Origin of the sequence: Prevotella sp. kh1p2 (assembly GCF_900111525.1) — a bacterium.
GTDB lineage: Bacteria > Bacteroidota > Bacteroidia > Bacteroidales > Bacteroidaceae > Prevotella.
This window is the reverse complement of the sequence record NZ_FOHY01000003.1, coordinates 57,228-114,898: the sequence shown is the minus strand read 5'-3', so window position 1 is coordinate 114,898 and position 57,671 is coordinate 57,228. Positions and strand designations below refer to the sequence as shown.

Sequence of the window (57,671 nt, the reverse complement as noted above, 5' to 3'; positions counted from 1 at the left end):
TGCCCTCGTAGCTCGTTCTCCTTATTATAAAGCAACGGCCAATGACGTAGACTGGCTGATGAAGGTCAAGATGCAGGGTGCTATCCAGAAGTGGGTTGACCATTCCATATCAGTTACCGTGAACCTGCCCAACAACGTCGATGAAGCATTGGTTAACAAGCTCTATGTGGAAGCTTGGCGCAGCGGATGCAAGGGCTGCACCATCTATCGAGACGGCAGTCGGTCGGGCGTAATGATTTCTGTATCAAAGGAAGACAAGAAGAAGGCCGAGCACAAAGAAGCTCCCGAGCCGCTCACCACACCTACTCCGGAGCACCTGCATGCCGAGGTCACCGAGGTAAGACCAAAGGAGCTGGAGTGCGACGTGGTACGTTTTCAGAACAATAAGGAGAAGTGGGTGGCCTTTGTAGGCCTGCTCGACAACTATCCCTACGAGATTTTTACCGGCTTGCAGGACGACGACGAGGGTATCATGATACCCAAGAGCGTGACCAAGGGCAAGATAATCAAGCAGACATGTGACGACGGCAGCCACCGTTATGACTTCCAGTTCGTGAACAAACGCGGCTACAAGACGACCGTTGAAGGACTGAGCGAGAAGTTCAATCCCGAGTATTGGAACTACGCCAAGCTCATCTCCGGCGTGCTGCGATACCGCATGCCGATTGACCATGTCATCAAGTTGGTCAGCTCGCTGCAGCTCAAGGACGAGAGCATCAACACCTGGAAGAACGGCGTGGAGCGTGCCCTGAAGAAGTACATCGTAGACGGCACTACCGCCAAAGGCCAGAAGTGCCCCGTCTGCGGGCATGAAACTCTGGTCTACCAGGAGGGCTGTCTGATTTGTACTAACTGCGGAGCAAGCCGCTGCGGATGATGAACATACAATCAAGCTATATATTTTTGCGTAACCTGCGGTTTCATGCCAGCCACGGCGTGTTGCCGCAGGAACGCGTTACAGGCAACGACTACGAAGTCAGCCTGCGCATAGGCTACGACCTGGGCCGTGCCATGCGCACCGACGATGTTGCCGATACGCTCAACTATGCGGATGTTTACCGGCTGGTGGAGCAGGAGATGAGCGTGCCCGCCAACCTGCTGGAGCGGGTTGCCTGCCGCATGGCAGAGCGCCTCTTCCGCACCTATCCCGCAGTTACCTCGCTCGACCTTTGGCTCACAAAGCTCAATCCACCGATGGGAGCCGATGCCGACGGAGCGGGCGTTGAACTTCACTTAATAAATGATAAAACTGATTAGAAGATACCGGTTTTAGTAAAATAATCGTTATTTTTGCAGATACTTTCATGTCGGTATGAGTAAGAAGATACTGTTCTCCATCCTGTCTTTGATGTTGTTTGCCGCCGTTAACATGGCAGCAGCCAAGCGTTTTACGCTCGTGATAGATGCCGGACACGGCGGTCACGATACCGGCGCCATGGGCACTATATCCAAGGAGAAGGACCTCACGCTAAGATATGCCCTGGCCTTCGGCCGTATCATCGAGAAGAAATGCCCCGACGTAAAAGTCATCTACACCCGTAAGCGCGACACGTTCATCAAGTTGCACGAACGTGCCGAGATTGCCAACCGCAACAAAGCCGACCTTTTTGTATCCGTTCACATCAACGCCGTGAGCGGAAGCCGCAGCGTGCGCGGATACCAGACGTGGACGCTGGGCAACGGACAGCGCACCGGCAACAAGGGCATCAAGGAGAACCTGGAAGTTGCCAAGCGTGAGAACTCCGTCATCTATCTCGAAAAAGACTACCGCACTACCTACAAGGGCTTCGACCCCAACTCTGCAGAGAGCGACATCATGTTCGAGTTCATAGCCGACAAGTACCGCGAGCAGAGCGTGGAGTTTGCCAAGTATCTGCAGCTCGAAATAGTGAACGCCACCGGCCGACAGAACGGCGGAGCCCACCAGAACAACCTGGCAGTGCTCCGGCTCACCTCTATGCCGAGTTGCCTCATGGAGCTTGGGTTCATCTCAACGCCCGATGAGGAAGTCTTCATGAACTCCGACAGGGCCGTAGACCTTTATGCCCGCGGCTTCTACAACGCCTTTGTAACCTACAAGAACCGCCACGACACCAGCCAAACCATACCCTACAAGATAGAGGAGGTGAAGCATAACGAGCTGCCGCAGATAGTTCCCGACGTTTACAAGGAGAAGCCCGAACCGCAGCCACAGCCTGCCCCGGCCCGTACGGAGGGCGCAGAGAGCAGCGCTCCCTCACCCGCACAGGCCGCTCCGGAGATAGATGCCAGCCGCCCGGTGTTCAAGGTTCAGCTCTTTGCCAGCACCCGGAGGTTCAGTCCGGAGGATAAAATCTTCCGCGGACTCACGGGCTGCGAATACTACACCGACGGCCGTCTGCTCAAGTACACCTACGGAGCCAGCAACAACTACGACGAGGTGGTGCGCCTAAGGAAGAACATCAGCACGCTCTTCCCCGACGCTTTCGTCATCGCCTTCAGGCAAGGCGTAAGGATGGATGTGAACGAAGCCATACGCGAATACAAGAATCAGAGAAAGTAAGACAAGCGAAACAGCAATATGAAATTTTTCACTAAAGAGGTAAAGATTGCCCTGGTAGCCATTGCAGGCATAGTTATCGTGTACTTCGGCATGAACTTCCTGAAGGGCATGACGCTCTTTTCCGACAACAATACCTATTATATAAAATTCAAGGACGTGAGCGGCCTCACTGCCTCCAATCCCATCTTTGCCGACGGCTATCAGGTTGGCATCGTGAAAAACATAGACTACGACTTCCGGGGAAAGCGCGACATAGTGGTTGAGTTCGAAGTAGACAACAGCCTCCGGATACCCAGGGGCAGCTCTGCAGAGATAGAGAGCGACTTCATGGGGAACGTGAAGATGAACCTGCTGCTGGCCAACAACCCGCGCGAACGCGTGGAACCGGGCGACACCATCGTAGGAGAACTGAGCACCGGACTCATGGGCGGGGTGCAGAAACTGCTGCCCAGCCTGGACAAAGTGCTCCTAAAACTCGACTCCATCCTAACCAGCGTGAACGGTCTGATGGCCGATCCGGCGCTTCAGCAGTCGCTGCACAACATCCGGACCGCTACCAACAACCTCACCGCTTCTACCAACCAGCTCAATACTCTTATGGGCGACCTGAACCGCAACGTGCCCGGCATGCTCACTAAGGCCAACGGCGTGCTCGACAACACCAACAAGCTGACCGGCAACCTGGCAGCAGTAGACGTGGCAGGAACCATGCAACAGGTGGACGAAACCATCGCCGGGCTCAAGAACTTCAGCAACCAGCTGAACAGCCGCGAAGGTTCGCTCGGGTTGCTGATGAACGACGCCTCGCTCTACAACAACCTCAATGCCACCATGAAGAGTGCCGACTCCCTCTTGGTTAACGTGCGCCAGCACCCCAAGCGCTACGTCCACTTCTCTCTCTTCGGCAAGAAAGACAAGTAATCCCGGCTTTTTCTTTTCCCCGCCGGCTGTCTCCGGCCCGGGCGGCGGCCGCCCTTGGCTTCCTTGCCGGGGCAGGGGAGAGGGGCCGATGGTGTGTTTCGGCAGCTTTCGGAACCTCTCTGGCAATGGTGCGGTAGGTGCCTGATTTTGGTGCTCCGGATGTCCGGTGTTCCTGCATGCCCTCTTCAACGGGCTTGAAGCATGCCTTCAACGGCCTTGAAGGTATCCTTCGGCGGGCTTGAATGATACCTCTTTCGCAGCGCCCGTGCAGCAGGGCTTTTGCTGAGGCTGTCGGAACGGCATGCGGAAGGCGCTGAGTTGCCGTCCCGACTGCGGCCGGTCGCCTCGTGAGAGTTCAACATCAGTAAGCCCATGTTTTACCTCCGGCGTTGCCATTCGGCGTAAATTAAATTTTGTCTAAATAACAGCAGCCTATGTTTCACGCCCCACCGGCTTTTGCGTAAACCGCTCGTTGTTTGCCGTTACGGTCGTTTCAGGCTGATGTTTCACCGCAAACCGGTGCGCTTTAGCCAAAAACGCGTAACCCGTTAGCATCCAACAGCTTGTAAATTTGGAAACGGACAAATTCCAATCTCGCCCCCTCAAATCTCTAAACGACCAAGAATAAACGATTTACAGTTCATCATCAAAAAAATACTAATTGGCTTTATTTGCGGGTTACGATTATTTTTGCGAAATTTGCAGCTACATATCAAACACGATATTGTCGCAAGACATATTAATTGTTAGTTTTATAGATGAAAGTAAGTCCTAATAGCTGTTGGGACAACACGCTTGCGCTCATCCGCGAGAACGTGACCGGCCAGCAGTTTGAAACGTGGTTCAAGCCCATCGTCTTCGAGTCGTTCGACGAGTCGAAGCAAACGATTGTGTTGCAGGTAGCCAGTACTTTCGTGTATGAATACTTGGAAGCAAACTATGTAGACTTGCTCAGCAAGGTGCTGCGCAGAACCTTCGGCCCCGGCATCCGGCTGGCCTACAGGGTGCTGACGGATAAAGAACACAACATCTCTCAGGAAATAGAAGCCGACCCCACGGATGCTGCAGAGGCCCGGCAGCGCCGTACACGCGCCAACGAGGCGCCCGGCGTGCTCGATGCTGCACAGCCCCAGCAAATCGACTCGCAGCTTAATCCGCATCTCACCTTCGGCAATTACATCGAAGGCGACAGCAACAAGCTGCCCCGCAGCGTTGGACTCTCCATCGCCGAGCACCCCCGCAGCACCCAGTTTAACCCCATGTTCATCTACGGACCGTCGGGTTGCGGCAAGACGCACCTCATCAACGCCATCGGTCTTCGTACCAAGGAGCTCTATCCGGAGAAGCGGGTTCTCTACATCAGTGCACGCCTGTTCCAGGTTCAGTTCACCAACTCAACGCTGCGCAACACGCTGAACGACTTCATTCAATTTTACCAAACGATTGACATGTTGATAGTAGATGATGTGCAGGAGTGGATGACCGCCGCCAAAACTCAGGATACTTTCTTCCACATCTTCAATCATCTCTTCCGCAACGGAAAGCGCATCATCCTGGCTTCCGACCGTCCGCCGGTCGACCTCAAGGGCATGCACGACCGCCTGCTCACGCGTTTCTCGTGCGGTCTGATTGCCGAGTTGGAGAAGCCAAACGTACAACTTTGCGTCGATATCCTGAACAACAAGATACACCGAGACGGCCTCAAGATACCTGCCGACGTAGTTCGGTTCATTGCCGAGACGGCCAACGGCAGCGTGCGCGACCTGCAGGGAGTCATCAACAGCCTGCTGGCTTACAGCGTGGTGTACAACTGTGACATCGACATGCGGCTGGCCGAGCGGGTTATCAAGCGTGCAGTGAAGATAGACAACAAGCCGCTCACCGTCGACGATATCATCGAGACGGTGTGCAGCCACTACAATGTTTCGGCCTCGGCCGTGAACAGCAAGAGCCGCAAGCGCGAACTCGTTACGGCCCGACAGGTGTCCATGTACCTGGCGCAGAAGTTCACCAAGATGCCCGCCAGCCGCATCGGAAAGCTCGTGGGCAACCGAGACCACTCCACGGTCATCCACAGTTGCACGCAGATAGAACGCCGCCTGCAGGTAGACCGGCTGTTCTCAGACGAAATACAAAGCATCGAAAACTCATTCAAGTTAAAGCAATAAAAAGCAAAGACGGACTCAATGGCGAGCCCGTCTTTTTTTATCAGTAGTCTGATACCACTGTTACAGCGTTGCTTGGAACTTGACTCCGGCCACGAACCAGATACCTGGCTGGGGAATGGTGCCGAAGTCCGTGTACCTGTGATTGGTCAGGTTGTTGCACTCGGCGTACACTTCAAAGGCCGGTTTGGCCCACGACAGGCGCACGTCAACCACGCTGTAAGGATGGTAGTTGCGTACGTTGCCGTCAGCGTTGGTATAGCTTCCCTGCCTGTCTTGGTAGCGGTAGGCCACGTCCATGTTCACGGCATGGAGCAGGTTCAGCCTCAGTTTCCCCACTACTTTGTTGCGCAGGTACTCCAAAACGTATTTACTCTCAATGCCGTTGGTCTCCTTCTGCTGCTGGTCAATGTAGCTGTAGGCCAGCTGCAGCTGCCTCAGCGTGCGCTGGCCGGGCAGCAGTTGGTGCAGGTCTAAGGTCAGGTTGCCCTCCAGCCCCCAGGCATCAATGCGTCCGAAGTTGCGCGATTCCCACTCTGCTTCCGGCCCGAGCGAGGTGTCGCGCACCCAGTCAATCAGGTTCCTGAAGTGGTTCCGGTACATGCTCATGCTACCTCTGACGCCTTCGCCCTGATATTTCACGCCGGCCTCGACGGCCGACAGTTCCTCCGGTTTCAAGTGCTTGTCGGCTTTGTGGCCACCAACTGCGTAGTAGAGTTCCGTTACCGAGGGCATGCGGAGTGATGAATTGAAGGATGCAAAGACGTTCCAGCCGCGTGCGAAGCGCCAAGTAGCGTCCACGCCGGGGTAAACTTTCATGCCCATATCGCTCCACGAGTTCTTCACTGCCACCAATCCGGCCGACAGGGTGAAGCGTTCGAGCAGCACGTTGTGTTCCACCATCAGGCTCGTATTGGTTCGGTTGAGCCCGTACTCGTACTTCCGGTCGGTTCCGTGTATGTGCTTCGGATGGTCCAGAGGCTCGCCCAAGTTGCCGCTGATGAGGTCTTCGTTCCTGATTTCGGCACCTATCGCCGTGCGCCCCAGTGCCCAGTCAAAGTAGCTGTTCAGGTTAATGCCCATCACATCGGTACGGTGATAGTTGAACGGATACTTCTCCGGAGCGCCGCGGAAGAGCTCAAAACGGTCCTCATTGCGGTTCCAGTACACGGCCGGTTTGATGTGCAGGCGCCCTTGCTTGTTCTCTGCCTGCAGGGCGGTAAAGGTCTTCAACGTGTGTTCATACTGCTCGTCCCACTTCAGACCGTAGAAAGTGTTGGAGCCGAAGCCTTTGACCGACAGCCCCGCATGCCACTTCACCCTCACCTGCTCGTCCTCGTAGTTGCCTTGGTAGAAGGCCTTGCCGCCGCGATAGTCGGCATTCAGCGCGCCCGACTTGCTGCGGCTGTAGCCGTCGCTGCGTGTGTAGCCGGCCGAGAGCTGGTTGTTCCACCTCCCGCTGCGGGCGTTCACCCTTCCGCCTGCGGCCAGGTAGCCGTACGAACCGCCTTCTGCATGCACGTCGGCACTGCTCGCCTGCGGCGTGCGGGTTACGATGTTGACGGCTCCAAGGAGTGATGACGTGCCGTAAACGCGGCCTGCCGGTCCTTCCAGAACTTCTATCCGTTCTATTTCGCTGATGTCGACGGGAACGTCGAAGGCATTGTGCCCGGTCTGCGGGTCGCAGATATTGATGCCGTTAAGCATGATTGTGATTTGCTCGTAGTTGCCTCCGCGGATGCTGACGTCGGTCTGCGCGCCAATGGGCCCTCGCTGTCTGACGTCTACTCCGGCTGCATATTTCAGCAAATCGTTAACACTTTGCACCGGCGCAGCGGCTATATCGCTGCGGTCCAGTACAGTTACCATCCGCGCCTGCCGGCCTATCGTCAGCGGCGCTCGTGTGGCTGTAACTATCACTTCGTCCAGTCCCACGGCCTGCTCACGTGCAGTGGCGGCCGTGTCGGCTGCAGGCAGGGGGTTGGTGCTTATGCCCTGCGCCTTGGCATAGGTCAAGGTAGAAACGCTAAGCACGCCGATAAGAACCTCTTTGCCCAGTGATGAGAACAGCGCGTAGCCTTTGCGCGAGAAATGCCTGAAGCGTAAAGGCTCGTTGATGTTGAATTGAACTGTTTTCATAAGACGCTGCAAAGATAGCAATAAATCTGTTTTTTCGACCCGTAAAGGCAAATAAAAGGCCAAAACTTTTGCCTGTTCGGACAGAAATGTCTATCTTTGCCCTTACTGATAGGAACGCCCCAAGGAATTAGAAGTAGTTTCCGGTGCATTCGCCGGAGTCTGATACGAAGTATCGTTTTTACCATAATGAAGTTATGGTAAGAAGTAATTGCAAACGGCGTTCCTATCTTTCGTTTAACTATCTGTACCGTATGAGAAAAGACATCATGACAAGCAAGACATTCGCCCGCACCGATTTCGACCGCCAGCTGCGCCAACTCAGCTCGCCGGCAGAGCTTGCCGCGCTGCTCAACGGGGTGTTGCCGGCCTTTTTTTATGCCATCTGCCGCCCCGCCCAGCTGCGTTTCTTTGCGAATACTGCCAACATTGAGCGGCGCACCCGCACCTTCCGCCTGCGCAAGAAGCACGGAGGCTATCGCGAAATCATTGCGCCCAAGGGAGCTTTCGCCGACATTTCGCGCGTCCTCAACACCGTTCTGCAAACCTACGATGAGCCAACTCCGTGGGCGTGCGGCTTCGTTCGCGGGCGCTCGGTGGTAGACAACGCCCGCCCGCATGTGGGCAAACGTTACGTGCTGAGCCTCGACCTGAAGGACTTCTTCCCCTCCATTACCCGCCAGCAGGTAGCCGATTGCCTCGCTGCCGAACCGTTCGGCTTCTCTCCCGGGGCCGTAGAGCTGGTCTCGGGGCTCTGCACGGCGCGCCTTGACGGGCAGGATGTGCTGGCACAGGGCTTCGCCACATCGCCCACGCTGTCCAACTTCGTCTGCCGTAAGATGGACGAACAGCTGGCTGAACTGGCCGGGCAGCAGGCCGTAACCTATACGCGTTACGCCGACGACCTCACCTTCAGCTCCGATGCCGACGTGCTCCGGCCCACGGGTGACTTCGTGCAGCGGGTTGAGGACATTGTGCGCAGCCACGGTTTCGAGCTCAACGGCAGCAAGACCCACCTGCAGCGGCGGGGCCGGAGGCAGGCTGTAACGGGCCTGATGGTAACCGATAAGGTGAACGTAGCACGCCGTTACGTGCGCCAAGTGCGCTCGCAGCTCTACATCTGGGAGCGTTACGGCTACGCCGAAGCCTGCAACGCGGCCTGGAAACACTACCGCCTGCAGCACGGCAAGACAAAGGGACAGGGGCACTTTGTGAACCTGGACGCCGTGCTGCGCGGCAAACTGAACTACCTGAAGATGGTTCGGGGAGCCGAAGATGCGCTCTACCAGCGGCTCCAAAGCCGCTACGACAGGCTTTGGGCAAAGGACCGGTCGGCCATCGGGCATGCTGTACGAAAGGCCTATGCCGAGAACTATGAGGCAAAGCAAGGGCAGCACGGCCGGCAGTCGTGGCTAACAGTCGGCAGTAAGCCAACCTCCGCCCCTGCCGAAGACCGTTACCGCGCCGGCAGTATAGACAATCCGCTGCCTGCGGAGGGCAGCCGGAGCGGCGTTAAGCGTATTCTGAAAATAGCTTTATGGGTAGCAGCACTCGCCGCCGTAGCCTATTTCTTGCTGCATTAGCAGGTTTTTTGGGCAATCATGTCCTGAATCATTTCAGCAGTGCTCACGAGAAAGTGCATCAAAACTCATTGTTTTGATGCACTTTACTTTGGTGGCATACAGCTTTTGCTCCCTATGTATGTCGTGGCAGGTGGTCAACATTATCGGAGCAGATGGCGCTCTCACAAGCAAAGCCTGGCGGGTAATGACACTCCAAAATCAGCCCGGCAGAGTTGCAATTGCAACTCTTTCATTATCAGATACTTTACGAGTGGCTTTCTTGGAGGTGCCTTTCAAGCCTCTTGAACGATACCTTCAAGCTCCTTGAACATATCTTTCAAGCCCCTTGAAAGGCATTTTCAAGCGGGGCGGGTTGATTATCCAGATGCACGGGAGGTCAAAGCGGAGTCTCCTGCACCTGTTTGCCATGTTCGTTTCATGACCCTTTAGGCGACCTGTGACGGAACAAGGTACGACATTCTTTCAGCCCTTTGAGACCCCGAATGGTGGTTAGTTTGCCGTTATCTCCACGTTGTCTATCCGGTAAACGGCCTCCGGCATGCGCTCGTCGCAGCCCGGCAGCGGGGCGCACTTGTCCTGGTTGGGCGTGTTCCTGTTGGGCAGGTTGCGGTATGCTCCTGTCCTGATGCTGAGCCGCTCCACGGCTTTCACGGCGTGCAGGGTGCTGATGCGGCGGCCTTTTACGTTGATGCAGCTGCCGTTGATGCTAAAGCCGATGTGCTGCCATTTGCCCTGCTCGTAGGTTCCCAGCGGCTGGTTGTTGCAGTTTAGGGTGCCGTTCTGCAGGCTGAGGCAGGCCACCCGCTCGCCATGACGGTCGGTTACGTCAATCTCAAGCGGCTCTCCATTCTCTTTCTCAACCATCAGGTCGAGGCTCACGGTTGCGCTGCGGGCCTGTTCAAACACGCGTATGGCACGCGCATAGTCGTACCTATCCGAGTCTGACAGGCAGAGCTGGTGGGCTTCGTTCACCCTTACGCCTGCCCATTTGGGGCGATATACGTTCCAGTTTGGTATCGGTGCATCGGGCTCCACGTTGTCAAAGCTGTCGCTCACGGCCCCCTGCCAGGTGGTGCGAACGGGCAGTTGGACGCGGCTAACCCATATATCTTCCTTGTTCACGCTGTAGGTTAGCCACATGTCATTGCCCTTCGGCGTCTGTTCTCCTTCGGTTATGCCGCGCACGTAGCATGGTCCGAAGTCCTTGTTCTCGCCATAGAAGCGGCGCGGAGGCACCTCGCCGTGCACTACGCAGATGGAGTCGAACACGATGCCGTCGGCACTCGTGATGACTGACAGCGGGTATCGGTAGGGCTGAGTCTCGATGGGGTTGTAGCAGATGGCGTAACGGCCGTCGGCAGTACGTTGCCCCCACTGCTTTCCTCCGGCCATGATGAGCGACTGAACACGTACAGGAGTGGACCAGCTGCGGCCTTCGTCGGCCGAGAGAGCTGCCCACGACCACTTCCATAGGGCCACAACCTGTCCGTCCTTACGATGAAAGTACGAGGTTGCCTGTACGGTGTTGATGGAGTCTTTGAGTGCATAGAAGCCGTCGAGTCCGCGGTCTTCGTCTATCCATTGCAGCGTCTTGAGGCGGTCATGCAGCAGGGCATGGCAGGCGGCGCGGAACCCCTTGTCGCGCGAGCGGGTGTAGAAAGGGTAGGAGGTGTTGCTTTCGTTCCACTTGGTGTGCGACGAGTAGCGCAGAAAATAGATGGGTCCGAGGCTTCCGTCCTGGTGTATCTCGCGCACCATGCGGCCTATTCCGCCCTCTTTGAATGGGTTGTAGCTGTGTCCCTGGAATGCAGTGACGAGCAAGCGGCCGTTGGGCGCCGTGTAAAAAGCCATGCGCTGGTGCTGTATGTAGCCGTAGTAGCCCTTCGGGAAGGTAACTCCGGCGGGCGCCTTGTAGGGTGGGAAGGCCACGCGGGGCTTGCTCCAGTGGCGCCCGTCCTTAGAAGCAACGAGCAGGGTGTGGCCGGGCGGCTGCTGTTCATCAACGGGATTGGAGAGATACTCGAGGTAGAACGTGCCGTTCCAGTACGTCAGGTTGGGCGCGTGGTTGTAGGTCCAGCCGTAGCCGTCGGCCTCTTCGGGATGCGTGCGGTTGGCCCGCATCACCTGTATATTCTCTGTTCCGATGGCGTAACGGAACCCTCCTTCGTGCTGGCGGGGGTTGCATATCTCGCCGCCAACGTAGGCTACGGGCTCTTGCCGGCTGCCCGTCTGCGCCCCGGCAGCGGCCGGCAGCAGCGACAGGAGAATGATGTTAAGCAGGTGTTTCATAAAAGGCGCACATTCGTTAGTGTACTGCAAAAGTACGGAAAATTAACGAATGTGCGCCTGTCGGATGTGTGAAAAGTGGCTGAACGCGTGCTGTTTCAGCCCTTGCGGTTGTTATTGGGGCTCTGCGTTGTGCATCATGAGGCGCCATTTGCGGTAGCCCAGGACGGCAATCACCACGTAGAGACCGTACAGACTGGCCTTGAAGGGGATGTCCTTGTAGAAGTACAGCGCGCAGGTTACTATGTCTACGGCTATCCAGATGAGCCACTGTTCAAGGTACTTGCGGGCCAACGCCCACACTCCTACGAAGCTCAGGGCCGTTGTAAAGCTGTCGGCTATCGGCACGCGCGAGTCGGTGTAGGTTACCAGCAGCCACCAGATAGTGGCCCAGATGGCCAGTGTGGCCACCGTCCAGGGCAGTATCAGGCTCCGCTTAAAGTGCGTGATGGGCGTTTCCTTCTGCCCGCTGCCGTCCTCGGTGGGTGCTCCGTGCAGGTGAAACTTCCAGTTCAGGAAGCCGTAAACGGTCATGGCAATGTAGTAGAACTCCATGCCGCAGTCGGCGTAAAGCCCCTTGTCATAATAGAGAACGATGTCGAGCGCCTGCATGACGAAGCCCACCAGCCACAGCCAAATGCTGGCTTTGTACTCCAGAAGGATGTAAGCCAGCCCCAGCACGGTTGTGATGATGTCGAGAGAGCGGGTCTCTCGCCATCCTTCCCAGGTGAAGAGAGCGTTCAGTATGTCTGCTGTTGTTTCCATATCCGGTTTGTTTTGACGCCTGCCTGCGCCCTTCCGGTCGTGGCGGAGCGGGCGAGACGGCCTCTTCCTGCATTGTTTACAGCTTCACGGTGATGTTGCTCATCATCGTAAAACCTGCCATCGGGATGAACCCTATCTGGTAGTAACGCTTGTCGGAGGTGTATCCACTCGACTCACTTACGGCCGAGTAAACCCATCCGGAGGCTGCATAATGGCGGTTGAAGATGTTGTTCAGGTTCACTCCAAAGTCCACTTCTTTCAGTCCCAGCAGCCCTTTGGCCGCGTAGCCCAGCCTGATGTTGGTCTGTGAGAAGCAGGGCAGCGAGCGCTCCTTGTTATCAGTATTGTCGAGATACTGCCGGCTCACGAAGTTCGTATGCCACATGGCAGAGAAGCCGCGGTAGTGAACATCGGCCATGCCGTTGAGGATGGCCGACGGCGAAAACGCCAGTGTGGAGTGCCCGTAGTGAGCTGTGGTGGGCTTCCAGTTGGGGTTCGACGCCGAGGTCTGTGTCCTGTAGTCGTAATCATCAGGGCGAGGATTGTCCCAATCGTCTATGTATTCCGTGAAGTCCTTTATCCTGTTCTGGCTCAGAGCGGCGTTACCGCCGATGGTGAGCCAGGTGAGCGGGCTCCAGTCTGCATTGATTTCGGCACCCGTGCGGTAGCTTTTGCGGATGTTGGTGGTGAGCGCTTCGCCGATGTCACTTAGCTCTCCGGTCTGCACCAGCTGGTCTTTGTAATCCATGTAGTACAGGGTGAGGCCGGCGTTCCAGTTGGTTCCGGCGTAGCTGTAGCCCGCTTCGAGGTCGAGCAAGTGCTCGGCCTTGGGGGCCGGATAGTTGCCGTTATCGGTAAAGTTGTTGCGTTCGGGCTCGCGGTTGGCATAGGCCACGGAGCCGAAAGCCTTGTGCCGGCCCTGGTGGAAGCTGATTCCGGCCTTCGGATTGATAAAGTTGTAGCGCTCGTCGATATCGAGTTGCTGGTTGCGGAAGGAGCCGTCGGCCTGCTCGATGAACTTATCGTTGACGCCGCTCGTGGTATATCCCACGTGCCGATACTGCACATCGCCGAACACATCCCATGCTCTTGCCACATGCCAGGTGGCCTTCACGAAGGCACTGTAGTCGTTCTTGCGGGCGTCGGAGTCGTAATATTGGCTGCCGCTCCAGGGCGCCTGCATGGTTGCCATGCCCGTACGGGCGGATATGTAGTTCAGATAACCGAAGTGATTGGCACGGAACTGCTGCAGGTTAAGCCCCATGATGACGTCCCACTCCCGGCTTTTGAAGTTGGCGTTGTACACCAGTCCGTAGGCATGTTGGGTGAGTCCCTTGCGGCGGATGAAGTCAGAACGCTTCACGGTGTTGCCCTGCGCGTCGCTTGCATTGATGCCGTACTTCTCGAACTTGTTGTTGGGACGGAACTCGCTGTAGTACCCGTAGCCGTACGTATAGTGCAGGGTGGCGTTGTGACTCCAGTGTTCAGAAGGGCGCCAGGCCGCAGAGAGGAGGTTGTGATTATGGTAGAAGTTGTCCGTAGTCTTCTCCCACAGGCTGCCGTTGTCGAGCTTGTAGCGCGCCGTCTGGTAGTTGCCGTTGGCATTCTTGGGAAAAGTCCAGCCGTTGTCATCGAACACCAGGGCCTCGTAAAGCGAGTTGAAGCGCCCCAGCCCGCGTGCGTACATATCCTTGTACGTGCGTATGCCGTCGTCCATGAGCGTGGCATCGTCGTTTCCGGCGGTAACTCCATTCCAGGCCTGGCCAGTCTTTTCAAAGTTTCCCACGTTCTTGTAGCTCAGCGTGTAGTTGCCACCAAGCCAGGTGAGGCCGCCGTAGTAGGAGCCCGACCGGCCCGAGGTGCCGTGCAAGTAGCCATCGGTAGCCGTCTCGTGGTAGGCTCCGTTGAAGATAAGATGCCCCCACAGCAGCCCCGTAGAGAAGCCGGCACCCACGTTGTAGGTGTTGTACGAACCGTAGGAAGCCGACAGTTCGAGCGACGGAACATAAGCAGGAGCGGCGGTGGCCAGTGAGATGGTGCCGCCGAAAGCACCGTCGCCATTGGTCGATGTGCCCACACCACGCTGTATCTGTGCACTGCCCAGGAAGGCTGCATACGAGTTCATGTTGGCCCAGAACACCGTTTGATCCTCGGGAGAGTTGAGCGATACGCCGTCGAGTGTTACGTTAATACGCGAGCCGGCGGCACCCCGGATGCGCATGTAGGTGGTTCCCGTGCCCACGCCATTTTCGCTCCAGGACAGCACACCGGGCGTCATGGAGAAGAGGAAGGGCAGCTCCTGTCCGCTTTTGGCGAACTGTTGCAGTTCTTGTTTTTTGATGTTAGCCACTGCGAAGGGTGCGTCCTTCTGTGCACGCACGCCTCTCACCACAACCTCCTGCAGCTCCTCCAGCCTGATGGAGTCTTGCGGAGACTGTGCGTTTGCTGTCAAGGCACACGCCAAAGTGGCCCACAACAACACATTCCTTTTCATAGAATACTACTGATTAAACCAATAATAAAGGGCTTCTATCCTACCTACGCCAGCATTACCTGGATCAGGTTAACGGGTATGTTCTCAGCCTGTCCAACTGTTCCGGCGCCATCCACAGACGGCACCCGGAACGGGCAAGCACCCCTTAGTTTTCTCTTTGAAAACCGATACAAAGGTAATGCTAATTGTTGAGAACACCAAAAAAAACAGAAATTATCAGCTCCCGCGGTTCCGAAGGCCTACAATCAGCGCTCTGAAGCCATTCTTCCGGTTGCCCGAAGCTATGCTTCGCGAACTTTCGACACTTGTCGCACGATTGTTTAACAAGTGTCGCACGATCGTGCGACAAGTGTCGAAAGTTCCTGCTCATGTCATTCGGCACCCACGATGATGGTTTGTAACGCCCTCGGGAGCGGGGATTGGGCAAGATGACAATTCGGAATTCTCAATTCACAATTCACAATTCATAATGGTTACTGCTGCGTAGCTGCGAAGTGCCACACGGCTCCCATGGTCACGATGCCCTGCTGGCCGTAGCCTATCTCGGTGAAGAACTTCACGTGGCGGCCACCAACCTCAACGCCCACGGGCGAGAGCTGGAAGGCAAACTTCAGTCTGCTGTCGTCTATCTCCGGGTAATCGCGCGAGCTGACGGTGAGCCTGTAGTGGCGTAAACCTGCGTTGCCCTTGCTGTAAAGCACCACGGGACCGGCCTCCAGCCACGTTACCTTGAGGCCCGGCATTACGCTGAGGCTGCGGCTCTCGACGTCGGTTCCGGGGTCGTCCCAGTCGTAGGGATAGATAAGAGGCAGGTAGACTTCCGACAACCAGTCGCCCTCTGCCGACTCGTAGGGCCGCACCAGCCTGCCGTAAGCCGACCCGTAGCCCACTGCCCCGCCTATGGCTATGCGGCGGTTGAGGTGACAGTAGTACTCTAACTGGGCCGAAAGGTTCACTCCTCTCAGTATGCCGAAGCTCACGAACTCTTTCTCCAACCCGTAGCGGTCTATGTACCGGTTGACTGTCTGGTTAAACCGATGGTCGCTCCCCATGCCGAATGAGGCTCTCAACTCGTGACGGTAAGATTGTGCACAGGCTGCAAGCGGAAAGGCGAGGCAGAGCAGCAGGATGATTTTCTTCATGTTTTCAGGGTTTTATTCCTACAACCTTCAAAGGGCGGAAACCTTGCATGGGAAGGGCAGAAAATGTTTGCACAGGTCCTATACCTTATTTATATAGGTGCCGTAAAAATGAAAACCTCCGCCTGCACGATGGTGCCGACGGAGGTTGAGGTTTGCTTTATGGGCGCTGGTTTACTGCTTCCCGAACGAACAGGGCGTCCAGGGCTTGAGCTCCTTGAAGAAGTCGTGCCCCTTGTCGTCAACGAGGATGAAGGCCGGGAAGTCCTTTACGGTTATCTTCCAGATAGCCTCCATGCCCAGTTCGGGATATTCCACGCACTCTATGCTGGTGATGCAGCTCTGCGAGAGCACTGCAGCCACGCCGCCGATGGTGCCCAGGTAGAAGCCGCCATGCTTTTGGCAGGCGTCGGTAACCACCTGTGTGCGGTTGCCCTTGGCTATCATCACGAGCGAGCCTCCATGCTCCTGGAACTCATCCACGTAGGGGTCCATGCGGTTGGCGGTCGTCGGGCCCATTGCTCCACATGGATAGCCGTCGGGTGTTTTGGCCGGTCCGGCGTAGAGGATGGGGTGATCCTTGAAGTATTGCGGCAAGTCCTCGCCGGCATCCAGGCGCGCCTTGAGCTTGGCGTGGGCAATGTCGCGGGCCACGATAATGGTGCCGTTGAGGCTCACGCGGGTTGATACGGGGTACTTGGTGAGCTCGCGGCGCACGTAGTCTATGCCCTTGTCGAGGTCAATCTCTATGCCGTTGCCACCTTCTCCGGGCTTGCGGTAGGCTTCGGGAATCAGTTCGTCGGGGTTGGTATCCATCTTTTCGAGCCAGATACCGTCCTTGTTGATTTTTGCCTTGATGTTACGGTCGGCCGAGCACGATACGCCGAGGCCTATCGGGCAGCTGGCTCCGTGGCGCGGCAGGCGGATAACGCGGATGTCGTGGGCCAGCGCCTTGCCGCCGAACTGTGCGCCGAGGCCAATCTTGTGAGCCTCATCAAGCAGCTTGGCCTCCAGGTCAAGGTCGCGGAAAGCGCGTCCCGTCTCGTCTCCGGTGGTAGGTAAGTTGTCGTAATAGTGTATGGAACCGAGCTTGACCGTAAGCAGGTTCTTCTCTGCTGATGTGCCTCCGATGACGAAACAGATGTGGTAGGGCGGGCAGGCTGCCGTGCCCAGGCTCTTCATCTTCTCTACCAGGAAGGGCAGCAGGGTGCCTTCGTTCTGGATGGTGGCCTTGGTCATGGGGTAGAAGTAGGTCTTGTTGGCCGAGCCGCCGCCCTTGGCAACCATCACGAAGCGGTACTCGGCGCCCTCTGTAGCTTCTATATCAATCTGTGCGGGGAGGTTACATTTGGTGTTGACCTCGTCGTACATGTTGAGCGGAGCATTCTGCGAGTAGCGCAGGTTGTCCTGTGTGAAGGTGTTGTAAACGCCGCGCGAGAGGGCTTCCTCATCGTCGAAGCCCGTCCACACCTGCTGACCTTTCTCGCCGTGGATGATGGCCGTGCCCGTATCCTGGCAGAAGGGGAGCACGCCCTTGACCGAAGTTTCGGCGTTGCGCAGGAACTGCAGAGCCACGTACTTGTCGTTCTCGCTGGCTTCGGGGTCGTTGAGAATGGCCGCAACCTGCTCGTTATGGGAGCGGCGGAGCATGAACTCACAATCGTGGAAGGCCTGCTGACTGAGCAAGGTAAGGGCCTCGGGCGTTACTTTCAGAATTTCCTTGCCTTCAAATTCGCCTACCGACACGCCGTCGGTGGTAAGGAGGCGATACGCTGTATCGTCCTTTCCGGTCTGGAACATGGGCGCATACTTGAAATCAACTGGTTTTGCCATAATGTTTTGTTTATATGAATAAATTAGTATCCGAATATTTCCTCGGTGCTCATCCGCTTCACCGATGCTATCTTCTCCAACGACTTGAGGTCGAGATTCTTCTCGTCGCCCAGGATAAGATACCTGTAGGCCTTGCCCTGAATGTTGTCCTTGGCAAAGTTCATGAGGTCGTCGAGGGTGAGCCGTTGCAGCGTTTCGTACTCCTGCTTGTAGGGATTGTAGTCGATGCCCAGGCGCAGCGCGTTCATGTAAGCGGTGAGTACGTCGAACTTGGTGGTGCGTGCAGAGGCAATGCTCTTGAGCAGGTTCTGGCGTGCAAGGTCGAAGCCGGCCTGCCGCCGGGGCGTGTTGTTGAGCAGTTCGCTGAACTCCTTGACGCAATCCATCATCTTGTCGTTCTGCGTAATGATGTTGGTGTAGAAGTATTCCTTATCCTGCAGGCGGCTTGGCCGGTTGTACCGGGCCGATGCGCTGTAGGCAAGACCGCGGGCTTCGCGTAGTTCCTGGAACACGATGGCATTCATTCCGCCGCCGAAGTAGCCGTTGAAGAGGTCGATGATGGCCATCCGCTGAGGCGTGAAGCCGGTGTTCTGGTTGTGCAGTTGCATCATGTAGATGTTCTTGGCATCGTAAGGAGCAATCCAGACCTCGTTCTCCGGCGTTGCCTGCAAGGTGTAGCGGCGCGTGGAAGCATCGGTCTTGAGAAGCTGCTTGGGCGTAGGATGTTCCTTGGTGATGAGCTTGTTGAGCTTTTTGAGTGCCGACGGACCGTAATAAAGCACCGTCTGGGCGTGGTTGCGCAGGTTCTTCATGAGTGCCGTCAGTTCCTCGGGGGCACCCTGACGCAGCTTCTGCTCGCTCGGAATGTTGCGTGTCGGGTTGTATGCACCATACATTCCGTAGTCTGTCAGCGCTCGGTAGTTGCTGCGTTGGTTGGTCTTTGCGTCGGCTCTTCCTTTGAGTACGAGGTCTACATACTGGCTGTAAGCCTGCTTGTCGGCCTTGGCGTTCTGCATCAGATGCTCCAAGAGGCCCAGTGCCTCGGGCAGTTTTTCGTTCAGTCCGGATAGGGTCACGGTGAACATATCGGCACTCTGACTGAAGCTGTAGTCGCAAGCCAGGCGGTAGAATTGCTGCTTGATTTGCTCATTTGACAGCTTGTCGGTTCCCAGAAAGTCAAGATAGCCGGCGGCGTAGTCCATGAGCGGGTTGGTTTCAGTGCCTATCGGGTAGCGGAACTGCAGGGTAAAGAGGCCGTCGGTGGTGTTCTGCTTGTACACCACAGGCAGCCCGCGGCGGGTCGAGGCCTTGGTTAAGTCCTTACTGAAGTCAAGGAACTGGGGCTGTATAGGTGCGGGTTTGCTGGCCAGCACCTGCTGCAGGAAGGCCGAATGTTTGTCGTTGTTGGTGGGTATGGGGGTGATGGCAGGCTTCTCCACCTTGCGGATGGTGGTGTCGTTGCCCTGCTTCTTGTACACGCAAACATAGTTATCATTGAGGTACTTGTTGGCAAAAGCCACGATGCCGGCCTTCGTCATCTTCGATATACGGCCCAGTTTGCCCACATGCTGCTGCCAGTCTTCGCCGTTGATGAAGGCGTTTACGAACTGGTCTGCACGGTTTTCGTTGTCATCGAGACTCTTGTAGAAGTCGCGTTTGTAGTTGTTGATGACCGACGGAAGCAGCTCGTCGGAGAACTCACCACGCTTAAGTTTGTCCACTTCCTGCAGCAGCAGGGCGCGCACTTCTTCCAACGTCTGCCCCTGCTTGGGCATTCCGCCCACGACGAAGCCGGCATAGTCGCACATGGCATCAGTCCCGGCAAAGGCTGCCTGCACCTTCATCTTCTGGTTGAGGTCGAGGTCCAAGAGCCCTGCGTGGCCGTTGCTGAGCAGCGAGCCGATTACGTCGAGCGTGTCGCTGCTAAGCTCCCGGCCGGCCGGAAAGCGCCAACCAAGGTACACGTTCTCTGCTTCCTGCCCAAGGACGGTGGTGTCCTGCGGGGCAGTGATTGGCGGCAGGGGGGCGTACTCGGGGCGAGAGAGCGTCTCGCTCTTCTTCCATGAGCCGAAATAACGGTCGATAGTGGCAATTACTTCGTCAGGATTAAGGTCGCCGGCCATGCACACCGCCACGTTGTTAGGCACGTAGTAGCGGTTGAAGTAGTTCTTGATATTGGTGATGGAGGGGTTCTTCAAGTGCTCTCCCAGGCCGATTGTGCTCTGCGTTCCGTACGGATGAGTGGGGTAGAGCTTGGCCATCAGCGCCTGAAACAGCTTGCGTGAGTCCTGTGCAAGGCCGATATTGTACTCCTCGTACACAGCTTCGAGCTCGGTGTGGAACCCGCGTATGACCATGTTCCGGAACCTGTCGGCCTGTACTTTGGCCCAGTTATCAACCTCGTTTGCCGGTATGTTCTCCACGTAACATGTCACATCGTTGCTCGTATAGGCGTTGCTGCCCTCTGAACCGATGCCCGACATGAGCTTGTCGTACTCGTTCGGTATGTTGTATCGTGCCGCGAGACCGCTCACGGAGTCAATTTCGTGATACGCCCTCTTGCGGGCCAGCGGGTTGGTTAGCTTGCGGTAAGCCTCGTACCTGCGCTCTATATCGTTAAGGAAGGGCAGCTCCGCCTGGTAGTCAGACGTGCCGAACTGCTGCGTTCCCTTAAACATAAGGTGCTCCAGATAGTGGGCCAGGCCGGTTGTCTCGGCCGGGTCATTGCGGCTGCCGGTGCGTACGGCGATGTAAGTCTGTATGCGCGGCTTTACCTTATTGACCGAGAGATAAACCTTGAGGCCGTTGTCGAGGGTGTAGATGCGGGTGTGCATGGGGTCTCCCTCAACGGTTTGGTACTTGTAGTCCTTTGCTTCGGAGGCTGAGAAGGCACAAGCTACGAGGAGCGATGTAAGAATCAATCTTAGTTTCATGAATGTGTATTGAGCTGTTTTAGTTTTCGAAGTCGACTTCATGGTCAAGTTGCGTGATGAAATTCTCCAGTACCTCGGGCTCCACATCGCCCATGCTGAATTCCTTTTCGGCGTCTTTCCTGATTTCGGCTATCCACATGCGGCGGGCTGTAATGTAGTCCTGGCGTATGCGTTCGACATCAGTTTCGGTGAGTTCGGCCAGCCCGTAGTAGTCAAGAATGAGCTGATAGGTCCACGCCCACTGGTATTCGCGGTAGTGGTCGTTGATGTTCTCGAACTTTCCTATTACCTCGTCAATGGACTCTATCTCGCCACTCTTGATGTTGGAAACAATCTTCTCCTCCTCGCTTACGGGCAACAGGAGGCCCGAGAGGTCGGCCCAGTCGCCCTTGCCGATGGTGTCCGCGGGCGGTTCTATGGCTCCCAAGCGCTTCTTCACACGCTTGAGCACGGCGCCCATGTAGATGCGCAAGGCGATGTCGTAGTACTTGATGCCCTTGCGAAGCGAGCTGGCATTGATGACGTACTCATGGTAGTTGTAGGTCGAAACATTGTCGCCGCTGGCTTCGCGCAGCTTTTCGAGTATCTTCTTGCCCTTCAGTATCTCGCCCACGGAGAACGGGCTGAGCCAGTCGAAGTTAACGATGCTCTTCTGCGTGCCCTGCGGACGCACGTCTCGTTTGGGCCATTTGCGGATGTCGCGGTACAGACCAACGGTCGTGATGTTCCTTCCCGGCGAGAGATACATGGTGTCGCCGTAGGCTATGAGGTAAGAGAAAGGCAGCTTGCGCGTGTCGGGATGGTACATCAACTTGCCGAAACACACCGAAAAAGTTCCTATGTGGGCCGGCATGAGCAGGTAAGCACCGCTTGCGGTCTTACATCCGCGCTCCAGCGTACCGTAGTGCATGGGCCCCATCTTGTACGCATGGTTGCTGAAGTTGGTTGCACTGCCGGCGTTGTAGAACGAGAACTGGCCGCCTATAAGCAAGCTGCTCTTGTGGTGGCTGGCCGTAAAGGGACCGCAGAAGGCGGCACACGCCTCGCCGTTACTCATGTAGCTGTTGGCAAAGAACACGCTCTGCGAGGCCGTGAAGCCGTTGCTTATCTGGCATGCCTCGCCCACGAAGCAGTCCTGCATCTTCACACTGTTGATGATGCTGGAGCCCTCGGAGATGATGGAGTTCTCGCAGATAACGCCCGTACCGATATAAACGCTGGCGTTGAGTGAGCTCAGTATGGTGCAGTCGCTAAGCCTCGAGGCGCCGTTAATCTCGCAGTCGTCGGCTATCACGGTGTTGGTTATCTCCTTGGTGTTCACTATCTTCACGTTGCTGCCTATGGTTCCGCGCTCGGGCGAGGTACGTCTGATTTCCTCGTTGATAAGCCTACGGATGGCATCTCGCAGCGGTTTGTCGGCAGCATGCTTCACCATGAAGGCGGCGAACTGGCTGTTCAAGTCCTTGAAGAGGATGACGTTGCCGTCGCCCACCTCGTTCAGGACCGATATCAGGTTACCTTCGCCGAAGGTGGCACCCTCGGTTGTCTCGATGGTACACACGTTGGAGATGTACACATTGTCGGCTATGGTGTAGTTGTTGATATAGTTTCCGATGTTTTCTATCAAGCAGTCGTCGCCCAGAGTCACGTTACGCAGCGTGGCGTTGTTGATGCCCGCGTGCTTGAAGAACCCCTTGCTCACTTCCACACTGCGGCTGAAGGCGCCGATGTTCACCTCGCCGTAGAGCATGACGCGGTGCATGTAGTTGGGCTTGAAGTCCTCGGCCACGTTTACGGCAGTCCAGTCTTCGGCCCAGCAACTGTTGTTCTCCAGCACCTGTATCTCCTCTTCGGTCAGTTGTCTGTAATCTTCCATTTTCGTCGTTTTTAGTTTATTATCCTTCTTCTGCTTCCGGATAGAGGAAGTCGTTGTATGGATATTTCTGCACGTGTAGCTCACGTACCTTCCTGTACAGCGTCTCGCGCAGTTCGTCGATGTTCTCTTTCTGCTTGGCCGAGATGAAGAGGCAGTTGTCGTTGAGCCGTGCCATCCAGGTCTTCTTGAGCTCGTCGAGGGTGATGTTCTCCTTCTCCGGGGGCGTCAGGTCATCGGGTTCCTTGTCCGTCCAGGTGTAGTTGTCAATCTTGTTGAACACAATCATCGACGGCTTCTCGGCGCATCCCAGTTCCTTGAGCGTGTTTTCAACCACCTGTATCTGTTCCTCGAAGTCGGGATGAGATATGTCCACAACGTGCAGCAGCAGGTCGGCTTCGCGCACCTCGTCGAGGGTCGACTTGAACGAGTCTACCAAGTCTGTTGGCAGCTTGCGGATAAAGCCCACCGTATCGGCCAGCAGGAAGGGCAGGTTCTCTATCACTACCTTGCGCACGGTGGTGTCGAGGGTGGCGAAGAGTTTATCCTCCGCGAAGACTTCACTCTTGGACAAGAGGTTCATGATGGTAGATTTGCCCACGTTGGTGTAGCCCACCAGCGCCACGCGAACCATGCGGCCGCGGTTCTTGCGCTGCGTGGTTTTCTGCTTGTCTATTTCCTCCAGCCGCTTCTTGAGCAGCGTGATGCGCTGCAGGATGATACGGCGGTCCATCTCGAGCTGCGTCTCTCCCGGGCCGCGCAGTCCCACCGAGCCTTTTCCGCCGCCCGAGCCGGAGCCTCCGCCCTGCCGCTCCAGGTGCGTCCAGAGGCGCTGCAGGCGGGGCAGCATGTAGCGGTACTGGGCCAGCTCTACCTGCGTTTTGGCGTTTGCTGTTTGTGCCCGCATGGCAAAGATGTCGAGTATGAGCGAGGTGCGGTCCAGTATCTTCACGCCCAGTTCTTTCTCTATGTTGCGTATCTGCTTGGCCGACAGCTCGTCGTCGAATATCACCATGCCCACGGGAGTTTCGTTGTCGTCCTGCTCCTGTATGTATTTTTTAATTTCCTCCAGCTTTCCCTTGCCCACGTAACTTACGGTGCTGGGGCCGTTCAGCTTCTGGGTGAAGCGCTTGATGGTAACGGCTCCCGCCGTGTCGGCTAAGAACTCAAGCTCGTCCAGGTACTCTATGGTCTTGGCCTCGTCCTGTTCCTGGGTAATGAGACCTACCAGGACGGCCGTTTCAGCCTTGACTTCGGAGATAACAAATTCCTTCATATTGTCTTTGATACTATTTAGTTGCAAAGATAGTAATTTATATGAAAAGTGAGAAACGCGAACTCATAAAAAATGAAAAGCCGCCGCCAGCGGGGCGTTCTTTATGCGAGACCGGAGCAAAAGGCATCGTTCAAGCCCCTTGGAAGGCACCTTTTGTTTTGTAATTTAAAGGCAGCAGCGGTTCCTCCCCTTAGAAAGGGGAGGTTAGGAGGGGATGATTTTGCAAGCAGCGAGCAGCTAATTCACAATTCATCATTCACAATTCACAGGTTAGGAGGTGATGATTCCTGCTGCAAGTTCGCTGTTTCCTGCCACGCGGTCATCCCCTCCTCCGCCTCCCCTTTCTAAGGGGAGGTTACCGGTTTGCCTTTTTGCAAGCTGTCGTTTGTTCGCTCCTGCTAAGCAATGGGTCTTCGGCAGTTGAAAAATTACTATGTTACTCTGTCTTTAAAAACAATCAGCAAATCGACAGCAGGTCCGCGGCAGTTGAAAAATTACTATGTTACTCTGTCTTTAAGAGCAAGAAGAACGCGGGCACAGAGATTGCTGCAAAGCGGTAGAAAACACCTTCTTACGTTGTCTTAAAAAACCTCCGGCGGAGCAGGAGAAAATCTGTCGGCGGATTGGAGGTGCCTATCAAGCTCCTTGGAGGTATCGTTCAAGGGGCTTGAAGCATATCTACAAGGGGCTTGAACGATACCTTTTACAAAGCAGCTCATTATCAGTTACTTACGCGGAGGATAAAGCCAGAGGGTCGGGAGACTTCTTTTCGCCTGCCTACAGAAGGACTTTTGATGGACTGCGGGGTGTGTTCCGCCATTGCGCGGCGGACGGATGATGAGGCCGGGGCAATGCTTCCGTCCTCCCGTTTCGCGTCAGCAGCCGGCCGGTTGCAGGCCATTCGCAAGGGTGCCGGTGCGCGGTTATTCATTTAATTAATATAAAAAATGACTTTTCATTTCTCCATCTGATTTATAATTGGTAATTTTGTGGCAATTAAAAGAGTCAAACTAAAATTATTGGATTATGAGATTAATTATCGAATCTGATTACGAAAAGATGTCTGAATGGGCAGCCAATCACGTCATCGAGAGAATTAACGCAGCCCGGCCCACGGCCGAGCATCCCTTTGTACTTGGCCTGCCAACGGGTTCTTCGCCCGAGGGAATGTACCGTTGTCTGGTCAGCGCCTGCAAAGCAGGTAAGGTTTCGTTCCGCCATGTGCTTACTTTTAACATGGACGAGTACGTGGGCCTGCCCGAAGAACACCCCGAGAGCTACCACTCCTTCATGCGCCGCAACCTCTTCGACCACATCGACTGCCCCGCCGAGAACATCCATATACTCAACGGAAACGCTGCTGACCTGGAGGCGGAGTGCGCCTCTTACGAGCAGAAAATAAAGGAGGCAGGCGGCATAGACTTGTTTCTGGGCGGCATAGGTCCCGACGGCCACATCGCCTTTAACGAGCCTTTCTCGTCGCTTACGTCGCATACGCGCGTCAAGACCCTCACCACCGACACCATCATAGCCAACAGCCGCTTCTTCGACAACGACGTTACGAAGGTGCCCAAACACGCCCTCACCGTTGGCGTAGGTACGGTAATGGAAGCCCGTGAGGTAATGATTCTGGTCAACGGACACCACAAGGCACGCGCCCTGCAGGCCGCTGTAGAGGGGCCGGTAACGCAGGCCTGGACCATCAGTGCCCTGCAGCAGCACGCCCATGCCATCATCGTAGCCGACGAGGCTGCCACCGACGAGCTCAAGGTTGGCACCTACAAATACTTCAAGGACATAGAGAAAGACAATCTCTAAACCCTCTTTCAACCTGCCGGTATCGGACAACGGACGCGCTGCCACACCTCAGCGCGCCTCTGCCCGGTGCCCGCACGTCTTGCACTAAACACCTATAATAAATATAACCTATGAGACTTCATCTTAGTTCTGAAATCGTTTTAAACAAAGTACCCGAAGAGTTCTACGCTCCCAAGACAGCAGTAGAGCGCTCGGAAATCACCCGCATGGAGAAGGTTCCTACCGACATCTTCCCCAAAGCCGAAGAGGGAGCCCGCTGCATAGCAGATGCAATCGTGAGCGAAATCAAGGCCAAGGAGCAGCTGGGCAAGTACTGCGTGCTCGGAGTGGGCACAGGACAGTCGCTTACGCCCGTGTTCCAGGAACTCATCAGCCGCTACGAGAAGCACGAAGTGAGCTTCCGCAACGTGGTGGTGTTCAACGCTTACGAGTATTTTCCGCTCACTCCGGGCAGCCAGCACAGTGCTCTCTTCCAGCTGAAGGAGCGCTTCCTGAAGAAGGTTGACATCCCCGAGCAGAACATCTACTCGCTCGACGGAACCGTGTCGCAGGAGTTCGTGCAGCAGCAATGCCGCCTCTACGAGCAGCGCATACAGACTTTCGGCGGCATAGACATCATGCTGCTGGGCATCGGTCGTATCGGCAACATCGCTACTAACGAGCCCGGAAGCGGCCTCACGTCAGCTGCACGCCTCATACTCATCGACGCCACCAGCCGCGAAGAGATGACCATGAGCTTCGGTTCGCAAGAACCCGTGCCGCCGTGCTCCATCACCCTCGGCATTGCCGACATCCTGCAGGCCCGCAAAATCTACCTTACCGCATGGGGAGAAGAGAAGGCCGAGATTATTCAGAAGACCGTCGAAGGCCGCATCTCGGATGCCATTCCGGCCAGTTTCCTGCAGACCCACAACGATGCTCGCGTCATCATAGACCTCTCGGCGGCAGGTAAACTCACCCGCATCATCCACCCCTGGCTCGTTACAAGCTGCAAGTGGAACGACAAACTCACCCGCGCAGCCCTCGTGTGGCTGTGTCAGGTAACGGGAAAGCCCATCCTCAAGCTCACCAACAAGGACTACAACGAGAACGGACTCAGTGAGTTGCTGGCCCTGTACGGCTCGGCCTACAATGCCAACATCAAGATATTTAACGACTTGCAGCATACGATTACCGGCTGGCCGGGCGGCAAACCCAACGCCGATGATACCTATCGGCCGGAGCGGGCCAAGCCTTTTCCCAAGCGCATCATCGTGTTCTCGCCCCATCCTGATGACGATGTAATCTCCATGGGCGGCACTATACAGCGCCTGGTAACCCAAGGTCACGACCTGCACGTGGCCTACGAGACCTCTGGTAACATCGCCGTGGGCGACGAGGAGGTAACTCGGTTCATGCACTTCGTCAACGGTTTCAACCAGTTATTCCTCGATAACAAGGAAGAAACCATCAAGACAATGTACGCGGACATCAAGAAGTTCCTGGCCGGAAAGAAGGAGGGCGACATCGATACGCCTGATGTGCGCACCATCAAGGGCCTCATCCGCCGCGGCGAAGCACGCACCGCATGCACTTACAACAAGATTCCGCTCGACCATGTGCACTTCCTCGACCTGCCTTTCTACGAGAGCGGAAAGATTGAGAAGCTGCCTATGACGGAGAAGGACGTAGAGATTGTGCGCAATCTCCTGAAGGAGGTGAAGCCTCATGAGATATTTGTGGCCGGCGACTTGGCCGATCCGCACGGCACGCACCGCAAGTGCACCGACGCTGTTCTGGCTGCCATTGACCTTGAAAAGGAAGCTGACGCCAAGTGGCTCAAGGACTGCAGGATTTGGATGTACCGCGGTGCATGGGCTGAATGGGAAATAGAAAACATCGAAATGTGCGTTCCCATGTCGCCCGAAGAGCTGCGCGCAAAACGCAACGCCATACTGAAACACTCCAGTCAGATGGAGTCCGCGCCGTTCCTGGGTAACGACGAGCGGCTCTTCTGGCAGCGGGCAGAGGACCGTAACCGCGGCACCGCCAAGCTGTACGACGACCTCGGACTGGCCAGCTACGAAGCTATGGAGGCCTTTGTGGAGTACAAACCCATTTAAGATAATCTCATCTCACCACAACGGGACATTGCCTTTACGGGCTTTGTCCCGTTTTTCGTCGGCCCTCCCGGCAACCTTCATGCTGCCTGACGACATGAAAAAAGGTGCAAACCGAACGTTTACACCTTTATAATATATAGGCCCCTGCGTGGCGGCAGGCGGCTTATTTGCTGAATATAACAGGCATGTCGTCCGGGGCGAGAGGCCGCATGTCGACCAGTTTCAGACTCTTCACCATTTTCAGAGTTCCCTGTTTGTATCTTTGGAAGTGTTCGCTGGCTATGTGCTTGTGGTAAGCATCGAGGTTGCGGTATATCTCCACGATGCGTATCTGGCAGGAGTCGGCGCTCACTTGCATGGGGTAGATGCACACCACGCCAGGTTCCTTGCGCACGGACTCGCCGCCCACGTTGGCTGCATACTGCAGGTAAGCGTCCAGATACTCGGGATAGACCTCTATCTCCGACAGCCTTACGAGCATGCTGTCGGCCATCACCGGCTTCGGAGCTTCGCCTTTTGAAAGGCCGAAGAGGCGTTCGGCGTTGCCGTAGAGGAACATCGAGCTGTAGCGGGCAAGTCCCGTGTTGGCGTCCAGATAGCTCTTCATGCGCTGCAGGCCCTGCTCCAGCACCTTGGGGGCAACGTACGGATAGTCGCTTCCATAGAGAATGTGGTCGGGAGTGGTGATGGTGAGCAGCTCGCGCACGGTCTCTGCCGAGTGGCTTCCTGCCAAGTCGTAGTACAGACTGGCCAGACTCTGCTCCCAGTCTACCGTTCCTATGAGCTTGTTCTGCTGCATCACGGCCGTCAGACTCTTCATTCTCGGCACGGCGATGGGCAGATAGGCGCCGCAATGAGGTATCACGAACTTAATCTGCGGATAGCGCCCCATCACGTTGTGGGTTATCATGTTGGCCACGGCCCGCGTGGTTTCGGCCAGATACTCCTGCATGGCCAGCGGCGTGCCGGCCATGAGCGAGGCCGAATAAGGCTCCGGCTTGTGCGGATGGAGGATGACGACAGCGTGGCGGCGGTTGAGCTCTGCCATCAGCGGGTCAAGCTCCGCATCGCCCAGATACTGCCCCCGGCTGTTGGTGGCCAGCTTGATTCCGTCGGCGTGAAGCGTGTCCAGGGCGTACGAAACCTCGCGCAGAGCGGCCTCGACGTTGGGCAACGGCAGTGCCGCACAGAAGAGGAAGCGCCCCGGATAGGCAGCCTTTACGGCCGCGCTCTCCTCGTTCACCTTGCGGATACATGCCGCGGCGCGGGCTGCATTGCCAAAGTAAGGCTGCGGGGCGCTCAGGGTGAGTACGGCCGTACGTATGCCCGCGCTGTCCATAAAGGCCAGCTGGTCGGCCACGCTCCATGCCGGCAGCGGAAATCCCTCTTCCCTTTCGGCCCCGTTGGCCTGCAGTTCAGCACGGTAGCTGCCGGTTATGATGTGGCTGTGTACGTCTATGATGCCCTGCGCCCCGGCTCCTTGCATGTTGCCGATGGCCGCAAGCGCGAGCGCCAGCCTTGCGGGCCAATTTTTCCGGTTGTTCTGTTTCATCTTTTTGCTGTTTACTGATTGGTGCGGCACCGGCCCCCGGCGCAAGTTCCGCCGGTTCGCCGCCGGCCTGCCCTTTGAGGCCGTTGCCGCCCTTACTCGTTACACTTTGCAAAGTTACAACTTCTCTGCAAATTGTGCGCAAAATAAATACAAGGAGAATATACCTTTTTTACGGATTTGTCCCTTTTCGTGAGAAGGGCAGATGGAAACCCTTGAAAAATGGCCCGCATGGATGCTTTTGCGGTTCTTTTTGGGCCGCAGACTGTGCCTGAGTGCCAACTCCGTGGCTGTAGTTTGTCAAGAAAACATGCTAAAAAACAGTGCAACAATTCCGCTCGAAATAGCAAACGGAACCACTGCTTTTGGCCTCTTCTGACCCCGGAAACCGTCTCCGGAAGTGTTGAAGATGGCCTCCGACATCTCAAAAGCTATCCTTTTAAGTCCTTGGAGCTATGCTTTTGAGGGTAAAGAGCTATGCTTTTAAGCGTAAGGAGCTATGCTTTTAAGCGTAAGGAGCTATGCTCTTTAGGGTAAGGAGCTATGCTCCTTATCGTAAGGAGACCATCTCCTTACGGTCTGAAAGCATGCTTGAGAAGTAAAACATTGATGCTCAAGGAGTTGCGAAAATAGCGATTTTAGCGCGTATTTGCGGCCGGATGGGTGGTTGCTGATGAATACGCGAAACTACAGAGGTGTTTTGTTGAAATAAATGAACAGGTATTCAGCGGTCTGAATCGGGATGTTTGGGCAGGTTCCGGCGCCTGAGATACTTGCGCCAGGCGTACGGTCGGCGGTGCAGCAGGTAGTTGTGGTCGTGCATGTGGGCATAGGCTTCGCGCTCAAACGATATGTTCTCGTAGGCCCGGCCGCGCATGCAGAGGCGCACGAGCCACTCTGCCACGTACCAGAGATAGAACCCCACGATGCCCATCTCCATCATCTGCCGCGTGTGGATGCGCTCATGCTGGATGAGAGAGGTGGTGAGCATGGTTCCCTTTCGGCAGAAGAGCAGCCCCAGGAGGTTGATGGCGTCGTATCTGCGGGGCGGCAACAGGGGGTTGTGAATGATTCTCATCGGGTGCCTTTGCGGTTTTTCCAGTTGTCTTTCTTGTAGCTCGAGGGGTACGAAGTCTGGTAAAGAAGCTGTCCGCCGCGCTCGTGTATCCAGGTGTCAAACTGCCTTTTGCCTTCCTTGAGCACGATGATGCGGGCGCCGTTGCGCAGGTGGTTGTACTCTGTATTGCCCCCCGAGAAGCGTCCGTGGGCCAAGAGCACGTCGTAGTACATCACACTGTAGTCGTTGTCATGGTCGTGTCCGCAGAATATACCCATCACATCGCCGCATTCCTTCACGGCAGCAAACATGCCGGAGTTCAGGTTCGCTGCGTGAGCCCGCTCCATCCGGGTGCCGTAGAGCACGCACTGCGGGTTGGCAACGGCCTCGTTGAACTCCGGCAACGGGATGTGGAAGAAGGCCAGAGCGGGCAGGGGCTTGCCTCCGTTGGCCGTGGCAAGGGCGCTGCTCTGCTCGCGGTACCACCGTATCTGGTCGAAGTTGAGCCACTGGTAGCCGCCCACGCCGGCCATGCGGCTGCGGTTGTGGGAGTAGAGGCAGTAGAGCAGGGCGGCATCCTTTTCGCCTGCCGAGGCCTTGATGGGCAGCACGTAGTCCATCGTTCGGCTGGCCTTGCGGTCGGGCATCACGCATCCGGGCGCCTTCTGTATCTGGTCGTAGAGCTCGGTGAGCGGCGTTCCCTGCTCGTCGTCGTGGTTTCCGAAGGTGACGGCGAAGGGAATTTTCTGCGCCGAGAGCGTGTTGAGCACCAGCTGCATGGCTGCAAATCCGGGCTTGGAGTAGATGATGTCGCCCGTCAGGATGATGAGGTCGGGCTTCTCGTCGCGGCAAATCTCGCTGATGCAGGCCAGTGCCTGCTCCGATGCCGCATTGCCCGTAACGTAGTGCAGGTCGGTAAACTGGGCTATCTTGAACTCTCCCTGCCTGAACCGGAGTGCCTGGGCGCGAGCCGTGAGGGCAGTGAGAATGATGGTGAGAAGCAACAATGTCTTTTTCATCGTTATCGTTCGTTTGTGGCAAAGCGCGTGTCCGCGGCCGCCGCTTTTGCCGTATCGTTGCTGCAAAGATAGCGTTTTCGGGTCATATAACGGTGCTGCGTGGTGATTAAATTAGCCAATTTCATTTTTTTTCTACCCGTTTGAAAACGGAAAAGGCTCTCTCCCGCCGTTGGGGAAAGAGCCTTGTGGTAGTTATGAAGTCGGTCGCCGGCCATCCGGACCGGCAGCTGCCGTAGGGTTACAAATCTTCTTTCTTCACCCTCGTGGCGATGATGAAGTAGCTGATGAGCAGCAGGTAGGCACCCAGCGAGAGCAGCTCGGAGAGGTGATTGGCCCACCACGCGTCGTAGCTAAACTCTATTCCGCCGAACTTCAGCAGTGCACTGACCACGCCCATCAGCGCTCCGCCGGCTATGAAACCGCTGGCTATGAGCGTTCCCTTGTCGCCCCGTGCCTTGTTTACCTCGGCGTCCTTGGAGCGCGAAGTTACGAACCAGTTGATGGCTCCGCCCACAACGAGCGGTATGTTGAGCTGCATGGGGATGAACATACCTAAGGCAAAAGCCAGTGCGGAGACCTTGCAGCGGTCGAGTATCAGGGCTATCAGCGCGCCGATACCATAAAGCAGCCAGGGCGCTCCCTGCCCGTTCATGAGCGGAGCGATGACTGCCGCCATGGCGTGAGCTTGCGGTGCAGCCAGCTTGTCGCCCTGGAAACCGTAGGTCTTGTTGAGCAGTATCATCACTCCTGCTACCGTTGCAGCCGATATGATGGTGCCCAGGAACTTCCAGCTCTCCTGCTTCTTGGGCGTTGTTCCGAGCCAGTAGCCTATCTTCAGGTCGGTAATGAAGCTGCCGGACATGGAGAGAGCGGTGCATACCACGGCTCCCATGAGCAGTGCAGCAAGCATGCCGGCTTCGCCCTTCAGCCCAACGGCCACCATCACGACGCTGGCCAGGATGAGCGTCATCAACGTCATGCCCGATACGGGGTTGCTTCCCACGATGGCGATGGCATTGGCCGCCACGGTTGTAAACAAGAAGGCGATGACTGCAACCAGCAGAATGGCCACCACGGCGTGCAGCAGATTGAAGTTCATTACGCCCGCATAGAAGAACAGGAACGTAACGAGAATGGTGAGAATGGAGCCTATGGCAATGATTTTAAACGAGATGTCGCGCTGCGTGCGGATAACGGCTTTCTCGTCGGAACCCTTTCCTTTCATCTCCCGAGCAGCCAGTCCGACGGCGCTCTTGATAATTCCCCAACTCTTGATGATGCCGATAATGCCGGCCATGGCAATGCCCCCGATGCCTATGTTGCGTGCGTAGTGGGAGAAAATGTCCTCTGCGCTCATGCTTCCAACTGTGGTTGTGATGGACGGATCCCACTGGTTGAGCACCGTGTCGGGGAAGAAGAGCGCCATCAGAGGCACGATAACCCACCACACAGTGAGTGAACCGAAGCAGATGATGGAGGCATATTTCAGTCCTACAATATAGCCCAGACCGAGCACGGCGGCACCTGTGTTGACCTTGAAAACCAGCTTTGCGTGGTCTGCTATCTGCTGTCCCCAGCCTATAACGCGGCTGGTGAAGTTCTCGTTCCACAGTCCGAACGTGGCTACTATGAAGTCATAGAGCCCGCCAACCACTCCGGCAAAGAGCAAAGGCTTGGCCTGGTTGCCGCCTTTTGCACCGCTCACCAGCACTTGAGTGGTTGCAGTGGCCTCCGGGAAGGGGTATTTGCCGTGCATGTCCTTGACGAAATACTTGCGGAAAGGTATCAGGAACAGGATGCCGAGGATGCCACCAAGCGACGAGGCGATGAAGACTTTGAGGAAGTCGGCATGCAAGTCGAGCATGTAAATGGCCGGAAGCACGAAGATGGCGCCTGCCACCACGGCTCCCGAACAAGCTCCGATGCTCTGGATGATGACGTTTTCGCCCAGCGCGTTCTTGCGCTTCGCAGCCGATGATACACCGATGGCAATGATTGCAATGGGTATGGCAGCCTCGAAAACCTGGCCTACCTTGAGGCCCAGATATGCGGCCGCAGCCGAGAAAAGCACAACCATGAGCACGCCCCAGGTTACCGACCAGCCGTTTACTTCTGCGTAAACGCGGTCCGGACTCATCACCGGACGGTACTCCTCGCCGTCTTTCAGCTCCCTGAACGCGTTCTCCGGCAGCTTTACTGCTTCTTGTTCTTTATTTTCCATATTTGCTTTTTGTTTTTCAATACAATGTTGCAAAGTTAGCAAAAGTTAGGTGTACGGCCAAAGAATGTTGTCAAAAAACAATGCGAAAACACCTTGCCGTATCGTAGAAAATGCCTAACTTTACAGCCGTTAACATCAAACAGTCAGTCATGAAAAGACTCCTACTGCTCATTTTTGCCTCATTGGCCCTCCCGTTTGGAGCCCTGGCACAGCATCAATGGTATGATAAGTACCAGCAAGTTCTTAACGACAGCGACGCCAACAAGCTGCTTCAGGTAATTGAGGCGTGGCAGAAAGCAGAGCCGGAATCGGCTGATGTCTACGCTGCCTGGTTCAACTACTATTATAAAATAGGTGTATCGAGTGTGCTCTCACTCACCACCGAGCCGCCTGCTGACGGCAGTGAGAGCCTTATGTTGCGCAATGATACCACCCAGGAGACCGCCGGTTACCTCTACGCGGTGCCAACCTACAACGATTCTCTGATGAACCTGTGCTTCCAAAAGATAGATGCAGGCATCCGGAAGTTCCCCGACAGGCTCGATTTGGCATTCGGCAAGATACATGTATTGATGCAAATGAAAGATTACGAGGCTGCATTGAAGGCCTTGGATGCCGTTATCCGCCGCTCTGCTGATAACCACAACGCCTGGCTCTGGACACTTGACAAGCCGGTGGACGATGGCTCCGCCATGTTCTTTGACAGCATGCAGGATTACTTCAACCGGCTTTGGAAGGTGCAGGACCTCTCCTATGCCGAGCAGTTGGCACACATGCTGGTGGCTGCCTACCCGTCAAACATCGTCTTCCGTTCCAACTTTGCCGGCATCAAAGGAGCCAAGGGAGAGAACGAAGAAGCACTTAAACTCTTTCTGGACATCCACCGCGATGCCCCCAAAGACGAGATTGTGATTGGCAATATAGCGCATCTCTATCTTGTCTTGGGCGATAAGAAGCAGGCCAAGAAATACTATCAGCTGTTGCTGAAGAGTGAAGACGAAACGATGAAAGAAGAAGCGGCCAGTGCCATTAAGCAGATAGAGAACGGCGAATAATGCCCCAACTCAACGTTTGTAACCGTTTCCTACGGCTCTGCCCGCCACATTTGTTTGGGCAGACAAACAGATACAACCTTTTATTTACCTACCATTTACCGATTAAAAAACTTCGGATGAAGAAGATTTTTACCCTCTTTGTTTTGCTTGCCTCTGTGCTTTCGCTCTCTGCAGCGCCAGCACAGCGCGGCCTGTGGAGAACCATCCGGCTGGCCGACGGTACCGAGCGGCGCGCCAGATTGTGTGGCGACGAGTTCATGCACTACCTCCGGGATGCGGCCAGACAGCGTTACCGTTACGACAGCACCACTGCTGCCTACGTGCCGATAGCCGATTTCGGGTCGCTTACAACCAAGGCCGCGGGCCGCCGGCAGCGTGTGGCACGGGCGCGGGCAGCACGCCGCAGCGCCACGCGGGCTGTCCTCGGCGCTGCCCATCAGGTCTATGCGGGCACCAAGAGGGGGCTCATCATCCTCGTTGAATTTAAGGACAAGCAGTTTGCCCAGGGGCATGACAACGCGCTCTTCCAGCGCATCGCCAACGAAGAAGGATACCAGTCGGCCGATGGCTTCCGTGGAAGTGTGCGCGATTACTTCAAGTCGCAGAGCGCCGGACAGTTCGTTATCGACTTCGATGTGGTGGGTCCCGTACAGCTGCCCCAGAACTGCAGCTACTACGGAGGCAACGATGCCGAGGGCGCCGACAGACATCCGGCACAGATGGTGGCCACGGCCTGCAGGCTTGCAGACGATGAGACCGACTTCTCCAAGTACGATTGGGACGGCGACGGAGCGGCAGACGAGGTGTACATTCTTTACGCCGGAGAGGGCGAAAACGCCAATGGAGGCGAGGAAACCGTATGGCCCCACCAGTCGGAACTTAGCTACAACGGCCTGCAACTCAAGCTCGACGGGGTGATGATTGATACCTACGCCTGCAGTGCAGAGCTCTCTTCGGCCGCTCAGATTAACGGAATAGGCACCTTGTGCCATGAGTTTTCGCACTGTCTCGGCCTGCCCGACATGTACGATGTAACCTACCAGGGCGGCTACGGCATGCAGAACTGGGACGTGATGGACCAGGGCAGCTACAATGGTGATGCCAACGGCGACGGCTATGGAGACGGAATGGTGCCCGCGGCCTATACTGCCTACGAGCGCATGTACGCCGGATGGCTCACCCCGCGGGAACTTACGGCCGACACGCTCATAAGCTCCATGCGCCCGCTTACTGACGGCGGAGAGGCTTACATTATATATAATAAGGTGCACCACGACGAGTTCTACCTGCTCGAAAACCGTCAGCAAACGGGCTGGGACGCCCAACTATACGGCGCTGGGCTGCTTGCCGTGCATGTTGATTACGACGCCGTGGCCTGGCGCAGCAACAATGTGAACGGCACGACAGACCACCAGCGCTGCACTCCTGTTGCCGCCGACAACTCTTATAACACAGTCTTTACGCAGGAAATGGAGGAATATCTCGATGCTGGTGACATAGGTGCCGACGCCTATCCCTGCGCATCAAACGACAGCCTGACGCGCCATTCGCAGCCTGCAGCGGCGCTCTATGCTGCCAATGCCGACCATACGCGGTTCTTGAACGCCAAGATTTTGCACATCCGCCAGCACAAAGACCTCTCCATGAGCTTTGAGTTCAAGACCGATTCGGCTACGGTCGAGCCTTCCGATTCGGTCAAGACGGGCCGTTATACCTTCTATGAAACCTTCGACCAGTGCAATGGCACGGGCGGCAACGACGACATCTGGAGCGGCAGCACGGCGCAGAGCAGCTTCTTGCCCGATAATGATGGCTGGGCGTTGGCTTACTATCCGGCCGGTACTGCTATGTACGGAGCCAACAAGTGTGCCCGGTTTGGAACGGGAACAAAGGACGGCAGCGTTATCACTCCGGCCTTCAGTGCCGATGACGTGACAACTTTCAGCTTCAAAGCTGCACCGTGGAGCCGGGAAACTACGGACATTATCCTGACCGTACAGTCGGGTACGGCCATCTTGGGCACCGAGACTTTCAGTCTCACGCCCGGCAAGTGGACCTCCTGCACCACCACGTTCAAGGGCTCGGGTACGGTAAGAATCCAGTTCACCGGCTCCAAGATGCGCTTCTTCCTCGACGATGTACGGGCCGTGAAGACCGTTGCCAACGGCATCCGTCAGCTCCCGTCGCCTGCCGTCATGCCATCCGCGGGGCGCATCTACAATCTCAATGGGCAGTATGTGGGCACGCGTTTGCAGTCGCTGCCCAAAGGAGTGTACATCATGAACGGGCGCAAGGTGGTGAAGTAACGCGCTGTTTTCCTTATCAGTCAGCCTGTAGCAAGAACCCTGCTGCAGGCTGTCTGCTTTGTTATCCCTTCCTCCGTTTTCCCTTGGGAGGGCTGGGTAGGCTCTCGTACAGGTACCGGCGGGGTGTTAAAGACGGTGCTTCGGGAACTTTCGACACTTGTCGCACAATCGTTTGACAGGTGTCACACCATCGTGCGACAAGTGTCGAAAGTTCCTCCAAGCAATGTGAAGCAACCGGTAAACGGCTCTGCAGCCCTCTATGCAAGGGCATTGGTGTGTGCAAACAAAAAGAGCGTGAACAGAAGTTCACGCTCTTACAGCTTGTAGATGGTCAGCTATTCCTCTGTTTCCGGCTCCGTTGCAACCTCCGGCAGGCCCGTGATGGGCAGCTGGCGGTTGATGGGCGTGTTGAACGAAATGATGGTTTCGCTGCGCGAGAGGCCCAGAGGCTGCAGCTTGTCGTGGATGATTTCCATGAGGTGATGGTTGTTGAGAGCGTACAGCTTGATAAACAAATCCATGCCGCCGGTGGTATAATGGCATTCCACTACCTCGGGTATCTTCCTCAACTCGGCCACAACACGGTCGAAACTGGCCGGGTCTTTGAGGTACAGAGCTACGTAAGCGCAGGTCTCGTAACCTATTTTCTCCGGGTCGATGATAAACTGGGAGCCTTTCAGTATTCCCAGATTTGTTAACTTCTGAATACGTTGATGGATGGCGGCGCCGCTGACATTGCAGGCGCGAGCTACTTCCAGGAACGGTATTCGTGCATCCTCAGCTATCAACTTGAGGATTTTCTTGTCTAATGCATCTAAACTATGATGTGCCATCTTTTATGATAATTTGACTGCAAAGTTAGTCAAAAATATTGTATTCAGCAACTGTTTGTGTTAAAAAAGCAGCTAAGTATTAGTTTTGTCTGCCTGATTGTTCGGCCGAATAGTTAATTTTCAAGGCTCCTGCCTGGCGCAGCGACTGCTTTACTTCGGTGATTATGCCCATGCGAGTTGACCTGTCAGCGCGTATGGATACGGTTTGCTGCTGCAGGTCTTCTGGGCTCATGCGCTTTTGTTCGGCCGAGATGTAATCGGCAATCTCGGCTGTCGAGACGAACTTATCGTTCATCTGGATGCGGCTCTCGTTACCCGTCACCCTGTTGTGGGCATCTATCGGCCGGCCTATATATATATAGGTGGCGGCCGATTTCTTGGTTAGGCGCGTGAGTTCGGTGCCTTGCGGAACCTGGTATTTCACCTTCAGCGTTACCGTACGCATGTGGGTAACGATCATGAAGAAAAAGAGAACGGTGAAAATGAGGTCGGGCAGCGACGATGTATTCAGTCCCGGCATCTCCCGGTGCCTGCGTTCGAACATACTCATGGGGTGCCTCCTTCCTGCTGCAGGTTGTATTTTTCGACCACGCGCTGCGGATATGCCGTCCTCACGGCACCCTTCTGTTGCTCCGTGCAGCGTGCATACGGCCTGCCGTACTGCTGTTCGGCGGCGCGGTTGCGCACTTCGCGGTAGGCTGCCACTATCTCGTTCTGCATGCGGAAGTAGGCATCGTAGCTGGAATTGGGGTCGGTATCTACGGAAATGAGATGCTTTTTGCCCACCCGGCTCACAAATTCCACGACCTGGGGGCGCAGCTTCGCAACGTCTGCAGGCTTGTCGTTGAGCAGCAGACTGTCGTCGGCCGTGATGTGCAACGTCAGCACCATGCCCTTTACCACATCGGTTGGCGGCACTTCCTTCTGCTCGTTGGCGGGCGGAAGCTGGCGCGACAGCCCCTTGTCCGCGTCCATTGAAGTGGTGACGAGGAAGAAGATGAGCAACATGAACGAGATGTCGGCCGTTGATGTTGTATTCAATCCGGGAACTGCGTGGCGTCGTTTCTTGAAAAACATCCTATTCTCTTTTTAGCCCGCTGCTATCTGCCGAGGTAGTAGCGTGTGGCACCGAATATGGCTGCTCCAATGGCAATGACCATCAGAACGGCCGTTGTGTTGATGAACATGTCGGCTACACGCAGCCAGAAAGCATCGGTGTAATCCTTGCCGTTGATAAGCATGGCGCCGGTGGAGCCAAACAGAAAGGTGAACACAAGCAGCCCCAAGGTGATGAAAAGCATGCCGTAGGCGAGCTTCTTTACGGGAATGTTGTTGTCCATCCGGCCGCCCTTGCCCCGCTTCTTGAGCGTGGTATAGACCGCCCATGCCGCCGTACACAGCGCCCCAAGGAGCAACAAGTACATCAGCACGAGCACGGCACCGGTAAAGAAGGGTGCCTTGAAAGCCGGGTCTTCGATGAAAGGAAGGTCGAACCCCACAAGATAAAAAAGGCCGAAGACGAGCACGATGACCCCTATGAGCACGTAGAAAACGCGCTGTGAGATGCGTTCGGTCGACCAATTATGGGTAAATGCGGGCTTCATTTCTTCGTTTTGTACGTCATGACGGCATCGAGCAGCGTGATGGCCGACTCTTCCATCTGGCTTGTCAGATGGTCTATCTTCGAGAGAATGTAGTTGTAGAACAGCTGCAGGATGAGCGCCACGATGATGCCAAAGATGGTTGTAATGAGCGCAACCTTCATACCGGCGGCCACGATGGTGGGACTGATGTCGCCTGCTGTTTGTATCTGGTCGAATGCCATCACCATACCAATCACCGTGCCCAGGAACCCCAGCGACGGCGCCATGGCGATGAAGAGGGTTATCCACGAGCAACCTTTCTCCAGGTTGGCCGCCTGTACGGTGCCGTAAGCTGCCACCGTGCGCTCCACGTGGTCAATGGTTTCGTCGATATGTTCAATGCCCTGGGCGCAGATAGCTGCCACGGGGCCGCGCGTTTCGTTGCATTGGGCCTTGGCTCCCTCCACGTCTCCGGCTTCAATCTTCTGCCGCAAGTCTTCCATGAAGCGCTTGGCGTTAATCTCCGAGAGGCTCAGGTAGATGATGCGTTCAATGCAGAAAGCCAGTCCGATGACCAGGGCAAGCGCCACGAGCGACATGAAACCGGCGTTTCCTTCTATGAACTTGGTCTTGAGCGAATGGTGGAAGCTCTGGTCTTCCATTGCAGCAAGCGTGGGGTCGTCGGCATCCGCGAGGGCATCATCAAGCATGCCGGCAGCTCCTGCGCTGTCGGTGGCAATACTGTCGGCAGCCACCTGTGGTACGGCATGCGACTTAACGGAGTCAGGTGCAGCCTGGGCAATGTGACTGAAAGCAAGTATAAAGAGGGTTACTATTGCAAATCTTGCAATTAGACTGTTCATTTCAAATACAATTAGAAGCTACAAAGAAAAAGCGGAAAGACGGGGATTCGAACCCCGGAAGCGCTTTTGACGCTTACACGCTTTCCAGGCGTGCCTCTTCAACCACTCGAGCATCTTTCCTTGTTTCGGCTTACAAAAGTATTCCTTTTTTACCTAACACGGGCAAGAAACGTTGATATTTAAATTTCTTTAAGGGTTAGACGCGTTGCCGGAGGTATGCTTCAAGGCGCTTGAAGGGTGCTTTCAAGCCCCTTGAATGATGCCATCAAGAGGCTTGAAGCATAGCTCTTTGAAAAGCCCCTGTACATGGCGGTTTCAGCGCAGGGCGTTTTCGAGGGCCGGAAAGCTGCCGGGCGAGCCGCACGGGCATGAAAAACGGGAACCTGCAGGCGCCCGTATCAGGTGCTTGCAGGTTCCCGCAACGATGGTTGTTTTAATTGGACAGTGGGAACAGCCGGCTCACCGTGGCGTTGGTTACGGCAGCAACTTCGGCCTCCGTAACGCCGTAGCTCTGGGCCAACTGGCGCAACACCAGCGCCACGAAGGCACTCTCGTTGCGCTGGCCGCGATGGGGCACGGGAGCCATGTAGGGGCTGTCGGTCTCCAGTACGATGCGGCCGAGGGGCACGCTGGCCGGCAAGTCTTCGCGCAGATGGCTGCTCTTGAACGTCAGCACGCCGCCTATGCCGAGTGCGAACTTCTCTAAACGCAGCAGCTCGGCGGCCTCTTGGCGGTTGCCGGTGAAGCAGTGGAACACGCCGCCGGGCAGCTCCTGCTCGTATTTCCTTAGTATATGGAGCAGCTCGTTTTGGGCTTTGCGGCAATGAATCATGAGCGGCAGCCGGTATTCCACGGCCCATCGCACCTGTTGCTCAAAGGCCAGGAGCTGCTCGCTCTCGAACTCGCGCGACCAGTAAAAGTCGAGTCCCACCTCGCCAATGGCAATGAACGGGCAGCCGTTGGTTGGCTCCCGCCGGCTTTCATCCAGCAGTTGCTTCATCTGTTGCAGCACTTCCTGCCAGTCGGCGCGCACTTCCTCGGGCTGCAGTCCTATCATGGGGTAGGCGTAACCGGGGTAGCTGCGGCACACGTTGAGCACGGCCGGAACCGACGAGAGGTCGATGGCAGGCAGGAAAACCTTGCTTACGCCGGCTTCCTTGGCCCGCCTGATGACCTCGGGCAGGTCGTCTTTGAATTCCTCACCATCCAGGTGAGCGTGCGTATCAATAAATGTGGGGTTCATGTCGGCGGTAATAATAAATGATGCCAAACTTCCGGCACTCGGCAAAACGCACTTCGGGCGGCTCGTTCTCGAAGTGCTTCTCAATCTGGTTCCATATATCCAGGATAACCTCGTCGGCCTCCGGCCGCAGCCGCTGGATGTCGTCAAGCGCGCGTTGCGTACGTTCCTGCAGCTGTTTCTGCTGCTGGTAGATGTCTACAAAGATGTCGTAGTGCGTGCTCACCATCCCTATCGTGGGGTTGTAGATGGGTCTGCCGCCGCGCTTCAGGCGCTCGCGTTCGCCCTCGATGGTATGCTTTCCCCATTCTGTCAGGCCGTCCATGGTCTTTAGGTTGGGCAGTGCGGTGGTGTCGTCGGGCAGACCGTAGAGTTTGAGAGTTGAGCGTTTGATTTCTCCACGCTCAACAGTCATGAGCAAAACCTGTAGGAAATGGCTCACGTACATGGTGGCATTGCGCTGCAACTTCTCAATGCGGCCCTTGTGGCGGGTCTGTGCCTGGCGGCACACCCGGTACTGCTCGCAGGCCGTGAGCAGATGGTCGTAAACGGGTTGGGCACGGTTCAGCGATTTCCAGTCAATGAACCGGTTCCTAACGGTATATATATCGTTATTGTCGAGCAGGGTCTTCAGCACCTTCAGCCTTGCTGCATCGGTCTTTGGTAGTCGGCGATAGGGCAAATTGTTGGTATTTGTTAGTGACGGTAGTTTATGGTTCTTGTTTATCAAAAAGGCAGCGTTCAGAACTTGCGTTTCATCATTCGCTCGGCGTAGGTGCGCAGTTCGGCCTTGCGGTCGTCGGCCACCTGCACGGCGTCCAGGTACTTCCGGCTTTGCTCAAAGTATTGGGCAATCTTCTGCTGGGCCAGCTTGTCTACGCCAATCTCATTGTAGAGCTGCGTTACGGCGGCAATTTTCTCCTGGGCGTCAAAGGCTTTGGCGTCCGTCCAACGCTGCAGCTCGCTGCGCTGGTGCGCGTCGGCGTGGTTGAAGGCGTTGATGAGCATGTAGGTTTTCTTGTTGGAGATGATGTCGCCCCCGATAGCTTTGCCAAACACCCTGGTGTCTCCGTAGACGTCTAAGAAGTCGTCCTGCAGCTGGAAAGCCAGCCCTATCAGCTCGCCGAACCTGTAGAGATTGTCGGCGTCAGCTGCCGGTGCATCGGCCAGAATGCCGCCCGTCTTCATGGCGCAGGCCAGCAGCACGCTGGTCTTGAGGCGTATCATTTCGATGTACTCGTCCTCAGTAACGTCGTTGCGGCTCTCGAAATCCATGTCATATTGCTGTCCTTCGCCTATCTCCAAGGCCGTTTCGGTGAACAGGTCGATAACAGGCTTGAGCTTGCCGGCATCACATTGCGCCATGAGTCGATAGGCCAGCACGAGCATGGAGTCGCCGGAAAGGATGGCGGTGTTGGCATCCCACTTCTTGTGAACGGTCTGGTGGCCGCGCCGAAGGTCGGCGTTGTCCATCAAATCATCATGCAGCAGGGTGTAGTTATGGTAGGTTTCGAGCCCGCAGGCGGAGCTCAGGATGCGTTCGGGGTCGTCTTTGTACAGGTTGTAGGCAAGCAGCATCAGGACCGGCCGTATGCGTTTGCCGCCTAAAGAGAGTACATAGCGGATGGGAGCGTATAGCGTTGAGGGCCTCCGGTCATAGGGGAGGCTGTCGAGATACGCGTTAATCATCTTCTGGATTGCGTCGGCTGTTAACATCATTGATATGGTTTTCGGTTTACAGTTTATTGTTTCAGCACCGTTGCCGGCCGCGAGCGTGGCAGCGTGAGGCCGCCGTCAGAGCTTGAACACGATGGGAATGGCGAACATGGTGCGGCAGGGCTGGTTGTTTTCTATGCCCGGTTTCCACTTCGGCATCATGCGAACCACGCGCATGGCTTCGCGGTCGAGCGACGGATCTACGGACTTTTCGACCTTTGCGTCGGTAATGGAGCCGTCCTTGTTGATGATGAACGACACCACCACCTTGCCCTCTATCTTCTGCCGTTGGGCCATGACGGGATACTTCAAGTTGCGGTTCAGCCACTTCATCAGTTCCACCATGCCGCCCGGAAACTCAGGTATCTGCTGCACGATGCGCACATGCAGCGGGTTGTCATCCGGCACCTGAACCTGTGCCTGCGCAGCTTCTTCCTGCTTGCTGTCAGTCTTTCCCTTTACGGCAGCAGCCTCTCCGGTGTCCTGTGCGTCAGGGTCGGCGTTGGGCGTTATCTTGTCCGATGTCTCCACAGGCTTGTCCACAATCTTCAATTCCTCCGTTACGGCGGGCGAGGCAGGCTTCGGCGCGGGCACTGTTATCATGTCCTCCTGGTCTTTATCGGACAATAGTTCCATCTCCTCGGCCAGGTCTTCCATCGCCGTATCATCGTTTTCTTCCGCCCGGTTGTTTGAGTTGTATTCCAAACCCACGAAGAGCAGGGCGAGCACAAGGATGAGTCCTAACAGGAACCCCTGCGTACGGCTGGCGTCGGAACTGGCTTTATGTGCTTTTTGTTTTTCCACTTTAGAGTCTATACACTAAAAAAGCGACTTTCTCGTTATTACATCGAATTCACCTACAAATTTAACTCAGATATTTGAAAAAAGGCGTATCTTTGCCAAATAATTAGGAAATTTAAATGAAAAAAGTTGTTTTCGCGCTTCTCGTTACGCTTTTCGCACATGCTGCCAACGCGCAGGAGAGCCAGACGCTGTATAACTTCCTCCGTCTGCCTGTGAGTGCCCATGCCGCTGCCTTGGGTGGAGACAACGTGACGCTGATAGAGGACGACGAGGCGCTGATATTCAACAATCCCGCCCTCTTGTCGTCGGTGAGCGACAAGACCATCAACCTCAACTACATGAACTACATGTCCGGAGCCCACGTGGCCAGTGCTGCGTTCAACCGGAACTACGGCGATAGGGCCAGTGCAGCTGTCTCCGCGCAGTACATCAGCTACGGAACGATGAAGCAGGTTGACGAGAACAACGTGCAGACGGGCGACTTCTCGGCCAAGGACATCGCCCTGGCGGGCTACTTCTCCTACATGCTCACCGACCGCCTTGCAGGCGGAATAGCGGCCAAGTTCATTACTTCATACATCGGCGACTACAACTCCATAGCCGTGGGTGTTGACCTCGGGCTCAACTACTACGACGATGAACGCGAGTGGTCGCTCTCGCTCGTGGCCCGTAACCTGGGCGGACAGCTCAAGGCCTACGATGATGAATACGAGAAGATGCCCATCGACGTGCAGGCCGGTGTGAGCAAGCGGCTCACGCACACGCCGTTCCGCGTCTCGGCAACGCTCGTTGATCTCAACCACTGGAACTACAAGTTCATCAACCACTTGGCAGCAGGCGTGGACGTGCTGCTCTCGGAGAGCATCTGGATAGGCGCCGGCTACAACTTCAGGAGGGCCGATGAAATGAAGACGAACCGCGACACCGACAACGAGAGCAGCCACGGGGCAGGGTTCTCACTCGGCGCAGGAGTGAACCTGGAGCGCTTCAAACTCAACCTCGCTTACGGCAAGTACCACGTCTCAAGCAGTTCGATAGTGGTCAATCTGGCCTACTCCCTGTAACCCGGCGACATCATTCAACGACAAGATATACAACAAGGATATGAAAAAAATAACCATAGCAATCGACGGACTCTCCTCCTGCGGCAAGAGTACCATGGCCAAAGACCTGGCCAAAGAGATAGGTTACGTGTACGTAGACACAGGCGCCATGTACCGCGCCGTAACCCTCCACGCCCTGCGCAAGGGGCTTTTCAATGCCGACGGCACCATCCGCACGGCCGAGCTGGAGGCCGAAATGCCTGCCATCAGCATCTCCTTTAAGTTCAATTCGCAGACCGGCAGGCCCGACACTTACCTCAACGGCGAGCTCGTGGAGCAAGAGATACGCTCGCTCGAGGTGAGCTCCCGCGTCAGTCCCATTGCCACTTTGCCCTTTGTGAGGAAAGCTTTGGTGGCCCAGCAGCAGAAGATGGGCGAGGACAAAGGCATCGTGATGGACGGGCGCGACATCGGTACGGTGGTCTTCCCCTATGCAGAACTCAAGGTGTTCGTAACCGCCAGCGCCGAGGTTAGGGCGCAGCGCCGTTTCGACGAGCTCAAGGCAAAGGGCATGGAGGCCGACTTCGACGACATTCTGAAGAACGTGCAGGAGCGCGACTACATAGACTCGCACCGCGAAACGTCGCCTCTCCGCAAGGCCGATGACGCCATCGAACTGGACAACAGCCACCTGACGATAGAGCAGCAGAACCAGTGGCTGCTCGACAGATACCGCGAAGTAGCCACCGAGTAACCTGCTCCGGGTTTGCAGGTCCTGTTTTCAGACATCGTAACAAAGTAATTTTTAACCGTTAATTCTTACTTTGTTACTTTGTCTTTAACCTTACCTTACTTTGTCTTTAAATTGCAAAAAGGAAGCCGCAGAATAACAGCCTGCTGCTTGGAGGTGCCTTTCAAGCTCCCTGAATGATGCTTTCAAGAGCCTTGATGGATACGTTCAAGAGGCTTGAATGGCACCTTTTGCTTCTTTGTTTGTAATGTATTGATTTCTAACAGTTTACAAACTGGTGCTTGATTAACTGCTTCACAGTGTGTCATCCCCTCCTCCGCCTCCCCTTAAAAAGGGAAGGTTACCGGCTTGTTTGGCAACTGTTATTTCTGTGTTTGTTCTTATTTAAAAGCCGAAATGTAGTAATCAGTTCCTCCCCTTAGAAAGGGGAGGGTAGGAGGGGATGATATTCAGCAGCTGTGGCTTGCACTTTGCAGTGTGTCATCCCCTCCTCCGCCTCCCCTTTCCAAGGGGAGGTTACCGGTTTGTTTGGCAACTGTTATTCCGCAAACGGCAGTTTTAAAACTGGGGCGGAGATACTACCAAGGGGCAAAGAAACATAAAAACGAAAAGACAGTGAGGAATGTAAAAAGCCCTGCCGGATGCTTACGTCCGGCAGGGCTTGCTGTTATAGTGAGCCTTCCCGCCAGGAGCGGGAAAGCGGAAGATTAGTTGCGGAAAGTGAGCTGACCGTTAGCGGCATCTACGATGATGGGCTTCTCGCGCAGAACTTGCTCTGCCAAGAGCTTCTTACCGAGCTCATTGAGCACGTAATCCTGTATGGCCCGCTTCACCGGTCGGGCTCCGAACTCGGGGTCGTAGCCCACATCGGCCAGGAAGTCGACGGCATCCGGCGTCCATTCCAAGTCGAAGCCCTGCGGCTCCAGCATGCTCTTTACGCGCTTCATCTGCAAGATGACCACCTTCGAAATCTCCTCTTTGGTAAGCGGCAGGAACATGATGGTATCGTCGATGCGGTTCAGGAACTCCGGCCGGATAGTCTTCTTGAGCATCTCCATCACGCGGTTGCGGGTGTCGCTGATAACCTCCTCGCGGTTATAGTCGTTGAGGTCGGCGAACCGCTCCTGTATGTACTGGCTGCCGAGGTTGGAGGTCATGATGATAATCGTGTTCTTGAAGTTCACCACACGGCCCTTGTTGTCGGTCAGCCGGCCATCGTCCAGCACCTGCAACAGGATGTTGAACACGTCGGGGTGGGCCTTTTCAATCTCGTCGAACAGCACTACGCTGTACGGTTTACGCCGCACGGCTTCGGTCAGCTGGCCGCCTTCGTCGTAGCCAACGTAGCCCGGGGGCGCTCCGATGAGTCGCGACACGCTGAACTTCTCCTGATATTCGCTCATGTCGATGCGCGTCATCATGTTCTCGTCATTGAACAGATAGTCGGCCAGAGCCTTTGCCAGCTCGGTCTTGCCCACGCCCGTTGTGCCCATGAAGATGAAGGAGGCGATGGGCCGCTTGGGGTCTTGCAGGCCGGCGCGCGAGCGGCGCACGGCGTCGGCTACGGCCGTTATGGCCTCGTCCTGGCCAATGACGCGGCGGTGGAGTTCCTCCTCCAGATGCAGCAACTTGTCGCGTTCGCTCTGCATCATGCGCGTAACGGGAATGCCGGTCCAGCGGCTCACCACCTCTGCTATGTCGTCGGCAGTCACCTCCTCGCGTACCATGCCCTCGCCGCCCTGCGTGGCTTTGAGTTGCAGTTGTATGTTGTCGATGTCGTCCTGCAGGCTTTTCAGCTTGCCGTAACGTATCTCTGCCACGCGCTCATAGTTGCCCTCGCGTTCTGCGCGCTCGGCTTCAAACTTCAGGTTCTCCATCTCCTGCTTGTCCTGTTGTATCTTGTTCACGAGGTTCTTCTCTGCTTCCCACTTGGCGCGGAAGGCATGCTCCCTCTCTTTAAGCCCCGCTATGTCCTTGTCCAGCTGCTCAATCTTGGGCTGGTCGTTCTCCCTTTTAATGGCTTCTCGCTCAATTTCGAGCTGCTTGAGGTGGCGGGTAATCTCGTCGAGTTCCTCCGGCACCGAGTCTCTTTCCATGCGTAGCTTGGCTGCGGCCTCATCCATGAGGTCGATGGCCTTGTCGGGCAGGAAGCGGTCACTGATGTATCGCTCCGACAACTGCACAGCAGCAATGCACGCGTCGTCCTGAATACGCACCTTGTGATGGTTCTCGTAGCGCTCTTTCAGGCCGCGGAGGATGCTTATGGCGTCAACTTCATCGGGCTCATCGACCATCACCGTCTGGAACCGACGTTCCAACGCCTTGTCCTTCTCGAAGTATTTCTGGTACTCGTTCAGCGTCGTTGCGCCTATTGCACGCAGCTCTCCGCGGGCCAGGGCGGGTTTGAGAATGTTGGCGGCATCCATCGCTCCCTCGCCTCCTCCTGCCCCCACGAGGGTGTGGATTTCGTCGATGAAGAGGATGATGTTGCCCTGCGCGTTCACTACTTCCTTGATAACGCTCTTCAGTCGCTCCTCAAACTCGCCCTTGTACTTAGCTCCGGCCACCAGTGCACCCATGTCGAGCGAGTAGAGTTGCTTGTTGCGGAGGTTCTCGGGCACGTCACCGCGCACGATGCGCTCGGCCAGTCCCTCTACGATAGCTGTCTTTCCGGTTCCCGGCTCGCCGATGAGGATGGGGTTGTTCTTGGTCCGGCGCGAGAGTATCTGCAGCACGCGGCGTATCTCCTCGTCACGACCAATGACGGGGTCGAGCTTGCCCTTGCGCGCTTCTTCTACCAGATTCTTGGCATACTTGCTCAAAGCCTGATAGTTCTCGTCGGCCGATGCGCTCTGCACCTTTTGCCCTTGCCGCAACTCCTGGATGGCTTTGGTGGTGTTGGCAGCGGTGAGTCCGGCATCTTTCAGGATGCGCGAAGCCGTTGAGTTGACCTGTAACAGCGCCATGAGCATGGGCTCTATGGAGACGAAATCATCGCCCATTTGCTGCGAAAGGTCCATTGTCTTCTCGAAAACCTGGTTGGTCTCGTTCGAGAAATAGGGCTGTCCGCCCTGCACCTTGGGCAGATGGTCGATCTCGCTCTGCACGAGCGACTCTGTCTGCATGGTGTTGACGCCCGACTTCTGGAATATGAAGTTGGTCACGTCGCGGCCTTTCTGCATGATGCCTTGCAGCAGGTGCACCGGCTCAATGGCCTGGTTGCCGGCCCGCTGAGCCGTGTTCACGGCCTCCTGAACGGCCTCTTGTGCCTTGATGGTGAATTTGTCGAATGTCATATCTTGTTCTCCTTTCGTTTCTTTCAGTTTCGTTTTATCCATCCATCTGCACGCAAAGGATATGCCGAAGCCGGCTTTTACGCCAAAGACAGAAACGGGTCTGCCATTTTGTCGTATTGCTCCCCCAAAACTGCAGCTATCGTTCAAGCCCCTTGAAGCTGCCCTTCAAGCGCCTTGACCCATAGCTTCAAGCGCCTTGAACGGCATGTCCGCGAAAACCGCCTGCCGGCAGCGCTTCCGCCAGAGCGTGCAACGGCAAATACCGATGCGAGGAGATAAATAAGTAGGAAAATGTTTTGCGAGCTGATTTTTAATGCCTATATTTGTACACTCGCTAACCAGCTATCACTTCAACAAATAATATGATGAACAACGACACATTAGCTTTGAACGCCAACAAGGTGGTGGCCTACCTGCAGAAGCCCGCCACAGAGTTTACGAAAGAAGACATCATCAGCTTCATTGCACATCATGACATCCGCATGGTGAACTTCATGTATCCCGGCGGCGACGGCAAGCTGAAGACCCTGAACTTCGTGATAACCAACGAAGCCTACCTGCGCACCATCCTCACCTGCGGCGAGCGGGTTGACGGCTCCAGCCTCTTCGACTTCATCCAGGCCTCCAGTTCCGACCTGTACGTGCTCCCCCGGTTCGCTACGGCGTTTGTAGACCCCTTTGCGGAGATACCCACCTTGAGCATGCTATGCTCGTTCTTTGACAAAGACGGCAGACCTCTGGAGAGCGCTCCGGAGCACACTTTGGCCAAAGCCTTGGATGCCATGAGGGCCACAACGGGCATGGATTTCCATGCCATGGGCGAGCTGGAATACTACGTCATCAAGCCTTCGGAGAACGTCTATCCCGCCATCGACCAGCACGGCTACCACGAGAGCATGCCTTATGCCAAAACTAACGACTTCCGTGCACGCTGCATGGACTACATCGCACAGTGCGGCGGGCAGATAAAATACGGCCACTCGGAGGTGGGCAACTTCACCCACAACGGCCTCACCTACGAGCAGAACGAGATTGAGTTCTTGCCCATTCTCTGCACGCAGGCCGCCGACGAGCTGCTGATAGCCAAGTGGGTGATACGCAACCTGGCCTACCGCGAGGGTCTGGACGTAACTTTTGCACCCAAGATAACCACGGGCAAGGCCGGCTCGGGCCTGCATATACACATGCGACTGATGAAAGACGGCCGCAGCGTGATGACCAATGCCGACGGCACTCTGAGCAACGAAGCCCGCACGGCCATAGCCGGACTGATGGATGTGGCACAGGCCATCACCGCCTTCGGCAACAAGAACCCCACCTCTTACTTCCGTCTGGTGCCCCATCAGGAAGCACCCACCAACGTGTGCTGGGGCGACCGCAACCGCAGTGTGCTGGTCCGGGTGCCGCTGGGGTGGACTTCGGGCGTTGACATGAGCCGTGCGGTGAACCCGCTGGAGCATGAGGAAGAGCTTGATACGACCGACAAGCAGACCTTCGAGATGCGTTCGCCCGATGGTTCTGCCGACCTCTACCAGCTCATTGCAGGCCTCTGCGTGGGCTGCAGGCACGGTTTCGAGATGGCAGATGCGCTCAACGTGGCCGCCAAGACGTATGTTGACGTGAACATACACAATGCAGAGAACGCCGCGAAGCTGGCCACCCTGCAGGAATTACCCGACAGTTGTGCCGCCAGTGCCGACTCTCTGGAGGCCAAGCGCAGCATCTTCGAGGCCCACGGTGTGTTCTCGCCGGCCATGATAAACGGCATCCTGAGCCAGCTGCGGGCCTTCAACGACCGCACGCTGCGGCACGACATAGAGGGCAATCAGGAAAAGATTGCCGCGCTGGTGGAACGCTTCTTCCACTGCGGATAGCAGCCGGCACTTCCACGAAGGGCTCCGGCCATCATCAAACGGAGAATGTACGGGCTTCGGAGCTCGTACATTTTTTGTTTATTTATTTGCTGTTACAAGACTTTTGTCGTAACTTTGCAATAATTAAAAAGCGTCGATTATGAAGAAAATCCTCATATCCCTGATAGTTGTTTTAATGTGTTTACCAATGGCTATGAATGCAGACGGCTATACAACTTTATGGAAGCAGTACGAAGCGGCGGGACGTAAAGACCTGCCAAAGACGCAGTTGCAGATTCTTGGCAACATTGTAGGCAAGGCTTCAAAGGAGCAGAAGTACGGCCATCTGCTCAAGGCACAGCTGCTGGAAATACAGCTGCAGCTGGCCGTTTCGCCCGATTCGCTGCTGCCGATGCGCGACAGGCTGGAGGCCGAAGAGGGCAAAGTTACCGACCGGGTGCTGGCAGCAGTCTATCAGTGTGCCCTCGGCAAGCTGTACGAAACGGCCGGCACCGAAGCCGAAACCAACGGAACGAGGAGCCGGGAATACTTCAAAAAGGCGATGGAAAATCCCGAACTGCTGGCCAAATACACCGTAACGGACTATCTGCCGCTGCTTGTCGACGGGGTAGACAGCCGCATCTTCGCCGACGACCTGCTGCACGTGATAGGTTTCGAGGCCCGGGATTACAAGACGCTTCACGACTACTACCTGGCCCGGGGCAACCGTGCGGCGGCCTGCATCTGCGCCTACGAGCTCTCGCAAAAGGAGCGCCATGAGGACGTAAACGAGATACATAAGTCCAAATACCTGCAGAAGATAGACTCGCTCATTGAGGTTTACAAGGACTTACCCGAAGCCGGAGAGCTCGCCATAGAGCATTACAACTTCATCAGTCAGGCTACCGACGCCACTGCTCAGGACAAGATGCGCTACATCAACTATGCCTTGAGTCGCTGGGGTGCCTGGCCGCGCATGAACATACTGCGCAACGCACAGAGCGACCTGACCCGACCGGAATTCAATGTCAGCATCGGCGACGAGCTCTCTCTGCCCGGCAAGCCGCGCAAGGTGCTTGTAAATTCAGTGCGGAACATCAACACGCTGACCATGAACGTTTACAGGCTGAAGGCTAAAGGCGATACAAAGCTGGACCCGCAAGGTACCGAACACTACCGCAAGCTGATGGAGGGAGCCGTCCCGGTGCCCGAAGCAACGCAGAGCCTGAAGTATTTCGGCATGCCTGCTTATAAGGAGATAACCGACACCATGACCATAGCGCCGCTGCAGCCTGGTGTGTACATGGTCGAGATATCGACCGACAACAAGGCCATTCAGCCCCAGCGCAGCCTGCTGCACGTGAGCAACCTTTTTGTGATAAGTGAGGAGCTGCCGGGCAAGAACATCCGCATAGCCGTGGTCGATGCCACCAACGGCCGCCCGGTTGTCGGTGCCAAGGTGCGCCTGACTACCCAGAACTACTACGGAAAGGCAGATGAAGTGCAGACGCTTACATGCGGTGCCAACGGCGAAGCTACGCTCACATACTCTCAACGCGAACCCAACAGGGTCTATGTCTATACGGACGACGACGTGTTTGCGCCCGAGATAGGCTTCGGAAACTCCTTTTCTTATTACGATGTGAAGAACGACCGCAAGGTTGCCGACCTCTTTACCGACCGCCGTATCTACCGGCCGGGCCAGACGGTGCACGTGGCCGCGGTGGCTTACACGGTGCTTCGGCAGCAGGAAACACAGGCTGACGCCGGCCGGCAGCTCAAGTTTACGCTCCGCGATGCCAACTACAAGCCCGTTGCCGAGAAGCAGGTAACGACCGATGACTATGGAACGGCATCGGTGGACTTCACGCTCCCGCAGTCCGGTCTTACGGGTGTGTTCACTGTCGAGACGCCTAACGGCTCAACCTACTTCTCGGTCGAGGAATACAAACGCCCCACTTTCCAAGTTGAATTTGATGAGGTAAAGCAGAAATATGAGAATGGCGACACCTTGACGGTGGTGGGTCATGCCCGCAGTTTTGCAGGAGTGCCCGTGCAGGGTGCGGTGGTCAAGTACACCGTGGAGCGCCGTCCGTCTTCCTGGTGGTGGTATCGGGCGGCCAATGACCGTACGGTTATCCTGCTGAGTGATACCCTGAAGACCGACGACAAGGGCGAGTTCCGCGTCCGTATGCCCATGGAATTGCCCGTTACACTGGACAACCGGCATCCCCGTTTCTATCGTTTCTCCGTCAGCGCACATGTTACCGACGCAGCCGGAGAGAGCCGGGAAGGGGAGATGAGCCTGCCGTTGAGCACGCATCCAACGGCTTTCAGCTGCGACATTCCGCAGAAGTCGGAGCTCGATAGCCTGCAGTCGTTCTCTTTCAGCTATAAGAACAATGCCGGAAAGGACATTCCCGGCGTGGTAAAATACGCCATCGACGGCAAGAACTACGAAGCAAAGGCCAACGAAAAGATTGCGTTCAGCCCCCGCAAGCTGTCACTCGGTTCTGGCAAACACATGCTCACGGCCGTTTGCGGCACCGATACGCTGAAGCAGGAGTTCGTGCTCTTCACGATGGAAGACAAGCAGCCGGCCATAGAAACGCACGACTGGTTCTACCAAACGGCATCGGAATTCCCCCGCGATGGTGGTCCGGTGTACGTTCAGGCGGGTTCTTCGGACGAGGGACAGCACATCGTTTACACCATTCTTTCAGGCAACAAGGTTCTCGAAAGCGGTGTTATCGACCAGAGTAACGCCATTACCACCCGCCGTTTTACTTACCAGGAGTCGTACGGAAACGGCCTGCTGCTCACTTTCGCATGGGTGAGAGATGGCGTGCTTTACAGCCATCAGGCCGAAATCCGCAGGCCTCTGCCCGACAAACAGCTCAACATGAAGTGGACTACTTTCCGCGACCGGCTCACTCCCGGGCAAAAAGAAGAATGGACGCTGCATATCTCCCGCCCCGATGGCAAGGCTGCCCGGGCGCAGCTGTTGGCAACTCTGTACGACAAATCGCTGGACGAGATAACCGCTCATCGTTGGCATTTCAACGATGGCTTGTACCTTAATCTGCCTTCGACCCGATGGTCCGGAGGCAACTTCGATGCCGTTGGGCTTTACGGGTTCATGGATTTCGGGTCGTTGCCCGAGCGCCCGCTCGACTTCTCTCATTTCGATGAAGACTTGTTCGGCTACGCTCCGGTGGTTACAAAGGATGAACTTTTAGTGCTTGACAGTGCTCCCCGGGTGATGATTAGAGGCGGTAAGCAGACCAGAGTGGCCAATGCAAAGCTCGCAACCGCGCAGATGGCGGTTGTCGAAGCTGCTGCCGATACTGCTGCCGGAGATGCAGCAGCAGAACAAAAGGCGGCAGGCAGCGCTTCTTCACAGCTGCGTGAAAACCTCAATGAGACTGCTTTCTTCTATCCGAACCTGGAGACCGACGCCGCCGGCAACGTGAAAATAAAGTTCACTTTGCCAGAGAGTATCACCACGTGGCGCTTCATGGGCTTTGCTCATGACCGCGAGATGAACAACGGAATGACCGAGGCAGAGGCCGTGGCCAAGAAGACCGTGATGCTGCAACCTAACCTGCCGCGCTTTGTCCGCATGGGAGACAAGGCTCTCATTACGGCTCGTGTGTTCAATACTTCGGACAAACAGGTTAGCGGAACGGCCCGAATGGAACTCTTGGATGCCGAAACGCAGCAGCTTGTTTACAAGCAGAACTGCAAGTATCAGGTACAGGCAGGCGGCACGGCAACAGTCTCCTTCGACTACAAACCGCAGCAGGAAGGCTCGCTGTTGATATGTCGCATCGTGGCCGAGGGCAAAGGTTACAGCGACGGCGAGCAGCATTATCTGCCCGTTTTGCCTGATAAGGAGCTGGTAACCAATACCGTTCCCTTTACTCAAAACATGCCGGGAGTGAAACGCATCGACCTTTCGGCCATGTTGCCCGCCAAGCATGACAAATCCGTAAAATACACTTTTGAATATACCAACAATCCGGCATGGCTTCTCATACAGGCCTTGCCCACCGTTGCCCGTTACAACGACGCCAACGCCATCTCGTTGGCAGCGGCTTACTATGCCAACAGCATTGCGGCCGACATCCTGCACCAGAGTCCTGCCATCAAGCAAACCATTGAGCTGTGGAAGCAGGAGAAAGGCGCTGAGACATCGCTGATGAGCAGTCTGCAGAAGAATACGGACCTCCGGGAGCTGGTACTCAACGAGACGCCTTGGGTGGCCGATGCCGACCGCGAGGCTGACCAGAAGCAGCTGCTCATCAACTTCTTCGATGAGTCTGCACTCTCTCATGGCCTCATGTCATCCTTCTCGCAGTTGCAGAAACTGCAAAATCCCGACGGCTCCATTAGCTGGTGGCCCGGCATGAGGGGCAGTATGTACATGACGACTGCCGTTACCAAGATGCTTGTCCGCCTCAACACGATGACAGGCAAGCAGCCCGAAACCGCCCAGACCATTGACAACGCCTTCCGATACATGGACGGCAGGATAGCCGAAGAGGTGCGCGAGCTGAAGAAACTGCAGGCAAAAGGGCAGAAGAACCTCATTCCGAGCGAGACTGCCTGCGACTATTTGTACACCAACGCGCTGGCTAAGCGACGGTCGACGCCCAACATCACCTACCTCGTAGGCCTGCTGTCGCAGCAGCCCTCGCAGCTTACCATCTACGGAAAGGCCAACTCCGCCGTCATTCTCTCGCAGTACGGACACCGCGAAAAGGCAGCAGAGTACCTGCAGAGCATGAACGAATACAGCGTATATAAAGAGGAGACGGGGCGTTATTACGACACACCGAAAGCCCCTTACAGCTGGTTCGATTACCGCATTCCTACCCAGGTGGCCGCCATCGAGGCGCTCAAGGCGTTGAAACCTGCCGACAAGCAGACCGTTGAAGAGATGCAACGGTGGCTACTCCAGGCCAAGCGAACCCAGAGTTGGGACACTCCTCTGAACAGCGTAAACGCCGTTTACGCCTTCCTCAACGGCGAAACAGGCAAGCTCTCTGCGCTTTCCGGCCAGCTTGCTGCACTCAAGGTAGACGGCAAACGGCTCGACCTGCCAAAAGCAACGGCCGGTTTGGGCTATGTGAAGACAACGCTCAACGCCCCCGATGCCAAGCTCTTTGAGGCCGAAAAGCAGTCGGAAGGAACCTCATGGGGTGCCGTTTACGCCCAGTTCTATCAGCAGGCGGCCGATGTAAGCGCAGCTTCTGCCGGCCTCTCCGTAAAGCGCGAGCTGATACATGCAGCCCAACCGCTCAAGGTGGGCGACAAGGTAAAGGTGCGCCTCACCATCACCGCCGACCGCGACTACGACTTCGTTCAGGTTCAGGACAAGCGTGCAGCCTGCCTGGAGCCCGTCGGACAGCTGAGCGGTTACCGCAACGGCTACTATTGTACGCCGCGCGATAACGCCACGAATTATTATTTCGACCGTTTGCCAAAGGGCAAGCACGTGATAGAAACCGAATACTTTATCGACCGCACCGGTACCTACCAGACCGGCATCTGCACCGTGCAGTGTGCCTACAGTCCCGAGTTCTCGGGCCGGGCAGCCGCTCAGGTCATCGAAGTAGAATAAGAACCAGAACTGCATGAACATGAAACTGATGATAGCATCGTTGCTGCTGGCGGGCTGCCTGAACCTCTCCGCCCAGCAGATAACCGTGCAGCAGGACGTGATAGACTGCGGACAAATCATGTTCCGCAAGCCTTTTGCCGTGGAGTACGACCTGCAGAACACCGACACCAAGCCGCTCGCCATCCGCGAGGTACGCACCAGCTGCGGCTGCACTGCGGTAGATTATCCCCACAGCCCCATCCCTGCAGGCGAACACTTCAAGGTCAGGGCCGTTTACGATGCCAAGCAGATGGGCCATTTCCTCAAGCAGATAGGCCTCTACGCCGGTGCGTCGAACCAGCCCGTAATGCTCTCTCTGCGCGGCGTGGTGGTAGCTGAAGCGGTTGATTTTTCGGGCAACTACCCCTTTGCCATCGGCAGCATACTGGCCGATAAAGATGCTGTGGAGTTCGACGACGTGAACAGCGGCGACCGCCTCTTCCAGAAGATACACGTGATGAACAACTCTTCGGAGACCGTGCAGCCCGTCGTGATGCACCTGCCCGGCTACCTGCAGGCGCAGGTGTCGCCGTCTAAGATAGCGCCGGGGCATGCGGGCGAAATCACGCTCTTGCTCGATTCACGCCTCTTGCACAATAATGGGCTCACGCAGACATCCGTCTATCTCGGCATGTTTCCCGGCGATGTAGTGTCGCCAAACAAAGAGATACCGGTCTCGGTGGTGCGCTTGCCCAACTTCAGGAGCTTCAACGAGCAGAACATGGAGCTTGCTCCGCACCTGCAACTCTCTGCCGACACGCTCGACTTAGGTGCCTTTGGCAGCAAGAGCAAGAAGAAAGGAGAAATCCTGGTGCGCAACACCGGCCGCACAACACTTGACATCTCCAACCTCCAGATGTTTACACCAGGCCTCGAGGTGTCGCTCGGTTCGCGAAAGATAGCTCCCGGAGAGGAAACCAGACTCAAGGTAACGGCCGTGGCGAAGGAGCT

At 56.0% G+C, this 57,671-nt stretch carries 38 protein-coding genes, 1 tRNA gene and 1 riboswitch (2 of these 40 cut by a window edge); of the genes, 15 read left to right on the top strand and 24 right to left on the bottom strand.

Annotated elements, in window-relative coordinates:
* The 5 genes from BMW31_RS03040 to dnaA all read left to right on the top strand — a co-directional run.
* Positions 1 to 877: the 3' portion of an adenosylcobalamin-dependent ribonucleoside-diphosphate reductase gene (locus BMW31_RS03040; protein ID WP_091820902.1), read on the top strand. Its footprint begins 1,703 nt before the window's first position; 877 of the gene's 2,580 nt are visible here — the last part of the coding sequence; its start codon lies off the left edge, out of view; it ends in the stop codon at positions 875 to 877.
* Positions 877 to 1,257, top strand: a complete 381-nt coding sequence (gene folB, locus BMW31_RS03035; protein WP_091821044.1) for a dihydroneopterin aldolase — start codon at positions 877 to 879, stop codon at positions 1,255 to 1,257. The genes BMW31_RS03040 and folB overlap by 1 nt, the downstream gene beginning before the upstream one ends.
* Before the next feature lie 55 nt (positions 1,258 to 1,312).
* Positions 1,313 to 2,542: an N-acetylmuramoyl-L-alanine amidase family protein gene (locus BMW31_RS03030; protein ID WP_091820900.1), complete on the top strand. Its 1,230-nt coding sequence runs from the start codon at positions 1,313 to 1,315 to the stop codon at positions 2,540 to 2,542.
* 18 nt (positions 2,543 to 2,560) lie between these two features.
* Positions 2,561 to 3,463, top strand: coding sequence for an MlaD family protein (locus tag BMW31_RS03025; protein ID WP_091820898.1), 903 nt, complete (start codon positions 2,561 to 2,563; stop codon positions 3,461 to 3,463).
* Between the two features lie 758 nt (positions 3,464 to 4,221).
* A complete protein-coding gene (gene dnaA, locus BMW31_RS03020) occupies positions 4,222 to 5,631 on the top strand; it encodes a chromosomal replication initiator protein DnaA (protein WP_091820896.1) in 1,410 nt (469 codons plus the stop codon).
* Positions 5,632 to 5,691: 60 nt separating this feature from the next.
* Here dnaA and BMW31_RS03015 read toward each other — a convergent pair whose 3' ends face one another.
* The gene (locus BMW31_RS03015; protein ID WP_091820894.1) at positions 5,692 to 7,767 is read right to left on the bottom strand and encodes a TonB-dependent receptor plug domain-containing protein; all 2,076 of its coding nucleotides are present in this window, start codon (positions 7,765 to 7,767) and stop codon (positions 5,692 to 5,694) included.
* Positions 7,768 to 8,018: 251 nt separating this feature from the next.
* On the opposite strand from BMW31_RS03015, the gene BMW31_RS03010 reads away from it, so the two are divergent.
* Positions 8,019 to 9,347, top strand: a complete 1,329-nt coding sequence (locus tag BMW31_RS03010) for a reverse transcriptase family protein (protein WP_091820892.1) — start codon at positions 8,019 to 8,021, stop codon at positions 9,345 to 9,347.
* A gap of 489 nt (positions 9,348 to 9,836) precedes the next feature.
* Here BMW31_RS03010 and BMW31_RS03005 read toward each other — a convergent pair whose 3' ends face one another.
* The 8 genes from BMW31_RS03005 to hflX all read right to left on the bottom strand — a co-directional run bounded on the left by BMW31_RS03005 (position 9,837) and on the right by hflX (position 23,946).
* Positions 9,837 to 11,636, bottom strand: coding sequence for a hypothetical protein (locus tag BMW31_RS03005; protein WP_091820890.1), 1,800 nt, complete (start codon positions 11,634 to 11,636; stop codon positions 9,837 to 9,839).
* A 111-nt stretch (positions 11,637 to 11,747) separates the two neighbouring features.
* Positions 11,748 to 12,398: a nicotinamide riboside transporter PnuC gene (gene pnuC, locus BMW31_RS03000; protein ID WP_091820888.1), complete on the bottom strand. Its 651-nt coding sequence runs from the start codon at positions 12,396 to 12,398 to the stop codon at positions 11,748 to 11,750.
* A 76-nt stretch (positions 12,399 to 12,474) separates the two neighbouring features.
* Entirely contained in the window at positions 12,475 to 14,892 is a 2,418-nt protein-coding gene (locus tag BMW31_RS02995) for a TonB-dependent receptor (protein WP_091820886.1), read from the bottom strand.
* Between the two features lie 24 nt (positions 14,893 to 14,916).
* Positions 14,917 to 15,048: riboswitch (TPP riboswitch) on the bottom strand.
* Positions 15,049 to 15,365: 317 nt separating this feature from the next.
* Complete coding sequence (locus tag BMW31_RS02990) at positions 15,366 to 16,034, bottom strand: membrane lipoprotein lipid attachment site-containing protein (protein WP_091820884.1); 669 nt, start codon at positions 16,032 to 16,034, stop codon at positions 15,366 to 15,368.
* 171 nt (positions 16,035 to 16,205) lie between these two features.
* Positions 16,206 to 17,864: a fumarate hydratase gene (locus tag BMW31_RS02985; protein ID WP_091820882.1), complete on the bottom strand. Its 1,659-nt coding sequence runs from the start codon at positions 17,862 to 17,864 to the stop codon at positions 16,206 to 16,208.
* A 23-nt stretch (positions 17,865 to 17,887) separates the two neighbouring features.
* Positions 17,888 to 20,797 carry a M16 family metallopeptidase gene (locus BMW31_RS02980; protein ID WP_091820880.1) on the bottom strand — a complete coding sequence of 970 codons (2,910 nt, stop codon included), beginning with the start codon at positions 20,795 to 20,797 and terminating at the stop codon, positions 17,888 to 17,890.
* A gap of 19 nt (positions 20,798 to 20,816) precedes the next feature.
* Complete coding sequence (locus BMW31_RS02975) at positions 20,817 to 22,673, bottom strand: DUF4954 family protein (RefSeq protein ID WP_091820878.1); 1,857 nt, start codon at positions 22,671 to 22,673, stop codon at positions 20,817 to 20,819.
* A 19-nt stretch (positions 22,674 to 22,692) separates the two neighbouring features.
* Complete coding sequence (gene hflX / locus BMW31_RS02970; protein ID WP_091820876.1) at positions 22,693 to 23,946, bottom strand: GTPase HflX; 1,254 nt, start codon at positions 23,944 to 23,946, stop codon at positions 22,693 to 22,695.
* A 1,026-nt stretch (positions 23,947 to 24,972) separates the two neighbouring features.
* On the opposite strand from hflX, the gene nagB reads away from it, so the two are divergent.
* Complete coding sequence (nagB, locus tag BMW31_RS02965) at positions 24,973 to 25,764, top strand: glucosamine-6-phosphate deaminase (RefSeq protein ID WP_091820874.1); 792 nt, start codon at positions 24,973 to 24,975, stop codon at positions 25,762 to 25,764.
* 110 nt (positions 25,765 to 25,874) lie between these two features.
* Positions 25,875 to 27,866: a glucosamine-6-phosphate deaminase gene (locus BMW31_RS02960; protein WP_091820872.1), complete on the top strand. Its 1,992-nt coding sequence runs from the start codon at positions 25,875 to 25,877 to the stop codon at positions 27,864 to 27,866.
* A gap of 163 nt (positions 27,867 to 28,029) precedes the next feature.
* On the opposite strand, the gene BMW31_RS02955 is transcribed toward BMW31_RS02960, so the two are convergent.
* The 4 genes from BMW31_RS02955 to BMW31_RS02935 all read right to left on the bottom strand — a co-directional run bounded on the left by BMW31_RS02955 (position 28,030) and on the right by BMW31_RS02935 (position 33,712).
* Positions 28,030 to 29,418 (bottom strand): amidohydrolase family protein, encoded by a 1,389-nt coding sequence (locus BMW31_RS02955; protein ID WP_144269504.1) that lies wholly within the window; start codon positions 29,416 to 29,418, stop codon positions 28,030 to 28,032.
* A gap of 721 nt (positions 29,419 to 30,139) precedes the next feature.
* Positions 30,140 to 30,493, bottom strand: a complete 354-nt coding sequence (locus BMW31_RS02950) for a hypothetical protein (protein WP_091820871.1) — start codon at positions 30,491 to 30,493, stop codon at positions 30,140 to 30,142.
* On the bottom strand, positions 30,490 to 31,491 hold the full coding sequence (locus BMW31_RS02945) for a metallophosphoesterase family protein (RefSeq protein WP_091820869.1): 1,002 nt from the start codon (positions 31,489 to 31,491) through the stop codon (positions 30,490 to 30,492). The genes BMW31_RS02950 and BMW31_RS02945 overlap by 4 nt, the downstream gene beginning before the upstream one ends.
* 238 nt (positions 31,492 to 31,729) lie before the next feature.
* Complete coding sequence (locus BMW31_RS02935; RefSeq protein WP_091820865.1) at positions 31,730 to 33,712, bottom strand: OPT family oligopeptide transporter; 1,983 nt, start codon at positions 33,710 to 33,712, stop codon at positions 31,730 to 31,732.
* Between the two features lie 149 nt (positions 33,713 to 33,861).
* On the opposite strand from BMW31_RS02935, the gene BMW31_RS02930 reads away from it, so the two are divergent.
* Both BMW31_RS02930 and BMW31_RS02925 read left to right on the top strand, forming a co-directional pair.
* The gene (locus tag BMW31_RS02930; RefSeq protein WP_091820863.1) at positions 33,862 to 34,767 is read left to right on the top strand and encodes a YfgM family protein; all 906 of its coding nucleotides are present in this window, start codon (positions 33,862 to 33,864) and stop codon (positions 34,765 to 34,767) included.
* A gap of 116 nt (positions 34,768 to 34,883) precedes the next feature.
* Positions 34,884 to 37,073 carry a M6 family metalloprotease domain-containing protein gene (locus BMW31_RS02925; protein WP_255404798.1) on the top strand — a complete coding sequence of 730 codons (2,190 nt, stop codon included), beginning with the start codon at positions 34,884 to 34,886 and terminating at the stop codon, positions 37,071 to 37,073.
* Between the two features lie 335 nt (positions 37,074 to 37,408).
* Here the strand turns inward: BMW31_RS02925 and BMW31_RS02920 are convergent, their stop codons facing one another.
* From BMW31_RS02920 to BMW31_RS02875, 10 genes are all read right to left on the bottom strand, one after another.
* The gene (locus BMW31_RS02920; RefSeq protein ID WP_091820861.1) at positions 37,409 to 37,906 is read right to left on the bottom strand and encodes an Lrp/AsnC family transcriptional regulator; all 498 of its coding nucleotides are present in this window, start codon (positions 37,904 to 37,906) and stop codon (positions 37,409 to 37,411) included.
* A 79-nt stretch (positions 37,907 to 37,985) separates the two neighbouring features.
* A complete protein-coding gene (locus BMW31_RS02915; protein WP_091820859.1) occupies positions 37,986 to 38,456 on the bottom strand; it encodes an ExbD/TolR family protein in 471 nt (156 codons plus the stop codon).
* Positions 38,453 to 38,983: an ExbD/TolR family protein gene (locus BMW31_RS02910; protein WP_091820857.1), complete on the bottom strand. Its 531-nt coding sequence runs from the start codon at positions 38,981 to 38,983 to the stop codon at positions 38,453 to 38,455. Before BMW31_RS02910 ends, BMW31_RS02915 begins: the two co-directional genes overlap by 4 nt.
* Before the next feature lie 23 nt (positions 38,984 to 39,006).
* Positions 39,007 to 39,510 (bottom strand): hypothetical protein, encoded by a 504-nt coding sequence (locus tag BMW31_RS02905; RefSeq protein WP_091820855.1) that lies wholly within the window; start codon positions 39,508 to 39,510, stop codon positions 39,007 to 39,009.
* Positions 39,507 to 40,352 (bottom strand): MotA/TolQ/ExbB proton channel family protein, encoded by an 846-nt coding sequence (locus BMW31_RS02900; RefSeq protein WP_091820853.1) that lies wholly within the window; start codon positions 40,350 to 40,352, stop codon positions 39,507 to 39,509. Before BMW31_RS02900 ends, BMW31_RS02905 begins: the two co-directional genes overlap by 4 nt.
* Before the next feature lie 32 nt (positions 40,353 to 40,384).
* A tRNA-Ser gene (locus tag BMW31_RS02895) sits at positions 40,385 to 40,472 on the bottom strand.
* Between the two features lie 313 nt (positions 40,473 to 40,785).
* On the bottom strand, positions 40,786 to 41,595 hold the full coding sequence (locus tag BMW31_RS02890; RefSeq protein WP_091820851.1) for a TatD family hydrolase: 810 nt from the start codon (positions 41,593 to 41,595) through the stop codon (positions 40,786 to 40,788).
* The gene (locus BMW31_RS02885) at positions 41,576 to 42,274 is read right to left on the bottom strand and encodes a hypothetical protein (RefSeq protein WP_091820849.1); all 699 of its coding nucleotides are present in this window, start codon (positions 42,272 to 42,274) and stop codon (positions 41,576 to 41,578) included. Before BMW31_RS02885 ends, BMW31_RS02890 begins: the two co-directional genes overlap by 20 nt.
* Positions 42,275 to 42,333: 59 nt before the next feature.
* A complete protein-coding gene (locus tag BMW31_RS02880) occupies positions 42,334 to 43,308 on the bottom strand; it encodes a polyprenyl synthetase family protein (protein ID WP_091821040.1) in 975 nt (324 codons plus the stop codon).
* A 78-nt stretch (positions 43,309 to 43,386) separates the two neighbouring features.
* Positions 43,387 to 44,112, bottom strand: coding sequence for an energy transducer TonB (locus tag BMW31_RS02875; RefSeq protein ID WP_091820847.1), 726 nt, complete (start codon positions 44,110 to 44,112; stop codon positions 43,387 to 43,389).
* A 116-nt stretch (positions 44,113 to 44,228) separates the two neighbouring features.
* Here BMW31_RS02875 and porQ point away from each other — a divergent pair, with 116 nt between their 5' ends.
* The gene (gene porQ / locus BMW31_RS02870; protein ID WP_091820845.1) at positions 44,229 to 45,176 is read left to right on the top strand and encodes a type IX secretion system protein PorQ; all 948 of its coding nucleotides are present in this window, start codon (positions 44,229 to 44,231) and stop codon (positions 45,174 to 45,176) included.
* A 40-nt stretch (positions 45,177 to 45,216) separates the two neighbouring features.
* A complete protein-coding gene (gene cmk / locus BMW31_RS02865; protein WP_091820843.1) occupies positions 45,217 to 45,909 on the top strand; it encodes a (d)CMP kinase in 693 nt (230 codons plus the stop codon).
* Between the two features lie 704 nt (positions 45,910 to 46,613).
* Here the strand turns inward: cmk and clpB are convergent.
* Positions 46,614 to 49,202 carry an ATP-dependent chaperone ClpB gene (gene clpB, locus BMW31_RS02860; RefSeq protein WP_091821038.1) on the bottom strand — a complete coding sequence of 863 codons (2,589 nt, stop codon included), beginning with the start codon at positions 49,200 to 49,202 and terminating at the stop codon, positions 46,614 to 46,616.
* Positions 49,203 to 49,567: 365 nt separating this feature from the next.
* Between clpB and BMW31_RS02855 the strand changes: the two genes are divergently transcribed.
* The 3 genes from BMW31_RS02855 to BMW31_RS02845 all read left to right on the top strand — a co-directional run.
* On the top strand, positions 49,568 to 51,076 hold the full coding sequence (locus BMW31_RS02855; protein WP_091821036.1) for a glutamine synthetase family protein: 1,509 nt from the start codon (positions 49,568 to 49,570) through the stop codon (positions 51,074 to 51,076).
* Between the two features lie 187 nt (positions 51,077 to 51,263).
* Positions 51,264 to 56,681, top strand: a complete 5,418-nt coding sequence (locus BMW31_RS02850) for an alpha-2-macroglobulin family protein (protein WP_317039767.1) — start codon at positions 51,264 to 51,266, stop codon at positions 56,679 to 56,681.
* Between the two features lie 13 nt (positions 56,682 to 56,694).
* Positions 56,695 to 57,671, top strand: partial view of a DUF1573 domain-containing protein gene (locus BMW31_RS02845; RefSeq protein ID WP_091820840.1) — the 5' portion only. It continues 88 nt past the right edge of the window; only the first 977 of its 1,065 coding nucleotides appear in the window; it begins with the start codon at positions 56,695 to 56,697; its stop codon lies off the right edge, out of view.

Bases quoted from the DNA above. Each gene is read 5' to 3' on its own strand.
- BMW31_RS02990 (WP_091820884.1), bottom strand. From the start codon at position 16,034: ATGAAGAAAATCATCCTGCTGCTCTGCCTCGCCTTTCCGCTTGCAGCC.
- BMW31_RS02985 (WP_091820882.1), bottom strand. From the start codon at position 17,864: ATGGCAAAACCAGTTGATTTCAAGTATGCGCCCATGTTCCAGACCGGA.
- BMW31_RS02855 (WP_091821036.1), top strand. From the start codon at position 49,568: ATGAACAACGACACATTAGCTTTGAACGCCAACAAGGTGGTGGCCTAC.
- BMW31_RS02910 (WP_091820857.1), bottom strand. From the start codon at position 38,983: ATGTTTTTCAAGAAACGACGCCACGCAGTTCCCGGATTGAATACAACA.
- porQ (WP_091820845.1), top strand. From the start codon at position 44,229: ATGAAAAAAGTTGTTTTCGCGCTTCTCGTTACGCTTTTCGCACATGCT.
- hflX (WP_091820876.1), bottom strand. From the start codon at position 23,946: ATGAAGGAATTTGTTATCTCCGAAGTCAAGGCTGAAACGGCCGTCCTG.
- BMW31_RS02905 (WP_091820855.1), bottom strand. From the start codon at position 39,510: ATGAAGCCCGCATTTACCCATAATTGGTCGACCGAACGCATCTCACAG.
- BMW31_RS02980 (WP_091820880.1), bottom strand. From the start codon at position 20,797: ATGAAACTAAGATTGATTCTTACATCGCTCCTCGTAGCTTGTGCCTTC.
- BMW31_RS02880 (WP_091821040.1), bottom strand. From the start codon at position 43,308: ATGTTAACAGCCGACGCAATCCAGAAGATGATTAACGCGTATCTCGAC.
- nagB (WP_091820874.1), top strand. From the start codon at position 24,973: ATGAGATTAATTATCGAATCTGATTACGAAAAGATGTCTGAATGGGCA.
- BMW31_RS02930 (WP_091820863.1), top strand. From the start codon at position 33,862: ATGAAAAGACTCCTACTGCTCATTTTTGCCTCATTGGCCCTCCCGTTT.
- cmk (WP_091820843.1), top strand. From the start codon at position 45,217: ATGAAAAAAATAACCATAGCAATCGACGGACTCTCCTCCTGCGGCAAG.
- BMW31_RS02950 (WP_091820871.1), bottom strand. From the start codon at position 30,493: ATGAGAATCATTCACAACCCCCTGTTGCCGCCCCGCAGATACGACGCC.
- BMW31_RS03025 (WP_091820898.1), top strand. From the start codon at position 2,561: ATGAAATTTTTCACTAAAGAGGTAAAGATTGCCCTGGTAGCCATTGCA.
- BMW31_RS02955 (WP_144269504.1), bottom strand. From the start codon at position 29,418: ATGAAACAGAACAACCGGAAAAATTGGCCCGCAAGGCTGGCGCTCGCG.
- BMW31_RS02925 (WP_255404798.1), top strand. From the start codon at position 34,884: ATGAAGAAGATTTTTACCCTCTTTGTTTTGCTTGCCTCTGTGCTTTCG.
- BMW31_RS03030 (WP_091820900.1), top strand. From the start codon at position 1,313: ATGAGTAAGAAGATACTGTTCTCCATCCTGTCTTTGATGTTGTTTGCC.
- folB (WP_091821044.1), top strand. From the start codon at position 877: ATGAACATACAATCAAGCTATATATTTTTGCGTAACCTGCGGTTTCAT.
- BMW31_RS02935 (WP_091820865.1), bottom strand. From the start codon at position 33,712: ATGGAAAATAAAGAACAAGAAGCAGTAAAGCTGCCGGAGAACGCGTTC.
- BMW31_RS02920 (WP_091820861.1), bottom strand. From the start codon at position 37,906: ATGGCACATCATAGTTTAGATGCATTAGACAAGAAAATCCTCAAGTTG.
- BMW31_RS02960 (WP_091820872.1), top strand. From the start codon at position 25,875: ATGAGACTTCATCTTAGTTCTGAAATCGTTTTAAACAAAGTACCCGAA.
- BMW31_RS02995 (WP_091820886.1), bottom strand. From the start codon at position 14,892: ATGAAAAGGAATGTGTTGTTGTGGGCCACTTTGGCGTGTGCCTTGACA.
- BMW31_RS02890 (WP_091820851.1), bottom strand. From the start codon at position 41,595: ATGAACCCCACATTTATTGATACGCACGCTCACCTGGATGGTGAGGAA.
- BMW31_RS02900 (WP_091820853.1), bottom strand. From the start codon at position 40,352: ATGAACAGTCTAATTGCAAGATTTGCAATAGTAACCCTCTTTATACTT.
- BMW31_RS02850 (WP_317039767.1), top strand. From the start codon at position 51,264: ATGGCTATGAATGCAGACGGCTATACAACTTTATGGAAGCAGTACGAA.
- dnaA (WP_091820896.1), top strand. From the start codon at position 4,222: ATGAAAGTAAGTCCTAATAGCTGTTGGGACAACACGCTTGCGCTCATC.
- BMW31_RS02945 (WP_091820869.1), bottom strand. From the start codon at position 31,491: ATGAAAAAGACATTGTTGCTTCTCACCATCATTCTCACTGCCCTCACG.
- clpB (WP_091821038.1), bottom strand. From the start codon at position 49,202: ATGACATTCGACAAATTCACCATCAAGGCACAAGAGGCCGTTCAGGAG.
- BMW31_RS03010 (WP_091820892.1), top strand. From the start codon at position 8,019: ATGAGAAAAGACATCATGACAAGCAAGACATTCGCCCGCACCGATTTC.
- BMW31_RS03005 (WP_091820890.1), bottom strand. From the start codon at position 11,636: ATGAAACACCTGCTTAACATCATTCTCCTGTCGCTGCTGCCGGCCGCT.
- BMW31_RS02915 (WP_091820859.1), bottom strand. From the start codon at position 38,456: ATGAGTATGTTCGAACGCAGGCACCGGGAGATGCCGGGACTGAATACA.
- BMW31_RS03015 (WP_091820894.1), bottom strand. From the start codon at position 7,767: ATGAAAACAGTTCAATTCAACATCAACGAGCCTTTACGCTTCAGGCAT.
- BMW31_RS02975 (WP_091820878.1), bottom strand. From the start codon at position 22,673: ATGGAAGATTACAGACAACTGACCGAAGAGGAGATACAGGTGCTGGAG.
- pnuC (WP_091820888.1), bottom strand. From the start codon at position 12,398: ATGGAAACAACAGCAGACATACTGAACGCTCTCTTCACCTGGGAAGGA.